Origin of the sequence: Nocardia sp. NPDC047038 (genome assembly GCF_040644075.1) — a bacterium.
Taxonomy (GTDB): Bacteria; Actinomycetota; Actinomycetes; order Mycobacteriales; family Mycobacteriaceae; genus Nocardia; species Nocardia sichangensis.
In genome coordinates this window covers 1-56,196 of record NZ_JBEYVQ010000004.1, presented here as the reverse complement: position 1 = coordinate 56,196, position 56,196 = coordinate 1, and the positions used below count along the sequence as shown (strand labels likewise).

At 65.2% G+C, this 56,196-nt stretch carries 54 protein-coding genes and 2 pseudogenes; 34 read left to right on the top strand and 22 right to left on the bottom strand.

Annotated features, from left to right (window positions below):
* Positions 1 to 620: 620 nt before the first annotated feature.
* Positions 621 to 875 carry a hypothetical protein gene (locus tag ABZ824_RS16720; RefSeq protein ID WP_356963953.1) on the top strand — a complete coding sequence of 85 codons (255 nt, stop codon included), beginning with the start codon at positions 621 to 623 and terminating at the stop codon, positions 873 to 875.
* Positions 876 to 1,148: 273 nt separating this feature from the next.
* Here the strand turns inward: ABZ824_RS16720 and ABZ824_RS16715 are convergent, their stop codons facing one another.
* Positions 1,149 to 1,454, bottom strand: coding sequence for a hypothetical protein (locus tag ABZ824_RS16715; RefSeq protein ID WP_356963952.1), 306 nt, complete (start codon positions 1,452 to 1,454; stop codon positions 1,149 to 1,151).
* A 192-nt stretch (positions 1,455 to 1,646) separates the two neighbouring features.
* Positions 1,647 to 2,549, bottom strand: a complete 903-nt coding sequence (locus tag ABZ824_RS16710) for a hypothetical protein (protein ID WP_356963951.1) — start codon at positions 2,547 to 2,549, stop codon at positions 1,647 to 1,649.
* 168 nt (positions 2,550 to 2,717) lie between these two features.
* Between ABZ824_RS16710 and ABZ824_RS16705 the strand changes: the two genes are divergently transcribed.
* The gene (locus tag ABZ824_RS16705; RefSeq protein ID WP_356963950.1) at positions 2,718 to 2,888 is read left to right on the top strand and encodes a hypothetical protein; all 171 of its coding nucleotides are present in this window, start codon (positions 2,718 to 2,720) and stop codon (positions 2,886 to 2,888) included.
* A 22-nt stretch (positions 2,889 to 2,910) separates the two neighbouring features.
* Here the strand turns inward: ABZ824_RS16705 and ABZ824_RS16700 are convergent, their stop codons facing one another.
* The 4 genes from ABZ824_RS16700 to ABZ824_RS16685 form a co-directional block, all read right to left on the bottom strand.
* Positions 2,911 to 3,333 carry a tyrosine-type recombinase/integrase gene (locus ABZ824_RS16700; protein WP_356963949.1) on the bottom strand — a complete coding sequence of 141 codons (423 nt, stop codon included), beginning with the start codon at positions 3,331 to 3,333 and terminating at the stop codon, positions 2,911 to 2,913.
* Positions 3,334 to 3,557: 224 nt separating this feature from the next.
* Positions 3,558 to 3,923 carry a transposase gene (locus tag ABZ824_RS16695; RefSeq protein ID WP_356964545.1) on the bottom strand — a complete coding sequence of 122 codons (366 nt, stop codon included), beginning with the start codon at positions 3,921 to 3,923 and terminating at the stop codon, positions 3,558 to 3,560.
* 158 nt (positions 3,924 to 4,081) lie between these two features.
* Positions 4,082 to 4,477: an IS5 family transposase gene (locus ABZ824_RS16690; protein ID WP_356963948.1), complete on the bottom strand. Its 396-nt coding sequence runs from the start codon at positions 4,475 to 4,477 to the stop codon at positions 4,082 to 4,084.
* A gap of 276 nt (positions 4,478 to 4,753) precedes the next feature.
* Complete coding sequence (locus ABZ824_RS16685; RefSeq protein ID WP_356963947.1) at positions 4,754 to 5,089, bottom strand: DUF732 domain-containing protein; 336 nt, start codon at positions 5,087 to 5,089, stop codon at positions 4,754 to 4,756.
* Between the two features lie 112 nt (positions 5,090 to 5,201).
* Here ABZ824_RS16685 and ABZ824_RS16680 point away from each other — a divergent pair.
* A pseudogene (locus ABZ824_RS16680) lies at positions 5,202 to 5,465 on the top strand (DUF6065 family protein); the annotation flags it as partial.
* A gap of 511 nt (positions 5,466 to 5,976) precedes the next feature.
* Here ABZ824_RS16680 and ABZ824_RS16675 read toward each other — a convergent pair.
* Positions 5,977 to 6,924, bottom strand: a complete 948-nt coding sequence (locus ABZ824_RS16675) for a LysR substrate-binding domain-containing protein (protein ID WP_356963946.1) — start codon at positions 6,922 to 6,924, stop codon at positions 5,977 to 5,979.
* Between the two features lie 82 nt (positions 6,925 to 7,006).
* On the opposite strand from ABZ824_RS16675, the gene ABZ824_RS16670 reads away from it, so the two are divergent.
* The 3 genes from ABZ824_RS16670 to ABZ824_RS16660 are packed head-to-tail and all read left to right on the top strand — an operon-like array spanning position 7,007 to position 9,509.
* Positions 7,007 to 8,197 carry a thiolase family protein gene (locus tag ABZ824_RS16670; protein ID WP_356963945.1) on the top strand — a complete coding sequence of 397 codons (1,191 nt, stop codon included), beginning with the start codon at positions 7,007 to 7,009 and terminating at the stop codon, positions 8,195 to 8,197.
* Positions 8,197 to 8,853 carry a 3-oxoacid CoA-transferase subunit A gene (locus ABZ824_RS16665; protein WP_356963944.1) on the top strand — a complete coding sequence of 219 codons (657 nt, stop codon included), beginning with the start codon at positions 8,197 to 8,199 and terminating at the stop codon, positions 8,851 to 8,853. The genes ABZ824_RS16670 and ABZ824_RS16665 overlap by 1 nt, the downstream gene beginning before the upstream one ends.
* On the top strand, positions 8,850 to 9,509 hold the full coding sequence (locus ABZ824_RS16660; protein ID WP_356963943.1) for a 3-oxoacid CoA-transferase subunit B: 660 nt from the start codon (positions 8,850 to 8,852) through the stop codon (positions 9,507 to 9,509). The genes ABZ824_RS16665 and ABZ824_RS16660 overlap by 4 nt, the downstream gene beginning before the upstream one ends.
* 337 nt (positions 9,510 to 9,846) lie before the next feature.
* Here the strand turns inward: ABZ824_RS16660 and ABZ824_RS16655 are convergent, their stop codons facing one another.
* Entirely contained in the window at positions 9,847 to 10,641 is a 795-nt protein-coding gene (locus ABZ824_RS16655; RefSeq protein WP_356963942.1) for a hypothetical protein, read from the bottom strand.
* A gap of 537 nt (positions 10,642 to 11,178) precedes the next feature.
* Between ABZ824_RS16655 and ABZ824_RS16650 the strand changes: the two genes are divergently transcribed.
* Both ABZ824_RS16650 and ABZ824_RS16645 read left to right on the top strand, forming a co-directional pair.
* Positions 11,179 to 12,045: a hypothetical protein gene (locus ABZ824_RS16650; protein ID WP_356963941.1), complete on the top strand. Its 867-nt coding sequence runs from the start codon at positions 11,179 to 11,181 to the stop codon at positions 12,043 to 12,045.
* Positions 12,046 to 12,129: 84 nt separating this feature from the next.
* Positions 12,130 to 12,756, top strand: coding sequence for a TetR/AcrR family transcriptional regulator (locus ABZ824_RS16645; protein ID WP_356963940.1), 627 nt, complete (start codon positions 12,130 to 12,132; stop codon positions 12,754 to 12,756).
* 249 nt (positions 12,757 to 13,005) lie between these two features.
* On the opposite strand, the gene ABZ824_RS16640 is transcribed toward ABZ824_RS16645, so the two are convergent.
* Positions 13,006 to 13,743, bottom strand: coding sequence for a helix-turn-helix domain-containing protein (locus ABZ824_RS16640; RefSeq protein ID WP_356963939.1), 738 nt, complete (start codon positions 13,741 to 13,743; stop codon positions 13,006 to 13,008).
* 420 nt (positions 13,744 to 14,163) lie between these two features.
* On the opposite strand from ABZ824_RS16640, the gene ABZ824_RS16635 reads away from it, so the two are divergent.
* The 7 genes from ABZ824_RS16635 (at position 14,164) to ABZ824_RS16605 (ending at position 20,691) form a co-directional block, all read left to right on the top strand.
* A complete protein-coding gene (locus tag ABZ824_RS16635) occupies positions 14,164 to 15,054 on the top strand; it encodes an NAD(P)-dependent oxidoreductase (protein ID WP_356963938.1) in 891 nt (296 codons plus the stop codon).
* Positions 15,051 to 15,455 (top strand): nuclear transport factor 2 family protein, encoded by a 405-nt coding sequence (locus ABZ824_RS16630; protein WP_356963937.1) that lies wholly within the window; start codon positions 15,051 to 15,053, stop codon positions 15,453 to 15,455. The genes ABZ824_RS16635 and ABZ824_RS16630 overlap by 4 nt, the downstream gene beginning before the upstream one ends.
* Positions 15,452 to 16,528 (top strand): maleylacetate reductase, encoded by a 1,077-nt coding sequence (locus tag ABZ824_RS16625; protein WP_356963936.1) that lies wholly within the window; start codon positions 15,452 to 15,454, stop codon positions 16,526 to 16,528. Before ABZ824_RS16630 ends, ABZ824_RS16625 begins: the two co-directional genes overlap by 4 nt.
* Positions 16,525 to 17,409: an intradiol ring-cleavage dioxygenase gene (locus ABZ824_RS16620; protein ID WP_356963935.1), complete on the top strand. Its 885-nt coding sequence runs from the start codon at positions 16,525 to 16,527 to the stop codon at positions 17,407 to 17,409. The genes ABZ824_RS16625 and ABZ824_RS16620 overlap by 4 nt, the downstream gene beginning before the upstream one ends.
* Positions 17,410 to 17,635: 226 nt before the next feature.
* Entirely contained in the window at positions 17,636 to 18,874 is a 1,239-nt protein-coding gene (locus ABZ824_RS16615) for an MFS transporter (RefSeq protein WP_356963934.1), read from the top strand.
* 69 nt (positions 18,875 to 18,943) lie between these two features.
* On the top strand, positions 18,944 to 20,008 hold the full coding sequence (locus tag ABZ824_RS16610) for an alcohol dehydrogenase catalytic domain-containing protein (protein ID WP_356963933.1): 1,065 nt from the start codon (positions 18,944 to 18,946) through the stop codon (positions 20,006 to 20,008).
* Entirely contained in the window at positions 20,005 to 20,691 is a 687-nt protein-coding gene (locus tag ABZ824_RS16605; RefSeq protein ID WP_356963932.1) for a hypothetical protein, read from the top strand. The genes ABZ824_RS16610 and ABZ824_RS16605 overlap by 4 nt, the downstream gene beginning before the upstream one ends.
* Before the next feature lie 401 nt (positions 20,692 to 21,092).
* Here the strand turns inward: ABZ824_RS16605 and ABZ824_RS16600 are convergent, their stop codons facing one another.
* The 3 genes from ABZ824_RS16600 to ABZ824_RS16590 all read right to left on the bottom strand — a co-directional run bounded on the left by ABZ824_RS16600 (position 21,093) and on the right by ABZ824_RS16590 (position 24,876).
* Entirely contained in the window at positions 21,093 to 21,605 is a 513-nt protein-coding gene (locus tag ABZ824_RS16600; RefSeq protein ID WP_356963931.1) for a helix-turn-helix domain-containing protein, read from the bottom strand.
* The gene (locus ABZ824_RS16595) at positions 21,602 to 23,896 is read right to left on the bottom strand and encodes a molybdopterin-dependent oxidoreductase (RefSeq protein ID WP_356963930.1); all 2,295 of its coding nucleotides are present in this window, start codon (positions 23,894 to 23,896) and stop codon (positions 21,602 to 21,604) included. The genes ABZ824_RS16600 and ABZ824_RS16595 overlap by 4 nt, the downstream gene beginning before the upstream one ends.
* A gap of 641 nt (positions 23,897 to 24,537) precedes the next feature.
* Positions 24,538 to 24,876 carry a hypothetical protein gene (locus ABZ824_RS16590; RefSeq protein ID WP_356963929.1) on the bottom strand — a complete coding sequence of 113 codons (339 nt, stop codon included), beginning with the start codon at positions 24,874 to 24,876 and terminating at the stop codon, positions 24,538 to 24,540.
* A 157-nt stretch (positions 24,877 to 25,033) separates the two neighbouring features.
* Between ABZ824_RS16590 and ABZ824_RS16585 the strand changes: the two are divergent.
* Both ABZ824_RS16585 and ABZ824_RS16580 read left to right on the top strand, forming a co-directional pair.
* Positions 25,034 to 25,423, top strand: a pseudogene (locus ABZ824_RS16585) (extradiol ring-cleavage dioxygenase); the annotation flags it as partial.
* Positions 25,420 to 27,177, top strand: a complete 1,758-nt coding sequence (locus ABZ824_RS16580; protein ID WP_356963928.1) for a bifunctional 3-(3-hydroxy-phenyl)propionate/3-hydroxycinnamic acid hydroxylase — start codon at positions 25,420 to 25,422, stop codon at positions 27,175 to 27,177. The pseudogene ABZ824_RS16585 and the gene ABZ824_RS16580, both read left to right, overlap by 4 nt.
* Before the next feature lie 486 nt (positions 27,178 to 27,663).
* Here the strand turns inward: ABZ824_RS16580 and ABZ824_RS16575 are convergent, their stop codons facing one another.
* Positions 27,664 to 29,499: an acyl-CoA dehydrogenase gene (locus ABZ824_RS16575; protein WP_356963927.1), complete on the bottom strand. Its 1,836-nt coding sequence runs from the start codon at positions 29,497 to 29,499 to the stop codon at positions 27,664 to 27,666.
* Between the two features lie 249 nt (positions 29,500 to 29,748).
* Here ABZ824_RS16575 and ABZ824_RS16570 point away from each other — a divergent pair, with 249 nt between their 5' ends.
* Positions 29,749 to 30,570, top strand: a complete 822-nt coding sequence (locus tag ABZ824_RS16570) for a crotonase/enoyl-CoA hydratase family protein (RefSeq protein WP_356963926.1) — start codon at positions 29,749 to 29,751, stop codon at positions 30,568 to 30,570.
* 257 nt (positions 30,571 to 30,827) lie between these two features.
* On the opposite strand, the gene ABZ824_RS16565 is transcribed toward ABZ824_RS16570, so the two are convergent.
* Positions 30,828 to 31,610, bottom strand: a complete 783-nt coding sequence (locus tag ABZ824_RS16565) for a hypothetical protein (RefSeq protein WP_356963925.1) — start codon at positions 31,608 to 31,610, stop codon at positions 30,828 to 30,830.
* 228 nt (positions 31,611 to 31,838) lie between these two features.
* Between ABZ824_RS16565 and ABZ824_RS16560 the strand changes: the two genes are divergently transcribed.
* Both ABZ824_RS16560 and ABZ824_RS16555 read left to right on the top strand, forming a co-directional pair.
* Positions 31,839 to 33,170 carry an NADH:flavin oxidoreductase gene (locus ABZ824_RS16560; protein WP_356963924.1) on the top strand — a complete coding sequence of 444 codons (1,332 nt, stop codon included), beginning with the start codon at positions 31,839 to 31,841 and terminating at the stop codon, positions 33,168 to 33,170.
* 30 nt (positions 33,171 to 33,200) lie between these two features.
* A complete protein-coding gene (locus ABZ824_RS16555) occupies positions 33,201 to 33,341 on the top strand; it encodes a hypothetical protein (RefSeq protein WP_356963923.1) in 141 nt (46 codons plus the stop codon).
* Between the two features lie 15 nt (positions 33,342 to 33,356).
* Here ABZ824_RS16555 and ABZ824_RS16550 read toward each other — a convergent pair whose 3' ends face one another.
* Complete coding sequence (locus ABZ824_RS16550) at positions 33,357 to 33,995, bottom strand: helix-turn-helix domain-containing protein (protein WP_356963922.1); 639 nt, start codon at positions 33,993 to 33,995, stop codon at positions 33,357 to 33,359.
* A gap of 500 nt (positions 33,996 to 34,495) precedes the next feature.
* On the opposite strand from ABZ824_RS16550, the gene ABZ824_RS16545 reads away from it, so the two are divergent.
* The 3 genes from ABZ824_RS16545 to ABZ824_RS16535 all read left to right on the top strand — a co-directional run bounded on the left by ABZ824_RS16545 (position 34,496) and on the right by ABZ824_RS16535 (position 36,423).
* Positions 34,496 to 35,014, top strand: a complete 519-nt coding sequence (locus ABZ824_RS16545; protein ID WP_356963921.1) for an EthD domain-containing protein — start codon at positions 34,496 to 34,498, stop codon at positions 35,012 to 35,014.
* A 98-nt stretch (positions 35,015 to 35,112) separates the two neighbouring features.
* The gene (locus tag ABZ824_RS16540) at positions 35,113 to 35,610 is read left to right on the top strand and encodes an EthD domain-containing protein (protein ID WP_356963920.1); all 498 of its coding nucleotides are present in this window, start codon (positions 35,113 to 35,115) and stop codon (positions 35,608 to 35,610) included.
* Between the two features lie 93 nt (positions 35,611 to 35,703).
* A complete protein-coding gene (locus ABZ824_RS16535) occupies positions 35,704 to 36,423 on the top strand; it encodes a dienelactone hydrolase family protein (protein ID WP_356963919.1) in 720 nt (239 codons plus the stop codon).
* 86 nt (positions 36,424 to 36,509) lie between these two features.
* Here the strand turns inward: ABZ824_RS16535 and ABZ824_RS16530 are convergent, their stop codons facing one another.
* The gene (locus tag ABZ824_RS16530) at positions 36,510 to 37,202 is read right to left on the bottom strand and encodes a helix-turn-helix domain-containing protein (RefSeq protein ID WP_356963918.1); all 693 of its coding nucleotides are present in this window, start codon (positions 37,200 to 37,202) and stop codon (positions 36,510 to 36,512) included.
* Positions 37,203 to 37,279: 77 nt separating this feature from the next.
* Between ABZ824_RS16530 and ABZ824_RS16525 the strand changes: the two genes are divergently transcribed.
* Entirely contained in the window at positions 37,280 to 38,869 is a 1,590-nt protein-coding gene (locus ABZ824_RS16525; protein WP_356963917.1) for an MFS transporter, read from the top strand.
* Positions 38,870 to 38,946: 77 nt separating this feature from the next.
* Here the strand turns inward: ABZ824_RS16525 and ABZ824_RS16520 are convergent, their stop codons facing one another.
* Both ABZ824_RS16520 and ABZ824_RS16515 read right to left on the bottom strand, forming a co-directional pair.
* A complete protein-coding gene (locus ABZ824_RS16520) occupies positions 38,947 to 39,825 on the bottom strand; it encodes an SDR family NAD(P)-dependent oxidoreductase (RefSeq protein WP_356963916.1) in 879 nt (292 codons plus the stop codon).
* Entirely contained in the window at positions 39,822 to 41,099 is a 1,278-nt protein-coding gene (locus tag ABZ824_RS16515; RefSeq protein ID WP_356963915.1) for an NADH:flavin oxidoreductase, read from the bottom strand. Before ABZ824_RS16515 ends, ABZ824_RS16520 begins: the two co-directional genes overlap by 4 nt.
* A gap of 225 nt (positions 41,100 to 41,324) precedes the next feature.
* On the opposite strand from ABZ824_RS16515, the gene ABZ824_RS16510 reads away from it, so the two are divergent.
* From ABZ824_RS16510 to ABZ824_RS16500, 3 genes are all read left to right on the top strand, one after another.
* On the top strand, positions 41,325 to 42,224 hold the full coding sequence (locus ABZ824_RS16510) for an SDR family NAD(P)-dependent oxidoreductase (RefSeq protein WP_356964543.1): 900 nt from the start codon (positions 41,325 to 41,327) through the stop codon (positions 42,222 to 42,224).
* Positions 42,225 to 42,343: 119 nt separating this feature from the next.
* Positions 42,344 to 43,063: a hypothetical protein gene (locus tag ABZ824_RS16505; protein ID WP_356963914.1), complete on the top strand. Its 720-nt coding sequence runs from the start codon at positions 42,344 to 42,346 to the stop codon at positions 43,061 to 43,063.
* 8 nt (positions 43,064 to 43,071) lie between these two features.
* Positions 43,072 to 43,617: a nuclear transport factor 2 family protein gene (locus ABZ824_RS16500; RefSeq protein ID WP_356963913.1), complete on the top strand. Its 546-nt coding sequence runs from the start codon at positions 43,072 to 43,074 to the stop codon at positions 43,615 to 43,617.
* Positions 43,618 to 43,695: 78 nt separating this feature from the next.
* On the opposite strand, the gene ABZ824_RS16495 is transcribed toward ABZ824_RS16500, so the two are convergent.
* Positions 43,696 to 44,439 (bottom strand): TetR/AcrR family transcriptional regulator, encoded by a 744-nt coding sequence (locus ABZ824_RS16495; RefSeq protein WP_356963912.1) that lies wholly within the window; start codon positions 44,437 to 44,439, stop codon positions 43,696 to 43,698.
* Between ABZ824_RS16495 and ABZ824_RS16490 the strand changes: the two genes are divergently transcribed.
* The 7 genes from ABZ824_RS16490 (at position 44,438) to ABZ824_RS16460 (ending at position 53,070) form a co-directional block, all read left to right on the top strand.
* Positions 44,438 to 46,204: an FAD-dependent monooxygenase gene (locus ABZ824_RS16490; RefSeq protein ID WP_356963911.1), complete on the top strand. Its 1,767-nt coding sequence runs from the start codon at positions 44,438 to 44,440 to the stop codon at positions 46,202 to 46,204. The two genes, ABZ824_RS16495 and ABZ824_RS16490, sit on opposite strands and share 2 nt — an antisense overlap.
* On the top strand, positions 46,089 to 46,604 hold the full coding sequence (locus ABZ824_RS16485) for a DoxX family protein (RefSeq protein WP_356963910.1): 516 nt from the start codon (positions 46,089 to 46,091) through the stop codon (positions 46,602 to 46,604). The genes ABZ824_RS16490 and ABZ824_RS16485 overlap by 116 nt, the downstream gene beginning before the upstream one ends.
* A gap of 61 nt (positions 46,605 to 46,665) precedes the next feature.
* A complete protein-coding gene (locus tag ABZ824_RS16480; protein WP_356963909.1) occupies positions 46,666 to 47,796 on the top strand; it encodes a 2,3-dihydroxybiphenyl 1,2-dioxygenase in 1,131 nt (376 codons plus the stop codon).
* Positions 47,793 to 48,740 (top strand): fumarylacetoacetate hydrolase family protein, encoded by a 948-nt coding sequence (locus ABZ824_RS16475; RefSeq protein WP_356963908.1) that lies wholly within the window; start codon positions 47,793 to 47,795, stop codon positions 48,738 to 48,740. Before ABZ824_RS16480 ends, ABZ824_RS16475 begins: the two co-directional genes overlap by 4 nt.
* A gap of 34 nt (positions 48,741 to 48,774) precedes the next feature.
* The gene (locus tag ABZ824_RS16470; protein ID WP_356963907.1) at positions 48,775 to 50,658 is read left to right on the top strand and encodes an acyl-CoA synthetase; all 1,884 of its coding nucleotides are present in this window, start codon (positions 48,775 to 48,777) and stop codon (positions 50,656 to 50,658) included.
* Positions 50,659 to 50,761: 103 nt separating this feature from the next.
* Complete coding sequence (locus ABZ824_RS16465) at positions 50,762 to 52,747, top strand: YhgE/Pip domain-containing protein (protein WP_356963906.1); 1,986 nt, start codon at positions 50,762 to 50,764, stop codon at positions 52,745 to 52,747.
* Positions 52,748 to 52,905: 158 nt separating this feature from the next.
* Positions 52,906 to 53,070: a transposase gene (locus ABZ824_RS16460; protein ID WP_356963905.1), complete on the top strand. Its 165-nt coding sequence runs from the start codon at positions 52,906 to 52,908 to the stop codon at positions 53,068 to 53,070.
* 12 nt (positions 53,071 to 53,082) lie between these two features.
* Here ABZ824_RS16460 and ABZ824_RS16455 read toward each other — a convergent pair whose 3' ends face one another.
* The 3 genes from ABZ824_RS16455 to ABZ824_RS16445 form a co-directional block, all read right to left on the bottom strand.
* Positions 53,083 to 53,382, bottom strand: coding sequence for a transposase (locus ABZ824_RS16455; protein ID WP_356963904.1), 300 nt, complete (start codon positions 53,380 to 53,382; stop codon positions 53,083 to 53,085).
* A gap of 136 nt (positions 53,383 to 53,518) precedes the next feature.
* The gene (locus ABZ824_RS16450) at positions 53,519 to 54,433 is read right to left on the bottom strand and encodes a site-specific integrase (RefSeq protein ID WP_356963903.1); all 915 of its coding nucleotides are present in this window, start codon (positions 54,431 to 54,433) and stop codon (positions 53,519 to 53,521) included.
* Between the two features lie 233 nt (positions 54,434 to 54,666).
* Positions 54,667 to 55,140, bottom strand: coding sequence for a hypothetical protein (locus tag ABZ824_RS16445; RefSeq protein WP_356963902.1), 474 nt, complete (start codon positions 55,138 to 55,140; stop codon positions 54,667 to 54,669).
* Between the last annotated feature and the right edge of the window lie 1,056 nt (positions 55,141 to 56,196).

Here is a 56,196-nt window from a genome sequence, read left to right as displayed (position 1 = left end):
GCACGCGTCCACCCGCCGCGGTAGGCAGTGTCGGTTCCGGCTGAATACTGGATCAGCCACAATTTTCGTAATACTGGCGGTCGGTTTTGCTCAGTCGCTCAACAGGATTCGCTCCCGGAGTAGATCCGGATTTGCTCGGCCGAACATCTGGCGTTTGATCATCTTGATCCGTTGACGTGTCCCTCGACCGGCCCGCTACTCCAGGGCCGCGTCAAACCCGCAGTGACAGCGTCGAAGTCGCGGCGCAGGCCGCAGCCATCAGCCCCTACCGAGACCAACTCCTGCCCACCTCCGGCGCACCCGACGTCGTCTGAGTCCGCGAATCCCTCCGTGCCCGCTTGCGCGCCGCCGTCCTCAAATTAGACCCGGCCATCCCTCGGCTGGTGGATAGCCTCCGTAGACGGCCGCGACGTGCGCCGGCTATCCAGCTTCGCTGGAACGAGATTCGTCGCTGTACGCACAAGTGCGAGCCCAACTCGCCGTACTGGACCCGGAATCTGACCGGTCGATGAGGAAGGGGACGCGGTCGATGATCGTCGAGTCGCCCCTGGAATCGGCGGGTGTTGCCATGCTGCGTGCGCTGATAGAACGGTGTGAGATCCCGCAACGGAAGGAACCCAATGGGGCGAACAATTCCCGCGACTGCCGCGCCGGTACGCCGCACCCTGGTTGTAGCGCTGATTGCCGCGGCGATCGGGGCGCCGAGCGCGGTGACGGCGACTGCCGAGGCGCCGCCGACTCGGGATGACGGCTTTTGCATCGATGAGAAGACGCGCGTGCGCAACGGGTTGCGCGTCAGTGACCCGAGTTGCATTCATGACCACGGCCGCTTCCACAATCACGACCGCTTCCACATTCCGCCGACTCATTCTTGAACCCGGCTACTCGCCCGAAGGTTGAGGCTTCATGACCCCAGACGCGCACGCGGTGCAAGGTCAGGCGCCCGTGCGTCGCGGCCACCTCGGCAGTCACTTCGAAGCCGAGCCGCCGGTAGAACCGTAGGTTGCGCTCATCCGAGGTTTCCAGAAACGCAGGGACACCGGCCTGCTCGGCGGCTTGCATGCCGGGCAATACGATGGCTTCACCAAAACCCTTGCCTTGCGCCGATAGCCGAAGCCCCGTCCGTGTCGGCGCACGCACCTGCCGGGTCAGGCGAACCGTCCGTCGCTGGTAACGTTCCACCACACCAGGCACACAGTGCCATACCTGCGACCCCGCCGGACGGCGAAATTGTCAACACCCAGCACTTTTACCGTGCCGACCCGCGGATCCGGTACTCCCCGGACCAGCCGCAGCAGCGTGTCCCGGCTGGCCGACAACCCGAGCCTCCGAGCCAAGCGCGCACCGGCTCGACCGGCCAGGGCCAGTCCGATCGCGGTCAGCATCGACGTCAGCTGCTTGGTCCGACGTGACCGCTTGGCGGTGAGTCCGTCCACCTGTTCGGCGAAAGTCATTGCCGCACACTGTGTTTTTATGCAGAAGGAACGTCGCACGACCAGCGAAAGCGCCATCGTACGGTGTGGCTGACCGCCTTACCTGTCACCTGGCCACGCTATCTGTCACCACGCGTTTGCTGGCGGATGGCTGCTGACCCGGGGGCCGTCCCGCTCGGCGGCTATGTGCGGACGCCCTTCATGGCGGGCCGGTCAGCAGGCCCAGTCGAAAACGTCGGAATCCAGGTCGATCTGGGCGTTGCCGGTGCCGAAGTTCAAGCCACCGAACTCCGTCAGTTCCAGATAGAACGGCGTCAGCCCTGCGGGTATGGCCTGGTAGCAGAACGTTGTGCCGCCCAAGTGGCATCGCCCCCAGAGAGCCTCGGCCCAGGCATACCAGTGCGTGCTGGCAGGGTCGTACCGATCCTGGTATCCGGTATCCCCCGATGCCGACGGGACAAGACCGGCGTTCGGATCATCGCGGGTGCCGAGCCAGACCGGGGTGACCCGATCCTTGTCATCGCGGGCGTTCGTCCCCTGATTGCCGTTGCCATTCTCACCGTCGCGACGACCATCCGGCGGGGAGGTCGGTCCGGCGCCGAACTCCTCTTCGGTCAACCAAATCAACGCGAACGCCCCGCCGATCACGTCTTCCATCAAGCGCAGCTGCGGATGCCGCCGCGCTGCCGCCAAACCCCGCACGAAAGGGTCACTGGATTCGGGATCCGCGACCACGGGATTGCCGTGATCCACGTTCGGTCCATCACCCTGGAAGAAAGCGATCGCGGGAAGCTGCGGCCCTCGACGGCGATACTCCTCCGGTAGCCGAAGAGTTAGCACATGTACCATCGGCAAACCGGTGAACGGTCCCCGCGGCCAAGTCGCCGGATCGATTCCCGGCCCGCTGAATCCAGCCCACCCCGCCCGTATCGCATCGGCAAGCTCGAGCGGGTCACCTACATCGGGGTTGGTACGCAACGCGTCCGGGCTGTGCCCGAATCCCAGATCAAACGCCCGCATTCCCATCCCCACCGCCGCACGGCTACCACGCGACATCCGAATGTCCTTGCCCTCAGGCAACTTAGCACGGTCGGACCACCACACGGACATCGGCACGAGAGGAAGTTCGCCAGGCACGCGCTGCCCGGTAAACCGTCGGGAAATGAGCGGAAAGGTGACAACAACGTTGAAAGATCAGTGACAGATAGCGTGGGCACCCCGCCGACAATGACCAACCCGTACGCCTCGACCGGTGACAGATATGTTGGTCGGTCACACGCGGTCATGGTCCAGGTCGGTGACAAGGTGCTATTGGTCGCAAGCGGCGTGTCGGTGCTCCGGGTCCTGGAGCTGGAAGACGACACCCACGCCCTCGTCGAGTCCGTCCTGGACGCGCCTGGCCGCTACCCGTTCGGCGTCCGTATCGACTCCCTCGTACCCACATCGGACGCGTAGCGCGCCGTTGGTGCCGCGCGTTCTACATCGCGATGTCGCCGAACAAGTCGAGCTGCTCGTGACCGGTCAGCGGCAGGCGGTTACGCGGGCGCGGCTCCGCGCCGCCGAGCAGGGCGCGGACCCGATCACGGTCGGGGGCCTGCTGCCCGAGGCGGGCGGCGACGACCGCGGGCGAAAGGCCTTCGTGCAGCATGCGTTGTTCGGCGGTGGCGCGCAGCGTGCCGGGGGAGATGTCGAGGCCTGCGTCGGCGCCGACGGCGCGGATGGCGTCGTCGACGGTGCGCACCGCCAGCCGCCGGTGCGGGGCGTGTTCGGTGAGGAACAGCGCGACCTGTTCGGGCTGGCCGCGGAGCAGGCGGCGGCGTTCGGCCAGCCAGGCGACCAGCGCGGCGCGGGTGCCCGGCTGCAGCGGCCCTTGACCTACTAGCGAGTTCGGAACCTTCACGCTCCCATTTCGAAATTGGCCGGTTCGACATCAGCTATGCCAGGAAGGACCCCGACGGAACCGTCTACTTCATCGAGGGTGGTGGGCTCGGGCTCACGGTGAGCAGTGGGTGGGCATACTCACCTCATGGCACACCGGTTGGGTTCGACGACTTCACCGCAACTCACCTCGGTGGCCCGTGGTATGAGTTCACTGCTGTGTGGCGTAGCTGACGTCCCCGCCTGTTACTGGGTTGTCCGATCGTCAGAGCAGGACGCATCCGACAAGCGTCTCGTCCAGGCGATGACGGCATTCAAAACCGCAGCAGCCCGGTAAACGACGGCAAGCTTGTCGTACCGAGTTGCCAGGCCGCGCCACTGTTTCAAATGACAGAACCGGCGCTCGACCACATTCCTGCCGCGATAGTCGACCGAATCGAACGCCGGTGGTCGGCCGCCGCGGGAGCCTCGTCGGCGGCGATTCCCTGCCTGATCGTCTGGCTCGGCGATTACCGCACCGATCCCGCGGCGTCGCAGCAGTGCCCGGTGGGCCGGGAGGAGTATGCCTTGTCGCCGCGGACACGATCTGGTCGAGTACGGGGACGCCACCATCTGCGCGCGGGACCCGCAGGTGCGCGAGCAGATGCGGAAAGGCAGGCGAATCACCCGACTGCCCCGGACTTACGAGCACCACCAGCGGTAGTCCGTGCCCATCGACGATCTGGTGCACCTTGGTCGACGGGCCGCCACGAGAGCGGCCGATCGCGTGGTCAGGCGGCTCGACATGCGGATTCGTGTAAGTCGACCCAGCCCCCTGTGTGGCGGGTGATGTTCGTGGCGTGCTGATGAGCGCGGGCGATGGTCGAGTCCACCGATACCGCCCAGTCGATCATCCCGGCCGCGTCCGCGACGGTGAGGAGCCGCTCGAGAATCCGATCCCAGGTGCCGTCACCGGCGAGGCGGTGGTGCCAGGTCCAGATCGTCTGCCACGGGCCGAACACCTCCGGCACGTCCCGCCACGCGATCCCACAGCGGTACCGGTAGACGATGCCTTCAACCATCAGCCGCGCATCGGAGAACGGGCGTCCGCGCCGTCCAGTACGAGCGGGCAGCAACTCCGCAATCGACTCCCATTGCTCATCCGACAACGCCTGAAACCGAGTCACCCAGACATCCTCGTGCACAGGCGCTTACGGATTATCAGACATGCCCTAGCGCGAAACCGACTGCAGGGAAGAGCCCGATCAGTCCCGCGCGGCGGCCGAGCGCCGCCCTGTTGACCCTGCTTATCCGCGCCCGCCACGCGGCCGTCTTTGTACATGTCTGCGCGTCAATCGCACTCGCCCACCCGAACATTGCCCGATTGTGATCGAAGACGCGCTATCCCGCCCGATCTTGAGAACTATCCGTAGCGGCCCAAAGGTTCGGGCTGTGCAGCCCCGCTAGCCGGCGAACCCGGGGCACAGGTTGGTGGTGGCGGCGCTGACGAAGAGCGCGCCCTGGTGGAAGTGGTAGGTGGTCTCGACCGCGGAGATCTCGTCGAGTACCGAGGTGCCGTCGCGCAGGTGATCGCAGGTCGCGTACCCGGCGGCGACCATCTCGTCGGCCTTCTTACCGGGCAGGGTGGCGTTGTTGATGCTGATCTCCTCGAGGAAGGAACCCTCGGCACTCGGGTCGGCGGTGGCGATGGTACTGCCCAGCACGGTTGCGCCGAGCGCGGCGGCGGTGACGGCGGTCGCGACGGCGAAGGTGCGGAGGCGGTTGCGGGTGATCCCCATGATGTGGTTCCTGTTCGAGAGGTGTTGTGGCTGTGGGATTTAATGATTCCGCCCCGGCGCGTCCGGAAGTAGCCACCCCAGGGATGAGTCGGGCACCCCCTGTGGCGCGCTGGCCGAGGAGCTGGTACCGACCAGCCATTTCGGGTACGGAATTCTGACCTGGCACATCCCTATCGTGTTCCGTACCCCGCCGGGCTACGACCTGCTGGTGCGCTGGCCGACCAATTGGCCCAAGGACGGACTCTACGCGCTGGAGGGACTGATCGAAACCGATTGGGCGAGCGCGAGCTTCACCATGAACTGGAAGTTCACGCGGCCGATGACGCCGGTGCGCTTCGCTCTCGGCGAACCGAATTGCATGATCGTCCCGCAGCGGTTGCTCGGCGATGACGCACTGGAACGCGTGTGCGAGAACGAGCGACCTGGCCCCGTAGTCGATTACCGATCGACGAAATACGGCAGGACGGTCGCCCGCATCGGAGGATACGAAGACTTACACGCACCCCCGGACCAAACAAGCGGAGTCAGGTCACCAGCATCCGACACTCCCGAGGGAGCGCAGCGAGCGCCGTCGCGGGATTGTGGGCGAGATCGATGTTGACCTCCGCAGCGACGAAACCTTGATCGAACAAGGTGCGCATCAGCGTCCTCCTATGGCTTGGTCGTTCATGTCAGGGCCCTCCGGGCGGTAGGAGGTCCGGCCGTCCTGGTGTGCCGAATCGGCTGGCGATGATGTCGTCCATTGGCAATGTCGCCGACCGAAGCCGTTCGTCGACGCCGATGTCGCTCCAGCGCTGGAGCATGCCATTGGGCAGGGTGATCCAGCGCCATCTATCCACGAAGACCACTCACGAAGGTTCGGGAGTCTTCGTACGTTTCATTCCGTTTCAAGCGGAATCTCTGGTTGCGGCTCGGACGAGTGCGGCGACGGCTGCTACGCCGGGCGAGGTTTCCGATTCTCGGTGGGCCAGCATGAGCTCGACCGTTTCCGGCTGCCGGAGTGGTCGGTAGGTGACGCCGTCGAGGCCGAGGCTGCGGACGGGTTCGGGGGCGAGGGCGACGCCGAGGCCGGCGGCTACGGAGACGGCAAGGGTGGCGGTTTCACTGACTTCCAGGACTGGGGGCCGGAATCCCGCGCGGGCGCATGCGTCGAGCACCAGGTGGTGCATGGTGGACCGGGTACCGGAGGGGTGGGTGATGAAGGTTTCGCCGTCGAGGTCGGCGAGATCGACCGGATCGGTGTGGGCGAGTGGGTGGTTGACGGGGAGGACAGCGAGAAGGTGTTCGGTGCGCAGTGTTTCGAGCACGATGTTCGGCGCGTCGGGGCTGGGTGCGAGGAGGTGGTGGAGTCCTCGGGCTGGTCCCGGTTCGGAGCTCGGTTGGGGCCGGACCAGTGTTAGGTCGTATTCGCCGGTGGCCAGACCGTCGAGCAGTTGCGGGGACAGCAGTTCCCCGCGCACTCGCAGGTCGATGTCGGGGAGTTCGGTGCGGACCGTCCGGGTCAGGCGGGGCAGGACGTCGTAGGTGGCGGTGCCGACGAAGCCGACCGAGACGCGGCCCGCGCTGCCGCGGGCGAATGCCGCCATGTCGTCGCCGGCGCGTGCGCATGCCGCCTCGATCCGCCGGGCGTGTTCGGTGAAGCGTTCGCCTGCCGGGGTGATCTCGACGCGGCGGGTCGAGCGGTCGAACAGCTGAACCCCGAGTTGGGTTTCGAGTTGTTTGATCTGCTGGGACAACGCGGGTTGGGCGATGTGGACGCGAGCTGCGGCCCGTCCGAAATGACGCTCGTCGGCAAGGGCGAGGAAATAGCGCAGGGTCCGCAGGTCGAAGTCCACGCAGTAATTCTATCGCTGATACTTATCAATGCGCGTGAAATGAGTATTGGACTGCATCAATCGGGGTGTTTAGCGTCGAGGCGTGACCGATTCCTTTGTCTATGCCGCGGCGCGCACGCCGTTCGGGCGGCTCGGGAGTGCGCTGGCCGACCAGCGCCCCGATGACCTGGCCGCCGCGGCCCTGACCGGTGTGCTCGCCAAAGCACCACATCTGAACCCCGATGCGGTGGGGGATGTGATCTGGGGGTGTGCGAATCAGGCCGGTGAGGACAATCGCAACGTCGGCCGGATGGCGGTGCTGCTGGCCGGGTGGCCGACCGGGGTACCGGCGACCACGGTGAACCGGTTGTGTGGCTCCTCGTTGGATGCGGTGATGAGCGCCTCGCGGATCATCGAGACCGGTGACGCGGAGGTGGTCGTGGCCGGGGGAGTGGAGTCGATGACGCGGGCGCCGTGGGTGCTGCCGAAGCCTGTGAGGGCCTTTCCCGCCGGACACGTCACAGCGGTCTCGACCACGCTGGGCTGGCGGATGGTCAACGACAGAATGCCCGCGGAGTGGACGGTCTCGCTGGGTGAGTGCAACGAACAACTCGCGCAGTTTTTCGGGATCTCCCGTGACCGCCAGGACGAGTTCGCCGCCCGCTCCCACCGGTTGGCGGACGCGGCATGGGAGGCGGGTTTCTACGACGACCTCGTGATCGCGGTCGGTGGTCTGACCCGCGACGAAGGAATCCGGCCCGGCTCCACCGCCGAGAAGCTGGCCGGACTGAAACCGGCGTTCCGGGAAGATGGGTCGATCACCGCCGGGAACGCTTCCCCGCTCAACGACGGCGCGTCCGCGGTCCTGCTCGCCAGCGAGACAGCCGATGTGGGTGTCGATCCGCTGGCGCGGATCGCGGGCCGGGGGACGTATGCGCTGGATCCGCAGGATTTCGGCTTTGCTCCGGTGGAGGCGGCGAACCGGGCGCTGGCTCGCGCGGGGATCGGCTGGGCTGATGTGTCGGCGGTGGAACTCAACGAGGCTTTCGCGGTGCAGTCGCTGGCTTGTGTCGATGCCTGGCTCGACCAGGGACTGGCCGATCCCGAGATCGTCAACGCCAAGGGCGGCGCCATCGCGATCGGGCATCCGCTGGGTGCCTCGGGCGCGCGGATCGTGGGCACCTTGGCGCACCGTCTGGTCGAGTCCGGGCAGCGGTGGGGTGTCGCCGCGATCTGCATCGGTGTCGGTCAGGGACTGGCGGTCGTGCTCGAGAACATGCGGGAGGTGTGGTGATGGTGGACATCTGCGCGACGACCACGGAGGCGGTCGCCGGAATCACCGACGGCAGCACCGTTCTCGTCGGTGGTTTCGGCATGGCGGGCATGCCCGTGCAGCTCATCGAAGCTCTGATCGACCAGGGCGCCACCGATCTGACGGTGGTGTCGAACAACGCGGGCAACGGCGACACCGGGCTTGCCGCGCTGCTGGTGGCCAAGCGGGTGCGCAAGGTGATCTGCTCGTTCCCGCGCCAGTCCGACTCGTGGGTCTTCGACAGCCTCTACCGGGCCGGACAGATCGAACTCGAGGTCGTACCGCAGGGCAACCTCGCCGAACGTATCCGGGCGGCGGGTGCCGGGATCGGCGCGTTCTTCTGCCCCACCGGTGTCGGCACCCAACTCACCGAGGGGAAAGAGATCCGCGAGATCGGCGGCCGCACCTATGTTCTGGAGTATCCCCTGAGCGGGGACGTCGCCCTGATCGGCGCCTACCGATCGGATCGGATGGGCAATCTGGTCTACCGCAAGACCGCTCGCAACTTCGGCCCGGTCATGGCGACCGCCGCCACCACGACCATCGTCCAAGTCGCAGAGGTCGTCGACACCGGTGTCCTGGACCCTGAGGCGGTCGTCACCCCCAGCATCTACGTCGACAAGGTGGTCGCGGTATGAACACCGGCCCGCTCAGCAAGGACCAGATCGCGGCACTGATCGCCGAGGACATCCCGCCCGGTTCGTATGTCAACCTCGGCATCGGCCAGCCCACCACCGTCGCCGATCACCTCCCCGCCAGCTCCGGCGTGGTGCTACACACCGAGAACGGCATGCTCAACATGGGCCCCGCGGCGGTGGGTGACGACATCGATCCCGACCTCACCAACGCGGGCAAGATCCCCGTCACCGAACTCCCCGGAAGCGCCTACTTCCACCACGCCGACTCCTTCGCCATGATGCGCGGCGGCCACCTCGACGTGTGCGTGCTCGGCGCCTTCCAGGTCTCCGCGACCGGTGACCTGGCCAACTGGCACACCGGCGCACCCGACGCCATCCCCGCCGTGGGCGGCGCGATGGACCTGGCCATCGGAGCCAAACAGATCTTCGTCATGATGACACTGTTCACCAAAGACGGCACCCCCAAGCTGGTCCCGGCCTGCACCTACCCCCTCACCGGAGCCGGCTGCGTGTCAAGGGTTTACACCGACCTCGCCGTCTTCGACATCGAACCCGACGCAGTCGTCGTGCGCGACACCTTCGGCATCACCCTCCCGGAACTGGCCAACCGCCTGGACGTGCCCCTGCGAGGCCGACTAGCAATGGGTGACCGGTAGATCCCGACCGGTCCAGCGGACAGTGCAGCTGGGGACTGGCACAATCCGCAGCATGGGTGGGTTGACGTCGGCACTCGTGAACGGATTGACCGCAACCGGACCGGTGCAGACCCGTTCAGCATCGTGGACCTGGCAACTGTGCACCAACTGTCTGCGAGGGATATTGGCCCGTCACGTTGAGACCTTTCCGACAATTTCCTCACGGCCCACTGATGAGTGGGTTTCGCTGCAGTCCGATGCCGGGCACTCGAGGCGAAAACGGTGGTGGCGAGGGCGAGTGGGTCCGCGCGCCGAGGCGTCGGGGCCTGTACGGCGGGGGTGATGGTTTCGGGCAGGGTCATCGTGTCGACCCGGCGAAGGGTGCTGACGCGATCATCCAGTTGCTGAACTCGCAGGCCAGGTGCCACTGGTGCTGGTGGATGTTCCTGCCGGGCACCGATGCGGGGAACTGCACGGTCAGCAGCGCGTCGAGCGTGCCGTCGTCGTCGCGGAACTGGTGGCGGACGCCACCGATGGCCAGCCCGTCGTCGAGAATGGCGGTGCCGGCGATCTGAACGGGATAGGCCGGGTCGACCCGGACGGTGACATGCTCGGTGCGCTCGTAGTCGACCAGGAATCGTGACGCGGCGGGGGAGCCGCCGGTGGTCTCGACGACCTCCTGGCGGCCGTCGGGGAGCCCGCGCAGCAGGTAGTGGTCCGGACAGGCGGCGTTCATCTCGGTCTCGTCGTTGATGACGATCAGGTTGTGGAACCATTCGGCGAACCGCGTAGCGGACAATCCCGGCGCGCGCAGGCGGGTGACCGCGTATTTGACTCTGCCCCTGCTCGTCGCGACCCCGGCGCGGGTCAGCCGTTCGGAGACCACCAGCTCCCGCTTGAGCATGGCGTAGATCCCGGCGTGCCCCAGCTGGGTCTTGAGCGAGAGCAGCGCCGATCGCCGCAGAGCCAGTGGCGCGCCACGCAATTGGTCGATGGTGTGATCGGGCAGGATTTCGGCGGCCCCGAGTGGGCCCAGGCGTCTGGCGAACTTGGTGAGTACGGCGTCGGCCCGCCGCGATTCCCACGCGAGAACCTGCTCACGCGTGACTTCGCGCTGTCCGATGGTCGCGCGGATGTCGATCGGGTCGACCATATGCAAGTCCTGCCTCTCTGTGCCGGCTACGCCCATGGGCGAGCCGACCTCCTCGATACTAAAGCAATGAGAACTTGCATTAAGAATGCAACGTGATCAAACCCTTGGCAACCCCTGCCGCCCAGGGCGTGGCGATCCGCATGTGTGCCTACTCGCTCACAACGACGGGCGGAGGCTGCCCTCGGCGGCCCCGTTGTGTCATGTTGCCGGTTCGGCCGACACTGCCTGGTCCGACTCGGCTGTCATGTAGTCGGGCCATGGCGCGTACGACGAAGGTTTGGCAGGCGTGAGCACTTCGATAACTTGCGGCCCTGGTGGTCGACGAAGTGGGATACGTCGATCGGCCAGCCGATGTGGTAAGGCCAGATTTTCCGGCGTTAATCATGCGCAAACCATTGACACGGTGATGCGAGTAACCGATGCTGAGTTAACGCAGAGAAAACTTGCGTTAACAGCCTGGGCTCGCCGGCCTGCTGGCGACCGTGAAAAAGCCAAGTGCCCGAGAGGAATTGGTCAATGCCGACCAGGAGAAGTTTCATGATCCACGCAGCCGGGACAACGGCCGCCGCCGGCCTGGCCGCGGTGTGTCTGGGCGCCGGGACGACCTTCGCGTCACCGATGGGGCAGTCGGCAGGTGCTGGGCTGCGCACCTTCATCGACGGGGCCATGGTAGATCCGGCCAAGGTCGTCGAGTGGGAACGCCGACGTCTGGCGGTTGCCGCGGCGCGGATGCGCAAGGACTACACCGGCATGCTGGTCGGCGAGCTGGATTCACTGCTGGCCCGCTTGGAAGTCGCTGTCGACGACATCCCTGCCGCGCGTGCGGCCCTGGCGCGGGCCCGAGTGTTGATCGGCCCGGACGGGTTGCGGGAGCTGCTCGCCGGTGAACTCGTCGCTTCCGAGGCCGCTGCCCGGACCGGGATAGCTGCCTCGGGTGGGCGTTGGCAGTATTCGATCACCGAGGTCGCCAGTGACCGGGGGACTGCCGAGGGCTTCGTGGAGTGGCTCGACCGAGCGCGCGTGAACAACGACCGTGCGGTGTGGACCGATGCGTGTCCGGATCACTACATCATCGCGACTTTGCCGGACGGCCGGCAGGAAGTCATCGAAGTGACCGGCGGCGCGATGTTGGCCAGCCAGTTCTTCATCGATTACACCGACACCGCCAGGGTGATGGTGCCCTCGGATCCGGCTTTCCCGCTCGCCGTCTCCGGTGTGGCTTCCCTGGCTGACGGCTTCGTTATCGGCGGGGTGCGCCACCAGTTCCGCAACGAGCCCGGCGGCGGGTTCCGCTGCCAGCTCAAGGTCGCCTTCCCCGCGGCGCTGCCGGAGCTCTACATCGCCGAACATCGCTGGCATCTGGCGTGCGAATTCGGTAACTGGATCGCTGCTTATCTGGGCTGACTCCTGCGGACCCCCTTCAGGCGGGGCGGTGGGGCGGCGTGGTGTATTCGGCGCGCGCGAGGTCCGTCGAGTAAAACTTGGACCATGGACCAGCGTGGAGGCATAGCGGGGGAGCGGACACGGGCGGCCCCGGGTCCGCGCAAGCGGACCGGGGGCCGTTCGGCGCGTGTGCGCGAGGCGGTGCTGACCGCGACCCTCGAACAGGTCACCGAGTTCGGCATCGAGGGCCTGAGTATCGGCGACGTCGCTGCTCGCGCCGGTGTCGCGGAAACAACGATCTACCGTCGTTGGGGTACCCGCACGGCGTTGGTGTCCGAAGCCGTCACCCAACTGGCGGCAGCCGGGAACCCGCCCCCGGACACCGGCGCCTTGCGTACCGATCTGCAGGTGCTCGCCGAGCAGATTTCACACTTGATCGCTCGGCCCGGAATCGTACGGCTGATCGGAACCGTCATCGCACTGTCGGCCGATCCCGAGGTCGACGCCGCGCGCCGCCGGTTCTGGATCGACCGCTTCGAACAGAGTTCGCAGGTCATCAGCAGAGCGCTCGAGCGTGGCGAACTTCGCGATGGGACCGACCCGCGAGAAGTGCTCGAAACCTTGGCTGCGCCGATATATTTTCGAATGCTGGTGGGTGAGAAGCCCGTCGATGACGCCTTCATCATCCGCTGTATCGAGGACGTTTTGACCTTGCACGGCAAACCGGCCTGAGTACCTCAGGTGTGGCCAGGGCGCGAGATTGCAGCATGCTGACCTGCGTCCCGGTGGGGCCAAGTACACCGGATATGTCGAGCTACGTGACGCGCAGTGCGACGATGAAGTCGCCACCGCAATCCTGACCACCTGCTGCACGAGCTGTCGCGCCGTCAGTCGCTGCGGGCTCGGGACGATGCGCATCGGCGGCAAGCAAACCTCGCGGCGGTCTTCGAACGTCTCTGATCGGTCTGGGCCCGGCCGCAGCTAGTCGTGGCGGCGAGGCCTGCTGGTGTGCGGTCGTGTCGATGCGGCGGCGAGCAGCCCCAGCGCGTCGACCGCGTTCGTGACCCGTGCCGGCAGATCGGTGCCGGTTTCCCCGAGCTGGGCGGCGACCCATTCCCGGGAGGGTCCGGGTTCGTTGCGCCCCGCGATGAACCACACCCCGCGCGCGGGCTCGCCGGACTGGTTGACGTACATGTGTGGACGGGTGGAGTCGAAGCATAGCGAGTCACCGGCGGTGATCGTGTACTTGTCGAAATCCAGCAGCAGGGTCAGCTGCCCGGAGAACAGATACGCGTACTCAGTGCCCGAGTGGCGCATGGGCATTCTGTCCACCGAACTCGCCGCGCCGGGCTCGTAGGTGACCAGCAGGGCGTCCACGCCCGCGTCCGGGTCGACGGCCAGTTTCTCCCAGCGCACACCGTTGGCCATCTCGATCACCGGATTGTCGGCACCGCGCTGAACCACCCCCGTTCCCGACGGTGCGGCGGACTCGCCGGCCGGTGCTGCGGTACGGCCGTGCGGGATGCCCAGCAACTCGTCGAGGGAGACCTCAAGGTGGTTGACCAGAGCATAGAGGGTGCTCACCGATGGCTGGGACTTGCTGTTCTCGATCTGGGAGAGTTGGCTGGCCGAGATGCCCGCCGCGGCCGCCACCCCGCGCAGGCTCGACCCGCGATCCAGGCGTGCCTGCTTCAGCGCCGGCCCGATCCTGTCCTGCATCCGCACACCCCTCTTCTTCTCGATCCAAAACGTCAACTCACAGTGAACGCCGCCGTTTCACTGCAGATGAACTCTACCGGCAGGTTCGGTGAACGGCGAGATCGCGCCCGGAAGCGGCCGTGTTCCTTACTCACGCGAGTACTCATGCGCGTCGGGATGCCGGCCGGAAGCATCGGCCGATGTGGCGCAATATTTCAGTGTCGTGAAATAGATGTCGCGCTCAGGTTGACAATGTCCGACGTTTGTTCAATGCTACTGAACATACCCTCGTGGCGGTGTTCGCCCCGCTTCCCGTCATCGACGACGAAGGAGACCCGTGTCCTCCCCGCTAGCGCAACCTCGGTCGAGTCGCCCGTCACGGCTGTCCGCGACCGCTGTCCGGCTCGACATACCGAACGCGTCATCGGAGCGGAGAGGATCATGCTGATCGGATTCGCCGGTCTGGGCCGGATGGGCCGTCCGATGGTCGAGCACTTGGCCGCCGCCGGGCATACTGTTCTCGCCTACGACCCGATAGTCGCGCAGTCGCCCCAATCGGTGACGCTCGTCGATACCCCCGCCGCGCTGGCCGCCACCGAAATGTCGATCAGCATGCTCCCCGATGGCGCGGCAACCCGCGCCTTGATCGTTGACGGGCTGCCCGCCGTCGCGCCCGGCCACCTGCACATCGTGATGGGAACCGTCGGTCCGGTTGTCGTGCGCGAGCTGGCCGCGCAGTCGTGGGTGGAGGTGATCGACGCGCCGGTGTCGGGCAGTGTGTCGATGGCCGAGATCGCATCGATTACCACGATGGTCGGGGCGACGACTGCCCAGTTCGAGCGGGCGCGGCCGGTGCTCGCCGCGATGACCGCCGCCCAGTTCCACGCCGGACCGGTCGGATCGGGGTCCACGGCCAAGCTCGCGGTCAACGCGGTGCTCGCCGAGCTGAGTCAGGCTGTCGCGGAAGGGATTCTGCTCGCCGAAGCAGGTCAGCTGGATCCCGCCACGTTCTACGACATCCTTGCCAGCAGCGCGGCAGGTGCACCGTATGTCGGTTACAAGCAGCAGGCCTATCTGGCGCCGGAAACGACCCCGGTCGCCGCGCCGGTGTCCCTGATCCGCAAGGACCTCGGCCTGGCGTTGGAACTGGCCCAGCGCCAGCAGCTGAATCTGCCGGGCGCTCGAGCCGCCCTGGCCGTGCTCGACGACGCTATCGCCGCCGGGCTGGCACAGGCTGACATGGCGCAGGTCCTCACCGCGCTGCGCCGAAGCAACCAGCCGATGTCGCGCGAAACCGGTTCCACCCCCCAGCAGACAGGAGCACTCTCATGACCGGTGACACTGTCGCCGCCGCCGAGGTCGAATCGACCATCCGCTCACTCGAGGACGCCCGCTACGCCGCGGTGTTGGCCGGTGACGCCGATGCCTTCGCCGCCCTCGCCCACCCCGAACTCGTCTACGCCCACTCCAACGCCGAAGTCGACACCCTCGACAGCTATCTGGACAAGCTCCGTTCCGGCCACTACGTCTACCACCGCATCGAGCACCCGGTGCATCGGATCGTCATCGTGGGCGACACCGTGGTCGTCTCCGGAGAGATGCACGCCGACATCACCGCAGGCGGGGTGCGCAAACAGCTGGCCAACCGGGCACAAGCCATCTGGGTGTGCAAGGACGACCGGTGGCTGCTGCTGGCCTACGGGCCCACCGTCATCCCCGGGGAGAACCGATGAACCCCTTCACCTACGACAGCCTGCCCGGCCGCGTCGTTTTCGGCGCAGGCGCCGCCCGCAGCGAGCTACTCGGCGAACTGGACCTGCTGGGCGCCCAGCGCATTCTGCTCATCGCCACCGACAGCGAACGCCGGATCGCGACCCAGCTGTGCGCGCCGTTCGCCGACCGGGTAGCGGCGACATTCTCCGGAGTCCGCCCGCACGTGCCAGTGGAGGTCGCCGAACTGGCCCGCAAGGCGGCCACCGCAGCCGAGGCCGATGTGGTGCTGTCGGTAGGTGGCGGATCCACCACGGGCACGGCCAAAGCTGTAGCGCTGACCTCCGGGTTGCCGGTACTCGCGGTGCCGACGACCTACGCCGGCTCCGAAGTCACCCCGGTATGGGGCATGACCGAACAGGGACGCAAAACCACCGGAACCGATCGGCGGGTCCTGCCGAAAACCGTGGTCTACGACCCCGAGCTGACTACCTCTCTGCCGATGGAGCTCACGGTGGCCAGCGGCCTCAACGCGGTAGCCCACTGCGTGGAAGCATTCTGGGCGCCGCGACGCAGCCCGGTCGCGAGCGCGATCGCCGAAGACGGCATCCGCCACCTTGTGAGTGGGTTGACCACCATCACCGCAGACCCCGCCGATCCGGGCAGCCGCGGAGAACTGCTTTTGGGCGCCTATCTCGCCGGGTCGGCCTTCGCTGTGGCCGGTTCGGGCCTGCACCACAAGATCTGTCACGTTCTCGGCGGTGCCTTCGACCTGCCCCATGCCCAGACGCACGCGATCGTGCTTCCTTATGTGCTGGCCTACAACGCCCCCAACGCCGGTGACGCCACCGATCGCATCAGCCGTGCCCTGGGCCGAACCGACATCGTCGAAGGTTTGCGCGAACTCGGCGTGAGGCTCGGTGTCCCCGCGGGTCTGCGGGAACTCGGCATGACCGAGTCCGACATCGACACCGTGATCGAGGACATCGCTGCGATCGCACCCGCCGACAATCCGACCCCGGCCACCGAGGAGGGCCTGCGCGCGATCTTGCACAGCGCCTGGGCCGGAGCCGATCCGGCGGGACCGGCGATATGAGCGGCGTCCACGTCCGCACGACCGACCGTGAGGACGCTGTCACCGCCGAGGTCCTGGCCAGCTTCGATGCCACCCCAGATCCCCGGCTGCGCACGGTGATGCACAGCCTCGTCCGGCACCTGCACGCCTTCGCCCGCGAAATCCAGCTCACCGAGTCCGAATGGGAAACCGCGATCGAATTCCTCACCCGCGCAGGACATATCACCGACAGCAAGCGTCAAGAATTCATCCTGCTCTCCGATGTGCTCGGGCTGTCCATGCTGACCGTCGCCATCAACGAGGCCGCCGCCCTCGGCGCCACCGAATCCACGGTCTTCGGTCCGTTCTTCGTCGACGACGCCCCCGAGATACCCATTGGCGGCGACATCGCCCGCGGCGCGTCGGGCATGCCCTGCCATGTATCCGGCCAGGTCCGCTCGGTGACGGGCGAACCGATCGCCGGCGCGCGCATCGAGGTGTGGGAGGCCGATGAAGACGGCTTCTACGATGTGCAGTATCCCGACGGACGCTCGGCCGGCCGTGGCTGGCTGAGCTCCGGCATCGACGGCGAGTACCGGTTCTGGTCGGTACTGCCTGCCCCCTATCCGATCCCGCACGACGGCCCGGTCGGCGATCTGCTGACCGCGACCGCCCGGGGGCCGATGCGCCCCGCCCATCTGCACTTCATGGTCACCGCCCCGAATTTCCGGCCCCTGATCACCCACATCTTCCTCGCCGACGACCCCTACCTGGACTGCGACGCGGTCTTCGGCGTCAAAGACAGCCTCATCGTCGAGGCGACCCACCACACCGACACTCCCGCACCCGAGGGTTCAGGTCCGCAGGAAGGCTGGGCGGAGATCACTTTCGACCTGGTACTCGCACCGAGCGACGATCGCTAGCGCTCTCGCCAGTCGAAACCCTTACCCGGGGATCCATCCCGGGATATACGCGACCGGGCCCGTCGAGGTCCGGATCGAACGGAACCACCCCAGTTCTCGACCAATCGTGTTGTGACAAGCAGCGGCTCTGGTTCCACACCCTGCGAGGCGACGCTCGTTGCCTCGTGATTCGAAGATCGACGCTGCCCCGGGCACGACCCCAGCAGCTCACACTGGAGGTACAACGATGCGACGTACTCGTTGGATCGTGCTCGGCGGGTGTTTCCTCGCCTACCTGTTCGACGCCCTGGAGATCGTCCTGCTCTCCATGGCACTGCCCACCATCCGCAAGGACATGGGCCTGACGATCACCCAAGGCGGCCTGCTGGCCACCGCCACCCTGGTCGGCATCGGTGTCAGCAGCGTGCTGGGCGGTTACGTCGCCGACAACTTCGGGCGCAAGAAGGCGCTGCTCGCCTCCCTGCTCACCTTCGGTGTGTTCACCGCGGCTATCGCGGTCGTGCCCAGCTTCGAGGTGTTCCTGCTGCTGCGGTTCCTGGCCGGTGTCGGTCTCGGCGCGGTATGGAGCGTGGTGTCCGCGTATGTGGTCGAGACCTGGCCGGAGAAGAGCCGAGGCCGGGCCGCGGCGTTCGTGATCAGCGCTTTCCCCGCTGGTGGCGCGATGGCCGCCACCATCTCCGGCTGGTTCCTCCCGGACTGGCGGCTGATGTTCTCGGTCGCGGGCGCCGCGGTGATCATGCCGGTCGCTATCGTGCTGGTCTTCTTCAAGGAATCCGGCAGTTGGGAGGCGCAGAAAGCCGGTAACGCCGGTGATGTCGTCTCTGTCCGTGATGTCCTGGGTTCCTCGCTGCGCCGACGCACGCTACTCGGCACGCTCATGGCCGCCCTGGCCTTGTTCGGCTACTGGGGCGCGATGACCTGGCTGCCTACCTATCTCACCGCCGAGCGCGGTCTGCCCTCGACGTCGGTCGCGGTCTTCGTCACCATGCTGAATCTGGGAATGTTTGCCGGCTACAACGGTTTCGGCTTGCTGGCCGACCACATCGGCCGCCACCGCACAATCGTCATCACCCTGCTCGGCGTCTCGGTTACCCTGCCGATCTACGCGCTCACCACCCACCAGACCGCCCTGTTGTGGCTGGGACCGCTGTTCGGCGCCTTTACCGCCTTCTTCGGCCTGTTCGGCTCCTATCTCGGCGAACTCTTCCCCACCAGGGCACGCGCCACCGGCGCCGGGTTCTGCTTCAACGTCGGACGCGGGATCTCGGCGCTGGCACCGTTCATCCTGGCTGGACTGGCCAGCAGCATCGGTTTCCAGGGCGGACTCATCGTGTGCGCCGGCTTCTTCGCACTCGCTGCGGTCGTAGCGTTGCTGTTGCCGCGCACCGGCATCGCGACGGTCACCGATGAGGTTGCCGTCCGGCCGATCACCGATCCTCGCGACGACGCGCCCGCCAAGATCTGACAGTGGTGGTCCGGGCCGCCCGGCCCGGACCACTTTCAACAATCACCATATCGACGAGGAGAATTCGCCGTGTCATCGACGATGCGAGCCGCCGTCTACCACGGCCCCCGCGACATCCGTCTCGAGGATGTCGACATTCCTGTCCCCGCAGAGGGAGAGGCGCTCGTACGGGTCCTGAGATCGGGTATCTGCGGAACCGACGCCTCCGAATGGATCGCCGGCCCGAAAGTCTTCCCCGTGCGACACCGTCACCCGCACAGCGGACACCTCGGCCCTATCATTCCCGGCCACGAATTCGTCGGCGAGATCGTCGAGGCCGATCCCCGATCCGAATTCCCCTCCGGCACCCTCGTCGCCAGCGGCGCCGGTATCTGGTGCGGTGACTGCCGGCGCTGCGCCGAAGGCCGCACCAACAAATGCGTGCGGTACCGGACCCTCGGACTCAACCTCCACGGTGGGATGGCCGAATACGTCGCGGTGCCGTCGAAGACATTGCGCGCGCTGCCCGTCGGCCTCGCCCTCGACCATGCCGCTCTAGCCCAGCCACTGGCCGTCGGCATCCACGCGGCCCGACGCGCCGGTGCCAACGCGGGCGACCGCATCGTGGTCATCGGCGCGGGCGCGATCGGCTCGTTCGTCCTGGCCGGGCTTCGCCACCTCGGCGACTACGACATCACCGTCGTCGATATCGCCGGTTCTCGCCTGGCCCGTGCCGAGCGCCTGGGCGCCGATCTCACCCTGATCGCCTCTTCCTCGCTCGGCGAGGAGCTCGCCGAGGCTTTCGACGGTGACAAGCCCGATGTGGTGATCGAGGCCAGCGGTGCGCCGGGGCAGCTGGCACTCGCGCTCGAACTGGTCACCGACGGCGGACGGGTCGAGGCCGTCGGCATACCGAAGCAGAGGCCGGAGGTCGATCTGCATTCTATGATCTTCCGCGAGATCACCCTCGACTCCACACTGGCCCACGTCTGTGACACCGACCTGCCCGCCGCCCTGCAGATGCTGTCGCAAAACCCGGTGCTGGGTGAAGAATTCGCCGAGACTCCGGTGAGCCTGGCACAGCTCGGCGCGGCGCTGGACCGGCTCGCCGGTGGCCACGTGGAAGGAAAAGCCATCATCGATCCCGGCGCGTGACCGACGCGACCGGCGGCAACGATACGGTCGACGACACCGGCTTTCAAACCGATTTCGTCGTCTTCTACTGCCCGCCATCGAAACCGGCGATGCGGCCGGAGAACCGCGACAGGTCGCGTAAACCCGCACGCGCCTTTACCGACCCGTTGCCACTTTTTCATACGACTTTTCTGGATAGGGATGGACTCATGGCTCTCGATCCTGAGGCCCGTCTGTGGGCTGCCCGACGCATAATCGCCGCGGCGCTCGGCGACGACAGACCCGACGGTGAACTGATCAAGGACTACGGCATTGGCATCGCCGACGGCGCAGCCGACACCGTGTGGATCCTCGGCGAGTTGGACGACTCCCTGCCGTCGCACTTCTCCGGGCATCTGGGAAACATCGCGCACCGGCTGGCGGATGCCTTGGACCGGCTCGAGATCACCCGCGTCAGCAGCCGCCGGCACCGGAGGTGCGTCTCCTGCGACAAGCTGGTCAGCATCGCAACCCACAGCGACTCGGGTTTGTACCGATCTGTGCAGATCCGCTGCGGCGCAGTTTGTATCGGCTGCATGGTCGTCAACAACTCACCACTGGATCTGCCGCGCGATCGAACCGAAGCCGACCGCCGCGGCGTTACCGACGTCCAGGTCGTCTCACTGACACGCGGCGAAGAATGGTTCGACCGCCAGCGCGGTTGAGCGTTGGTGCGCGGCACTGTGCGGATGCGGTCCGGAGGGCGTCGAGATGCTCGATGATCAACGGGCGATCAGCCACCGGCGTCGCGGCCGGGTCACCGACGAGGCTGCGACCCCGTTGCGTCGGGTGTGTCGCCGGACCGGTGGTTGTCACGAGGTCGCCGCGTTCTTCGAAAATGCCACACCGACGCGCGCCTGTGACCGTCATGGCCTGCTCAGCCGAGTGCATCACCGAAGTATCGAACTCGGTGTGCGTGCTTCGTCGCCTGGACGCAGTGGTGGAACGACCAACGCAGGCGTCTACGCCACTCGACGAGGCTGACGCGGCAAGTTCGCTGAACTGCGCGGTTCGGCGGTCGCTAGGCTGCGATCCACCGACGGCTCAAGCCCGATGGAGGATCGGGTCAAGGCTGTGCCGGGTTGTCGTCGAATCGTCCGGTCGCCAGTGCGGTCTCCCTCAATCGTTCGGGGAAACCCGGCCCGAGTCGAGCGCTGACATCGCCGTGCCGCAAGGGTTCACGGCAGTGCGCACACACCGTCTCGGCGTAGGTGTCGTGCCCGCAGCTGGTGTGGTGCAACGTGACCGGGGGGCCTTCGCTGGGTGCGCGCCAGCGATCGCCCCAGCGCATCATCGCGGCGATGACGGGGAAGAAGTCACGGCCCTGCTCGGTGAGCCGGTATTCGTACCGCACCGGTCGTTGCTGGTAGGGCACTCGCTCCAGCAGCGACTCGTCCACCAGCCGGGTCAGCCGTTGACTGAGGACGTTGCGGCTCAGGCCCAGGGTGCGTTCGAATTCCTCGAAACGCGTCGCACCGTAGTAGGCCTCCCGCAGAACGAGGGGCGTCCACCAATCCCCGATGAGGTCCACGGTGCGGGCGACGGTGCACGGCCAGTTGGCGAAGGTGGTGCGCTTCATGCCTCGACCGTATCCAGGGTTGTCGTGGCGTCGGTCGCCGAGTCGTTCGGCAAGAGCTCCAGCCGGGCCTCCACGTATTTGTGCCACGGTGTTCCGACCCATTCGTCGCGGGAGTCGAATCGGGTCAGCTCATTGGGCGCTACCCCGATACTGATCGGCTCGGCGTCGGCCTCCGCGACATCGAGTCCGAATCCGTTGGGCAGCGCCAGGTGCCCGGCTCGCATCCGGGCGGTGGGCTCGACCGCCACCTCCGCGCTGCCGCGACGAGTCGTGACGCGGACCCGATCGCCGGCGACCAATCCGAGTCGCTGCGCGTCGATGGCGCTGATCCGGAGCACGCCGGCACCGTCGCGCTTGCGCCAGTCGTAGTCGCGCATGATTGTGTTGGCGGTGAAAGCCCGGCGTTCCCCGGCGGACAACACGAACGGCCAGTCGTCGGAATCGGAGGACATATCCGGCAGTCCCGCCACCACTTCCAGCAGCTCCGGTATATCCAGCTGAACCTTCTTGCCGCGGAGGCGGTTCCAGGTCTCTTCGTAGCTGTCCTCGGTGGTGACGATGCCGTGTTCACCGGACAGGATGGCCTCGAACAGTCGCTCGCCTGCGGGCAAACCCGTCCCGTACCCCGCCTGTTCGACGCTGGCGGGGAATTTGCGGACGCAGTTGTGCGCAGCCACCCACAACAGTGCGGCGGCGGACGCGTCGTTGGGCAGGGTCGGGCCCAGCGTGCGGTAGAGCAGAACCGGAGCCAGTTTGGCCTTGGCCGGATCGGCCGACACGGTGAGCATCGCGAGTGCGTACGCGTCTCTGCCCTGTGCCAAGGCAGCGCGCAGCGGTGCGTAATCCTGTTCGCCGAGGGCGCCCGCCGCCTCGACCAAGCGGGCGTGGATCTCCGGTTCCGGCAGCACGCCCTCAGGCGCAGGCAGTACCGGCCTGCGCAGGTGGAAGATATTGCGGGGGAAGTCGAAGTTGAAGAACGTCGCTTCGTACTTCTCGAATTGGGTGGGAGCGGGCAGCACATAGTCGGCCAGCCGCGCGGTTTCGGTCATCGCCACGTCGACCACCACGACCAGTTCCAGCGCTGCGAGCGCCTCGCGCATCCGCGCCGAATCGGCCAGCGAGTGCACCGGATTGCTGCTCTCGATGAACATCGCGCGGTAGCGTGCCGGGTGATCGGTGAGGATTTCCTCGCTGATCACGTTGCACGGCACCAAGCCGCTGATGATGGGTGCGCCAACCACCGGGCTCGTCGGCCACTGGCCGGCCGGATGTCCGCGGTCGTGACCGAGCGCGGTCAGCCCGGTGAACGCGTACTGCGTTCCAGGTTTGGCGAGGTTGCCGGTCAACAGCCAGAGCAGCTTCTCGACGTAGCTCACCACCGTGGAATAGCGGTTCATCTGGACGCCGAGGTCCTCGAGGGCCGCCACCGACTCCGCGCGGGCCAGCCTCCGGGTGGCGGCGGTGACCAGTTCGAGGTCGACATCGGCTATGGCGCAATACTTCTCGATCGGCACCGCGCGCAGCACGGACAGCACCTCGTCGAGCCCTTCGGCGTGCTCGGCCAGCCAGCCGGTGTCGATCAGGTTGTCGCGCACCAGCAGGGCGGCCATCGCCATCAGCAGGTACACGTCGGTGCCGGGCCGCAACTGCAGATGGAATTCGGCCATCTCGGCGGTTTCGGTCCGCACCGGGTCCAGGACGATGATCGCCCGGTTCGGGTCGCGGGCGATCTCCTTGAGCACCGATCTCGCGCGTGGGAAGCCGTGCGATTGGTAGGGGTTCTTGCCGATGAACAGCGCTACTTCGGCGTGCTCGACATCGGAACGCAGCGGATGGCCGAACATCCGCGCCGACACCCAGAAATCGCCGGTCTTCTCCTGGGCCAAGGCGCTGGAGCGATATCGCATGCCGTAGGCGGCCATGGTCGCCGGAGCGTACGCGCCGCCCAAGTGGTTGCCCTGACCGCCACCACCGTAGTAGAAGATCGATTCGCCGCCGTAGCGGCGGCCGATCTCCCGCAGTCCGGCCGAGATCTCCGAGATCGCAGTGTCCCAATCGATTTCGTCGAAACCGCCGTCCGGACGGCGGCGCAGCGGGGCGGTCAGTCGGCCCGTGCGCCCATTCTGATAGTGGTCCAGCCGCAGCGCCTTGTTGCACGTGTAACCCGCCGAAGCGGGATGCTGCTTGTCCCCGCGAATCTTCTCGAACGTCCGGCCATCAGGTCCGACCAGTACCTGAATGCCGCAGTTGCACTCGCACAGGATGCAGGCCGTAGGCCGCCACTCCGTCATCTCGCCATACTAAGGGAGTGAGTTCACTAGCGCTACTGACACCGGCGGGGCGTCGTGCGAATCGGCGCTGGTAGCGGTGTTGTCGCAGGCAAAGGGGATTGACATCGCGGTGCACCGACTCGCCACAGCGCGGCAGTAGAGCACAGCGGTCTGCTCGAGGTGATGCTCTTCGGCCAGAGGTGAGCGGTCGGGACCGCGAGCAGACCGCCGCCCACTTCACCCAGGCGCAGGCGGAAGGCCATCCAGCACCGACCTCGGTCGTCGGGTCGCCGCACTCGGCGGCGGTGTAGCGCGGCCAGATGCCGTGCCAGATCTGCGGACCTCGAAGGTTGCAAGCGCTTGGTCTCCGGGCTCGGAGATTGATGCGTTGGTTGAGCACGTGCTTGTCAGTGGCGTGGACCCTCGAGATCTCGGGCCATTGGGGTGCTTGCTCGCAGTGTGGCGATGATCTGCTGGATACGTGCTCAGGTATCCGGCCGGGGACGACGATGAGGAAGGCGGCGGCGTGCCCGTCCGGCCGACCTCGATCTAGCGCGCGTGCCGTGGAGTGCGACCCCGGACACATTCGGGCTCGTCAGCTTGCGGCCAGTGGTGTCTTGGAGCATTCTTAATGCAAGTTCTAATTGCTTTAAATGTTGGTCCTAGCCTGCCGGTCGGCTCAGCTCGTAGCTCCAGTCGATCAGCGCCCGCAGCGTCCGCTGCCGCGGCACCACGGCACGTGTGCCGATCGTGAGCAGGGAGAACCGGTCGTCGAGTCGCTCCAAATGCCCCTGCAGCGTCAGCGACCGCAGCCGGGACGCGGCCAGCTCGATGGCCAGCGGGATCCCGTCCAGCCGGTAGCACACCCGCGCTACCACGTCCGCATCACCTTCGGTCACCGTGAGTTCTGGGCGCACCGCTCGGGCGCGTTCCAGCAGCAGCGTCGGCGCTTCGTAAGCGGTCAGCCCCGTCGGGGTGAGCGCGGTGTCCGAGGCGGGCACACAGCGCAGCGGACGCTTCCACCAGGTGTTCGCAGTTGTCCAGCACGAGCAACGCGTGCAGGTCGGCGAGGTGACCGACGAGCAGTTCCTCGGCGCTGCGGTTCGATAGATTGACAATGCCCAGGCTGGTCACGACCACACGCGCCATATTCGCGGCGTGAAGATCGATCCGATTCGTACCGCGGTGCAGCACATCAACATTCAATCCGCGACGCTGGACGACATGCTCGCCGCTTTCGAGCGAGTCACCGCGCTCGGGTTCCGGATGCAATGGTCGGTCGGCCAGCACACCAACGACCGGGAGTTGTCCTTCTACTGCGTGACCCCCTCCGGTTTCGAGCTGGAGGTCGGCTGGAACCCGATCGTGGTCGGCCCGGAACTCGAATCCACCTGGGAACCGACCACCTATCAGGGCGTCAGCATCTGGGGTCACACCCCGGTCGGCGAGACCGTCCTGGACAAATTCGCCCAATTCCGGCACGCACTGCAGTCGATCAGAACTCCGGAGATCACCGTTCCCGAGCTCGCGGAAGGATTCTCACGATGAGCACTACCGACTACGACGTCGTGATCGTCGGTCTGGGGCCGACCGGCCTGACCCTGGCGAATCTGCTGGGCCGGCGCGGCATCAGCGTGCTGGTGCTCGAACGCGAACCGGAATACTACGGCCTGGCCCGAGCGGTCTACACCGACGACGAATGTATGCGGATCTTCCAGACCGCCGGTGCCGCAGACGAACTCGCCGCGGACATGAACACCGACTCGGCCGTCCAGTGGGTGCGCCGCGACGGACGTGTGCTGGTGCAGTTCAAACAGGTCGAACGCCCGCTGAGCTGGCCGGTGGTCAATTTCCTGTACCAGCCCTATCTGGAGAACAGTCTCGAACGCGCCCTCAGCGAATATCCGCATGTGACGGTGCGCCGGGGCCGTGAGGTTCTCGATTTCGACCAGGACGCCGACGGCGTCGGCGTCGAGCACGTCGGGTGCGCGGGCACCGGTTACGGTCGGCGGGAATCGGAGATCGATCCGGGCACCGTCGAGCGCGTGCGGGCCAAGTTCCTGGCCGGCTGCGACGGCGGACGTAGCGTCGTGCGCACGAAGCTCGGCATCGACATGACCGGCACCAGCTTCCCGGAACGGTGGCTGGTGGTAGACCTGAAGGCAAAGGACGGAGTGGACGCCTTCCGGCATCTGCCGTACTTCGACTTCGTGTGCGACCCCGATCTGCCGATCGTGTCGTGTCCCCAGCCGGACGGGCATCACCGGTTCGAGTTCATGCTCACCGACTCGCAGACGAAAGAGGAGATGGAGGACCCGGAAACGGTCCGCAGGCACATCGCCCGTTTCGTGGACCCGGACGAGGTCGAGGTGCTGCGCAAGCTCGTCTACACGTTCAACGCCGTGGTCGCCGATCGCTGGCGCGTCGGGCGCATCCTGCTCGCCGGCGATGCCGCGCACATGACACCGCAGTTCGTCGGGCAGGGGATGGGCTCAGGCGTGCGGGATGCGGACAACCTGGCCTGGAAGCTCACCGCGATCCTGAAACACGGTGCCGGTCACGCCATTCTGAAAAGCTACGAAACCGAACGCCGCCCGCACGCCAAGGCGATGATCGACTTCTCGGTATTCAACAAATCGCTCGTGTCGGTCGACAACAAACTCGTCGCCGCGGCACGCGACATCGTGATGACGGCCTCGTTGCGCACTCCCGGCCTCGGTGGCTGGATCCGGGCCGCCAAGATGAAACCACGTCCGCGGTTTCGCCGGAACGCGTACCTCGGCCTGCCCCGCCATTGGTTCGGGTTGCGCGGCGTGGAGGGCACGTTGTCCCCGCAACCGGAGGTCCGCACCTACGACGGCCGCCACCAGCGTCTCGACGATGTACTCGGACTGGGATTCTCGGTGCTCGGTTACGGCGTCGACCCTCGTGTGGTGCTCGGCGCCGACGATGCGGCGGCGTTGCAGGCGCTGGGAACACGATTCGTGACCGTCTATCCCTTCGGCGGGCGGCCCCAGGGCGCACCGGGCGACGGGCGCACGACGGGTGACGACCATACCGACGTCGAAGACCACACCGGGGCGTTGATCCGATGGTTCGCCAAGGCCGGCGTCGGTTCCGGAGGAATCGTCCTGCTGCGCCCGGACCAGTTCGTCTTCGGCGCCGCCGCGCCCGGTGGTGCCGGCTCGTTGATCGCCGAGTTGCGGCGCCAGCTCGGGGTAAGCATCCACGAATCCGGCGTGGTTGCGGCTCAACCTGGACCGGCTTCATCCCGCGATCGGAACTTGGAGCAGGCTCGATGACATCCACCGAGTATCAGTCCGGTGCGGTGCTCGCCGTCGCCGAGCGGTGGTGGACCGTGGCGGACACCGGAATTCCGGTTCGAGCGGTGTAACGGTCGGCCCACTTCTTGGCCGTGCGTCGACAGACCCACCGGGGTCCACCGCTGCGCTCTGCCGTCATGCGAAGGTGGGGCGGACAACCCGCTCGGCCGTCGCGGTTGTTCCCTCCGGTTCCGCCCTACGAAGCGTAACTGTCGACATGTGCGTTGTGATTTCGTGTCGGACAACGGATCGCACTGCTCGACGGGGCCTGTCGACGGCGCCCACAGGAGTGGACGAGTGGCCGCGCCCTGCCCGATCACGGTTCTGTTCGATGCGACCGGCGTCATGCTTCTGCGCGCTGGAGGGCTGTCCTGGTGGTGAGGCGTGCGGACGGGTTCGCCCCGATCCGCACGCCCCGGTCCAGAGTTTTCCGGTTGGGTCCAGGAGGCGGCGGCGTGGAATGTTCTAAAAGGCTGCCTCGTCGAGAGTCATCAGACTCGGATCGAGGTCGGAGATCACTGTCCGGTCTGAGCTGAGACGCGGCAGCACCGTCCGAGCGAAATACGATGCGGCGGCAACCTTGCCTTCGTAGAAGGCCCGGTCCTGTTCGTCCGGTGCGGATTCGAGCGCGGCCAGTGCTGTTTCAGCGCCGACGAGCAGGCGCCACCCGATTAGGAGGTCGCCGAATGCCAACAGGAAACGCACCGAGACCAGGCCGATCTTGTACAGATCGGTTGGCTCGTCCTGGGCGGTGAGCAGATGCTGGGTCAACCTCCCGACCATGTCCTGGACATCATCGAGGGCCTGGCCGAGCAGAATCTTCTCGGCCTTCAGACGGCCGAAATCGGCTTCGGATTCTGCTGTTTCCCTGACTCTTTCCGCGAGATGTGCCAGCGCCATGCCGCGGTCACGGGCAATCTTACGAAAGAAAAAGTCCTGCGCTTGGATGGCGGTGGTTCCCTCGTAGAGCGAGTCGATCTTCGCGTCGCGGATGTACTGCTCGATGGGGTAGTCCTGCAGGAAGCCGGAGCCACCGAATGTCTGCAGTGATTCGGTGAGGCACTGGTAAGCGCGTTCGGAACCGACGCCCTTCACGACCGGCAGCAGCAGATCGTTGACCCGAGCGGCCAAGTGTCCGTCGATGCCTGAAACATGCTGTGCGACAACCGCGTCCTGATGTGCAGCAGTGTACAGGTAGACCGCTCGCAGGCCTTCGGCGTAGGCCTTCTGTAACATCAGTGAGCGCCGCACGTCAGGGTGATGGGTGATGGTGACCTTCGGTGCGGTCTTGTCGGCCATTCGGGTGAGGTCGGTGCCTTGGACTCGGGTCTTGGCATAGTCCAGAGCGTTCAGGTATCCGGTGGACAGGGTGGCGATAGCCTTGGTGCCCACCATCATTCGCGCTTCCTCGATGACGTGGAACATCTGCGCGATGCCGCTGTGCACCTCGCCGAGAAGGTAGCCAACGGCCGGTGTGCCGTGTCCGCCGAAGGTCAGCTCACAGGTGGCCGAGGCCTTCAGGCCCATTTTGTGCTCGAGGTTGGTGACATAGACGCCGTTACGTTCGCCGGGTTCGCCGGTTTCCGGGTCGAAATGGTACTTCGGCACCATGAACAGGCTCAAGCCCTTGGTCCCTGGGCCCGCTCCTACCGGCCGGGCGAGGACTTGGTGGATGATGTTCTCGAAGAGATCGTCGGAGTCGGCCGAGGTGATGAACCGCTTCACGCCCTCGATGTGCCAGCTCCCGTCCGGCTGCGGGGTCGCCTTGGTGCGGGCCGCGCCGACGTCGGAGCCGGCGTCGGGCTCCGTCAGAACCATGCTGGCGCCCCAATTGCGTTCGACGGCAAGCCTTGCCCACTGCTTTTGCTGCTCGGTACCGGTGCGTTGAACGATATTCGCCATACTCGTCCCGGCGAGGTACATCCAGGCTGCGGGCTGTGCTCCCAATACGAACTCGGTGATCGCCCACGCCAGCATCTGCGGTGCGGGAACGCCGCCGACCGCCTCCGATTTACCTACCCGCCACCAGTCGCCGTCGTACCAGGCGCGCACCGATTGTTTGAACGACTCCGGCAGCCGGACCGAGTGCGTCTCGGGATCGAAGACGGGCGGAGTGCGGTCGGTATCGGTGTAGGAGGCCGCTACCGGCCCCTCGGCCAGCCGTGCTGCTTCGGCAAGCATCGACCGTGCGGTTTCCGCGTCGAGATCGCCGAACGCCCCGGATTGCAGAATTTCATCCAGTCCCAGTACCTCGAACAGGTTGAACTCGAGGTCGCGCACATTGCTCTTGTAGTGGCCCACCGGCCGTCCGCCTTTCCCAACCAGCTCGCCGATCCTCGGCGAGTGACAAAACAGTCGTAACTGATAGTATCGTCATCATTGGTCTGGCGCCGGATTCGGCCCATGTGTCGACGGGCGGGATGTCCGGCTCGTGACGGCCGGATACTGCGCAGCCCGGGACTCTCGCTGCTGCCGGTGCATGCCCCGTGAACCTCTGATGATCAATTACTCATTTATGACGGTGTCATCAATTAGGCTACTGTACATGGCATGACTGACTGGACGGCCTTCGCGGTAGAGATCTCCGAGGGTGTCGCGCAGGTGACGCTGATCGGGCCCGGCAAAGGCAACGCGATGGGGCCGGACTTCTGGCGAGAACTGCCCGAGGTCTTCGGTGAACTGGACGCGGACCCGCAGGTACGTGCGATCGTGCTGACTGGTGCGGGCAAGAATTTTTCCTTCGGCCTAGATCTGACCGCAATGGGCGGGCTCTTGGACCCGGTGCTGGGCGATGACGTCAAGGCTGCGCCCCGGTCGACATTCCTCGGGGAGATCCGGCGGATGCAGGCCGCAGTCACCGCGGTGGCCAAGTGCGCCAAGCCCGTGGTGGCGGCCGTGTCGGGCTGGTGCGTCGGCGGCGCCCTGGACCTGATCGCCGCCGCCGATATCCGCCTGGCCAGCGCGGACGCCACATTCAGCTTGCGCGAGGCCAAGGTTGCCATTGTCGCCGACATGGGTTCATTGCAGCGGCTGCCCGGCATCATCGGTGAAGGTCACTTGCGCGAGTTGGCCTACACCGCAAAGGATATCGACGCGACGCGGGCCGAAAAGATCGGCCTCGTCAACGATGTCTACGACGACCGGCGAGCCGTGCTGACGGCTGCGCACTCGCTGGCTCGTGACATCGCGGCGAACCCGCCGCTGGTGGTCCAGGGGATCAAGGACGTGCTCGAGACGCGCACCGCTGCGTCCGTTGCGGAGGGGCTGCGGTATGTGTCCACTTGGAACGCCGCGTTTCTGCCCTCGTACGACCTGGCAGAAGGTATCGCGGCCGTACTTCAAAAGCGTGCGCCGAGATTCGAGGGACGGTAGCCCGGTTGCCCATCACTCCGCTCGGGCGAGCGGCTCAGCCGGGGAGGTCGCGGCGGCGGCGCTCCTTCTCGTCTCCGACGAATCGGCCTTGTCACGGGGTCGACATGTCGATCGATGGCGGATACGCCGCGGGCGCTGCCGACAGGTACCTGGCGCTGGCCAATGGGAGTCTCGCTCATGCACTTCGTGACCGCATAGCTGTTCGAGCGTGACGCCATCCGGTGGCGCGAAACTGCGTACGTCGGGTGACAAGCCGCTCATAACCGCCGCTGGTCGACCGGAACGACGTGGCCGTCTCGTATGACCACTATCGACCGGTCGACGGTGTAGGCGTGTGCCGCGGTGAGCACCCGAGACTGGTCGGCGACCACTGCGGAGACCGTGGGTGATGCCAAGATCTCGAGCATATGCTCGCGGCCGTCCGCGCCGATGGTAAGCGCGCCATGGTAGCGGCGGTAGGTGGCGTAATCGTGGTTCACCCCCGGAGTGGGATGAACGAATTTCGTGAACGGCACGAACGTGTACGTCCGCAGGTCACGCGCTCCGGCCGAGTGCAGCGCCGGGCCCAGGGTCTCGTGGACCCAGTCGCGGAAGACGCGACCGCGCACACCGCGCCGCCGCTGCAGGAGCACTGCGGTCCGGTGCGCGACGGTGTCGTCGTGGCTCGGATTCCACCAGCGCCCGCCGTTCGGACCTGTCAACTGGCCCAGCACCCGGTCGAAGACGTTCTGTTCGTCGAACATGATCTCGCGCAGGTGGAGCGCGGTGTGCAGCGCTGCGAGGGCGCTGGTGAGCCTGACCTCGGGAAAACCGTCCAATCGCCAGTCCGGCGGGATCAGGGTTCCGACCTTCTGCGTGGCCGGCCAGTACCCGTGGTCGGAATACGAGAAATGACGCTGCACGTACTCCAGCAGATTCGGCACCCTCGTCATGATCTCCGCATGCGGCCCCGCCCAGTAGGCGAAGCCGTCCTCCCGGGATACATCTTGTCGCAACCAGACCGGGTTCAGTGAGGAAGTGGTCCGGATGGGAGTGGTCATCGACACCCCTGGGAATCGGCAAGGTCTGTAGTCACCTTCGTGTCCTTTGTCGTGGGCGTTCGGGCGGTATACGCCCCGAACACATCAGTGATGAATATGTCAGCAGTGAACGGTGCGTCACCTAGCAGTTACGAGAGTCACACAACGGTGCAACTGCGTCAAGGATCGCGAATGGCGCTTGACGTCGGGCATCCTCGTGCAGTTCACTGAGGGACTCATCATATTTGATTGAACAGTCAGGAGATGATGGTGGACCTGCTGCGCGAACTGCTGGCGATCGGCTCGATGCGTCTGGCCGGCCGGCTCTTCAAATCGGCGACGAGTGAAACCCGGGCCTCCGAAGACGGCTTCGTCACCGACGACCTCCTGGCGTTCTACGAACCGATGGCCGCTGCGGGTACGCCGATGATCGTGACCGGCAATCTCTACATTTCCCTGCAGGGGAAGTCGGCAGGCCGGCAGGCGGGCATCGACAATAATGACAAGATCGCGGGGCTACGGGAATGGGTCGACGTCGTTCATGCCGGCGGCTCCAAACTGGTGGCACAGCTCAACCATGGCGGGCGCCAGATCGCCCAGCTCGCCCCGGGGGCCGATCGCATCGTGTCGGCATCGGACGTGCGTGAACCGCTCTACGGGACGAAGCCATCTCCCTTGCGGTCGGATGAAATGCCCGGCGTAGTCGAGAGTTTCGCGGCGGCCGCGCAGCGTGCGCGGAAGGCAGGCTTCGACGGAGTGCAGATCCACGCGGCACACGGCTATCTGCTGGGACAGTTCCTGACACCGCACACCAACCGACGGTCCGACGGGTACGGCGGGTCGCTGGAAGGGCGGGCGCGGCTACTCCTCGAGGTCATGCGGGCGGTGCGCGCCCGGTGCGGCGAGGACTATCCCGTGCTGGTCAAAATGAACGGCACGGACGACCTTCCATTCCGTCGTGCGGCAACTCCCGAGGAACTCGTGCGCGTGGCCTGCTGGCTGCAGGACGCCGGCGCCGATGCCGTAGAGGTCTCCCGCGGGCACTACGAGTCGTGGCCGGGGATGGTCCAGGGCAGGTACCGCGGCTTCCTGACAGCTAGTGTCACTGTCGGGGCGGCGGCGCGTTCGGGTGCGATGCGTAGACTTGCGGTCCGCGCCGTCGCGCCGGTGGTGGAGCGGGTGGCCGAGTGGTTGCGGCCGCCCCGTGAGGGGTTCAATCTTTCCTTTGCGCAACGGTTTACCGCAGCTCTCGACATACCGGTGATTGTGGTCGGTGGTTTCCATACCCGTGAGGGAATGGAAAGCGCACTGGCGAGCGGGGCCGCCGACGCAGTATCGGCTGCCAGAGCCTTCATCGCCGATCCGTACCTCTACCGCAACCTCGTCGGGGACTCGCTGGCCGAACATCCCGTCTGCGGATACTGCAATGGATGCATCGCGCGGTTCAGTGGAATGCGTATCGACTGTTACAGCCACGACATCCGTGGTCGGCGCGAGGTGATGTTCGCGACCATCCGGCGCCGGGAGTTGCTCGCGCGAGACGCCTCCGACGCACCCGTCGCAATGCCGGCCGCAGAATAATTCCGGTGCCGCTGTCAGCAGGTAGCGGCTGTGCCGTGCGACTCCGTGTGGTTGCACGTCGTCAACAACATCGGCGATGTCGATCACGAACTCCGCTATGCGCGGGCACATTCCGGCATCTCGGGGCTCCGTCTGGTGCTGGGCGCCGAGCCGTTCCATGCCGATCGCTGAAGATACAGTGCGAGTTCAGAGCTGGGGCTGTGGCGGCAGGGCGGTGGTACTGAGTTTGTGTGCCGATCGTTTGTTCATTCCGAACATACGTAGGACATGGAAGGCCATTTCATCGGTTCTCGCCTCGACGTCTGATTCCGGGTGCGCGTCGAGCAGTTGCAGGAGCCCTAGTAGGGCCCCGCCTGCCGCCATGACCGCCATATCGGGGTCCATTGGCTCGAAGCGGCCTGCCTCTTGCGCGGTGATGATGTCGTGGCGGGCGCGTGGAGCCAGACCTTCGTCGCGCAGCAATACCGACATCCCCGAGTTCAAGATCACCCGGATCATTTCCGGAACCTGCCGCTGCAAGCGTCCGGTCATGCGAAAACTCACCGCGAACACTTCAGCCGGGTCGTCGTAGAGGGCGACGATACCGTCGCGCATCTCGCTGTAGACCTGCAGCGCCGAGCGTACCGCCGCGTCGAAGAGCTGTTCCTTCGATTCGAAGTGGTTGTAGAAGGAGCCGAATCCGACGTCGGCGGCGTCGGTGATCTCTTGAATGCTCACCGCCGTTCGACCCTCGGACAAGAACTTCCGTGCAGCGCCGAGCAGTGCGTTCCGGGTGCGCTCGCGGCGCCGATCGACACGGTTGCGTACCACGGGTTCGGTGGTCATCAGGCCCTCCTGCGTCGGAATCGTCACCGAAATCGTATCTGAGCAAAACGTCAGACTGCGCATTGGCGGTCTCGAGTGCTGCCATCACTATGACTTAACTCTCACTTATGATGTATTGCTCAGATATGTGCTTGTGCGGTAGCAGGGTAGAGGTGACGCAACGCGCGAACCGTTGCGATGGGTGACGCGGGCCGTCTGGCCGTGCACCGGTGAGTCGTTTGAAAGGTGCCGCTCGCCGCGGGTGAGCGGGCGCCTGCGGTGCGGGCCGCCTCTAATGCCTACCTCCGGGGTGGCGCTCCGTAGTGATGCATCGATCGGATGTGATTCTTGCGGCATCAATAGGTTAATGCCAAAATAGTCACAGATGATGTAACAATCACTTCTGTTCCCGTCCGCAGCCGGGCGAAGCGCGGCCGAGTCGGTCTTGTGGGGTCAGCGGTCGAGCGCTTCGACAGCCGCATCGTCAGCCCCTGTTCGATGTGGGAGGTGGCGACGGGATCGTGTCCATTGAGAAGGATGGGAAGTTGACTGAGATAAACGTCGAAGGAACGCGCTCGAGGCGTACCTTCGTCGCCGGGGCGGTCACCGCGGGTGTCGGCGCGTTCCTTGCCGCCCGCGTCCAACAAGCGTCGGCGGAGCCCTCCTCGGATCCGATCAAGATGGTCGGCGCCCTCTGGCGCAGACCTGACCTCACCCCTGCGCAGTTCTACGATTATTGGCTGAACCAACACGGTCCCTATGCCATGGAGCAGATCAAAGTGCTCGGTGGTTACCGCTATGTCCAGACGCACGGCTTGGATTCTTCGATCAACAGCGTGCTCGCCCGCATGCATGGCACTGGCGAGTCCTACGACGGCCTCGTCGAGGTCTGGTTCCCTTCCGTGCAGGCGCTGATCACTGCGATGGCCACACCGCAGGGAGTGCTGGCAAACCAAAATCTCGTCAATGACGAGAAGAACTTCATGGACGCGGCCCGATGCTCACTGTTCCTGGCCACCGAACACGTCCTACTCGGCTAGCAGATCTAACCGCTGTGCGGCTGTCGCGGCGACCTTCGGTTCCGAATGCGACACATCAACGGGCGCATATGCACGAACTTCACCTGGAGGATCACCCATTGAATGACGACATCCGGCCGGACGCGAACTCACGGCGCCGTGTCCTCGGCGGCGCGCTGGCGGCCGGCTTTGCCATGGTACTGGCATCCCGTCTCCCCGAAGCGGCGGCAGATTCTTCGCCCGGCGGGCCGGTCAAACTCGTGTGCGTGCTCCGGCGGCGCCCGGAAATGACGCCCGCTCAGTTCGACGACTTCTGGCTCAACGTCCACGCGCCTGTGGCGGTCAAGGCCCTGACGGCGCTGGGCGCAACGCGCTACGTGCAGAACCACACGATAGATTCGGTGCTGAACACCACCATCGGCGTCTCCCACAGCACCGGCGCGGCCTTCGATGGCATTGCCGAAGCCTGGTTCCCCTCCGAACGTCAGCTCGCCGAGGCTCTCGCGACGCCCGCCGGAACGGAGGCCGGCCAAGCATTGGCCGACCACGAAAAGGCGTTCATCGACCTTCCACAATCCTCGTTTTTCGTAACCACGGAGCACGTACTCCTCGGGTAACGCCCGCGGCGGGAGATGGGCTACCGAATCTGCTGTTGTGGTTACCGGACCGGCGTCCGGCTGTGTCAAGCGTGAGAATGGAAGACATCGAAAATGACAGATTCGACGGCCGTGTCGGTCCGCCATGAAGGGGCGGAACTTGTTGGCATGCTTGCTATGCCGGAAGGTCCCGGCCCGCATCCAGGCGTGCTGGTGATGCATTCCGCGCTTGGTATCAGCGATTCGATGCGGGAGCGCGGTGTGACGCTTGCCCGCCTGGGCTACGCGGGACTTGCTGTCGACATGTTCGGAGGCGGGCAGAATTATGCTGTGACCGCGCAGAAGGCCAGACCTTTCGACGAACTCATCGCTGCGCCGGAGTTGCTGCGTGCTCGCACTGTTGCTTGGCATCGGGCGCTCGTGGGCACGCCGGGTATCGATCCGGCTCGCACGGCCGCCATCGGCTATTGTTTCGGCGGTCAATGCGTGTTGGAGTTGGCTCGAAGCGGCGCCGATCTGAGAGTAGCCGTTAGCTTTCACGGCCCACTGACCACGGCAGCGCCCGCAGAGCCGGGCCAGGTACGGGCGCATATCGCGGTCTACACCGGCGGTAAAGATCCGTATGTGCCGCGCGAGCACGTCGACGCGCTCGCGCAGGAACTGAAAAAGGCCGCTGTACCGCATACGTTGACCGTCTTCAGCGAAGCCTTCCACAGCTTTACCGACCCGAATGCGGCCTCGGCTCGTCTCCCAGGCCTCGCGTACGACCCGATTGCGGACGCCGTATCTTGGGCGGGCGCGGTGGCTTTGCTGGCGGAGCTGACCGCCCCGTGAGCCGGGATGGCCGCCTCCGGATGCAGCGAGGAATCTGTCCTTGCCACAGTCGTAGCGGTCGGCCGGCCCTCATTGCGCCCGGCCGTCTACGCGCCGGTCTTCGCCAGGGCGTCTTCGGCTTCAGCTGCGGTCCTGGCGATGTCATCGGCTTCGTCGGGAGAAATGCCGAGAGTGATCAGGCACGCGCGTGCGGCGGCGACGTCCGGCTCGGGTTCCTTCCACGAGCCGGTGTTGCGCGCCTCCAGCAGGGCTAGTACCAGCCCTGCGAGTGCGCGTGAAAGCACCTCCGGCGGAAGGTGTTTCGAGTAGATTCCGAGTTGCTGGCCACGGCGCAGTATTTCGGTGCCGTGCTCGTGGACCGGCGCCAGCCGTTGTTCGATCCGTGCTCCGAGATCGGTTTCGGTGAGCTTCAGCAACAGGCGGTATTTGTCACCGACCCGCCAGAGCGCGATTGTGCAGCGTGCGGAGGTGACAGCGACCGGCTCGCTGGGGTCCAGGTCCCTTCGTGTTTCGGCGATGTCATCCGACGCCAGGTCGAGAAGGCCGTCGATCAACGCATCGCGGGTGGGGAAGTGGCCATAGAGCGTGCGGCGAACCACACCTGCCGCGGAAGCGATGTCCTCCATGCTTGCCGCGGGATTGCGAGCCAACTCTTCGGCCGCGACATCGAGAATCCGCGATCGATTGGCTTGCGCCCGGCTTCCTGGCGTCGCCGTCGACGTCATGATTTCCGTTCCTGTCATGTGAGTCCCTTCACGTCCAGACTCCCACAGTTGCACGACTGTGTGCAAATCCCGTAGATTGCACATCATCGTGCAATTGCACATCAGTGTGCATTTTTGTGAGAGGAGTGGACGTGGCTCTGTTAGTCACCGCCCCGGTGGAACCCGGGACGACATACGGTCGGCGGTGGGCAGCTCTTGTGGTGCTGTGCCTCAGTGTGCTGATCGGGGTCATGACCAATACGTCGTTGATAGTCGCTGCACCCGATATGACGGTCGACTTGGGCTTGTCCAGCCAGCAACTGCAATGGATCATCGACGCCTACACGATTCCCTACGCTGCACTGATGCTGCTCATGGGCTCGATCGGCGACAAGTACAGTCGCCGCGGCATGTTGCTGACCGGTTTGGCGCTCTTCGCGGCTGGTGCGGTACTGGGGTCGCTCGTCGACACCGCTGCGTGGGTCGTCGCGGCGCGCGCGGTCATGGGCACCGCCGCCTCGATGATCATGCCCGCGACGCTGTCGCTGCTCGTGGCGACGTTCCCGAAACGAGAACGTGCCGTGGCTATTACGATCTGGACGGCGACTACCGGCTTGGCGATCGCGGTCGGTCCGCTGGTGGCCGGCTGGCTGCTGCGCGACCACGGCTGGGCATCGACCTTCCTGATCAACGTGCCTATCGCGCTGGTGTCGATGGTTGCGGCGCTGGCGCTGGTGCCCCCGTCGAAGGCGCATACGACGCAGCGATTGGACCTGCCGGGCGGAGCGTTGTCGGTGATCGCGGTCGCGTCGCTGGTGTACATGATCATCGAGGGGCCTCGCCATGGATGGCACGCGTCGGCCGTGATCGCCGGCGTCATCGCGGCGATCACTGCGGCGGCCTTCGTGGCTTGCGAATTGCGCCACCCCAACCCCATGCTGGACGTGCGCAAGTTCCGCAGTCGGGCCTTCGCGGGTGCGAATCTCGCAGTGATGCTGTTCTTCCTGGCCGCCTTCGGATCGATCTACTACGTCACCCAGCACCTGCAGTTCGTCCTCGGATACGACGCTCTGTCCACCGGCGTGCGGCTGCTGCCGCTGGCGGGAGCGGTCTTCGCCGGATCTGCGATCACCGGCGTCCTGACCCCGCGGCTGGGCCTTCGCGCCATGGTCGTCGCGGGTATGGCGGTCGGCACCCTGGCGCTGGTGATTCTCACCCGAGTCGATTCCGAATCGGGCTACGGGGCGTTCGTCTGGCCGCTCATTCTGCTGGGCCTTGCGATCGGCCTGAGTGTCTCCCCGGCCACCGACACCATCATGGATGCATTCCCCGAGCGTCTGCTCGGCGTGGGTGGCGCGGTCAACGACACGTCCATCGAGTTGGGTGGCACGCTGGGTATCGCCATTTTCGGTTCCGTGCTCGCGAGCAACTACCGGGATCAGATCGCCCCGCACATCGCCGGCGGACTGCCCGCCGCTGCGGCCGATACGGCGAAAGATTCCATTGGCGGCGCGCTCATCGTGGCCGAGAAGATCGGTCACGCGGGCATGCCCGAGCAGGCGGCACAGCTGGTCTCGGCCGCTGATGCCGCGTTCGCTCATGCGGTTTCGCACACCAGTTTGATCGCCTCGATCATGCTGGCGGTCGGCACCGTCGCGGTCGCGGTACTGCTACCCGGGCGCCGGAGGCCGGCGGCCGACGCGATGCCCGACGTCGCAAAGGAGACCGTCTCGGTCGGCTGAGGTTCGGGTAGGACGTGGGCGCGCTTCCCGGAGCGCGCCCACGTCGTGGTTGTGCGGAGGTTTCGGCGAACTCCGCCCTATGCGTGGTGCTGGTGATCGTGCGAACCGCCGCCGAACGCCTTTTCGTAGTACTCCCTGCGGGCGGTCGTATCCACGTTCTCGGCGATTTTGCCGATCCGGATGGAGATCAGCACGCGATCGCGGATGGCCCGGCCCAGGATCTGTCCGAGCTTGATGCCCACCCACTGGCCGGCCGGTGCCCAGATGTTGAATCGATTGTGCTGGACGGCCTTCACGACCGCGCGCGCACAGTCGTCCGGGGTGGCGGCGGGCACCAGCGCAGACGGACGCTGGGTGCCCTCGGTCATGCGGGTCTGGATGTACCCCGGGTGCAGGAGTGAGAATCGTATGCCGGTGTCGCGGTACTCCAGGGCCAAGCATTCCGTGAGTCCGACGACGCCGTGTTTGGTGGCGGTGTAGACCGCGCTGCCCGGCTGTGGCACGCGGCCCGCCGCGGAGGCGACGTTCACGATGTGGCCTCGATCGCGGGGCAGCATACGCTGTAGCGCCAGGCGCGAGCCGATGATCGGGCCCATGAGATTCACGGCCAGTTCCCGCCGGGACGTGGAGTCCTTTCCGCTATGGAACTGTCCCATCCAGTCGACACCGGCATTGTTGACCACAATGTCGATGGGTCCGTTCGACCATTCGGCCGCGTCGAGGAAGGCCCCGAACGACGCCTCGTCGGTGACGTCGAGCCCGATCCCGATTGCTCCGGAACCGATTTCCGCGGCAGTTTCCTTCGCCTGCTGTGCATCGAGATCGCCGATGGCCACCCGCGCCCCGGCTCGGGCGAAGTGCTCGGCGATCGCTCGTCCGATTCCACCCGCGCCGCCGGTGATTGCCACCGATGCACCGCCCAGTTCGAGCGGTGCCGGTCGTCTGCCGAATTTCATAGCTGGTCGTCCTTGCTGATAGGCGATAGGGGAGAAGATGTGGAAGGTATCCCGGCGGTTCGCAACATGAGGTCGCGTCGGTACCGGAGGTCGGGGCTGTAGCAGTCGATCGCCATACCGCCGTGCCGCGCGATACACCCGTTGCAGTAGGCGCAGACCGGTGCCTCGGGGTCCGGGGCTCGAAGGTGCTGGAACAGCAAGGGGTCGGCAATGAACGCGCGTGCCGCCGCCACGGCGTCGCAGCGGCCCTCGTCGATCGCCGCCTCCATCGCCGCGACGGTGTGAAATCCGCCCACGCAGATGACAGGGATGGTCAACCGGGAGGTGAACTGCTGTGCCTGAGGCAGGTTGAACCCCTCCGAGCCTGGTGCGAAACGCTCGGCAATGGCCTCGACGAGAGGCGCTGTAGCGCTCATTAGCATGCGGCGATGGCGGGGCAGCTTCGCCGCGCCCCCTTCGGTTACTTCGGTTCGGACGAAGCCGTGATAGTGGCCCAGGACGGTGGACGGCCACGACTCGTAGTGACCACGGGAGATCTCGACCGCATCGACACCCTCGTCCTGCATGACCTGCGCGACGCGCACGATCTCTTCGGTTGTCGCCCCTTTACGAAGCCACAAATCGTCTGTGCCGTTCAACTTCAGCAGAACCGGATAGTCGTCGCCCACCCGCTCGCGAACCGCCTGGTACACCTCGCGCAGCAGTCGCATCCGATTGTCGAGACTGCCTCCGTAGGCGTCCGTGCGCCGGTTCGTATGCGGCGTCAGGAACTGGTTGAGCAGATAGCCGTGGGCGGCGTGAATCTGAACTCCGTCGAAGCCGACGTCGCGAGCTCGTTCGGCCGCGTCGGCAAAAGCTTTCGCCACCGAGGGCATCTCATCGATGCGCAGCGGACGCGGTTTGGTGCCGAACAGCGGTTCGCGGACCGCGGACGCGGACACCGTCGGTTCTCCCGGAACGGCGGATTCGATGATCTGCCGACCGCCGTGGTTCAGCTGTGCGATCAGCAGGCTGCCCCCGCTGTGTGCCAGCTGCACCCAATCACGCAAACCGGGCTTCTTGTCGTCGGCATCGATGCCGGCCTGTCGCTCCGCGGACTTCCCCTGCCGCGAGACATAGAGATTGCCCGTGATTATCAGTGGCGTACCCGCGCGAATCAGTGGCTCGTAGAACTCGAGTAGCCGATCGGTGACAAAGCCGTCTTTGCTGGAACGGGTCTCGCTGGTTGCCGACTTGAACAGCCGGCCGGGTACGGTCAACGGACCGACCTGCAACGGCTCGAGCAGCCGCCGTGCGACAGCGGCCGTCATGCTTCACTCCGGGTCGAGGAGGACTGTGTCCCCTCCATGTTCGCCCTCACCATCATGTTTCACCTCGTGAACTGTGCCTTGCATCTCAGGCGTGCATGCACCATAGTGAACATGATTGTTCAATTCAGCGCAAGCATGTATCTAATGCAGCTTCTGTGTGTAGGTTGAGCGATCGCTTGCAGATATTTGGTGGCCTGCGGTCTTCTGTCGTCCAGTTGCTGGCAACGGTGCCGGCGGGCCCATGGCGAAGGATGGAAGCGTGCGATGAAGGTCGATTTCCAGCCGGCTGCGCGCTCTGCGCCGTGGCGGCGTGCTCTGGTTACCGGCGCCTCGGCGGGAATCGGGCAGGCGCTGGTACGCGAGCTCGCAGCGCGCGGCGTCGATCTCGTGATCGTTGCCCGAGACGAGGCCCGCCTTCGCCGGCTGGCCGACGAGCTCAGCGAGCGGCACGGCGTGAAGGTCGAGGTGTTGGCGGCGGATTTGTCCGACCCACAGTCGAGGGCGAACGTGGAGGAGCGGCTGAGAACGGGCTCGTTCATCGATCTGCTCGTCAACAACGCCGGGGTCGGCACATTCGGGGCGTTCGCGACGGCGGAAATCGATGCCGAACTTGTGCAATTCGATGTCAACGTCGTCGCTCCGATCCGGCTCACTCACGCCGCCCTGTGCCAGATGCGGCGTCACGGTGCCGGAACCGTCCTCACGATTTCGTCGCTGGATGCGCTGTTGCCGGTGCCGTATCACGCGGCGTATGCCGCGACGAAGTCCTTCGTCAACAGCTTTTTCGAGGGGCTGTCCGGCGAGCTGGACGACAGCTCGATCGTGACAACCACGGTGATGCCCGGCTACGTGCAGACGGAGTTCACCGACCGTGCCGGACTCGTCGATCCGCTTCGGCGCGTCCCGAAGATGCTGGTACTGGCCCCGGAGCAAGTGGCGCGCGAGTCGTTGGACGCCGCGGCTGCCCGTAAGGCCCTGTACTCGCCGGGCCGGATCTACCGGCTGTACGCGGCGGTCATCGGACACCTGCCGCGGACTGTACGTGCGCGTATCGCAGCTCGAATCGTGCCGCCGGACGTCCGAGCGTAACCAACGAACGAACCATGCAAGGAGCTTCTATGTCCACATCGACCCGAGTTTCTACGGCTACATCGACTCGAGTTTGCGTCTCCACACCGACCCGCACGACTTCGATGGTGTCACCGCTCATGCTGCGCAAGGACATCCTCCGTGGTGACGGCACGGCGTACTGGATGGGCGCTCACGCGGCAAAGGTGAAGAAGTTGCCGAACATCATCGAGTACAGCCAGCAGCATTTCTCGCCGGTCGACCACGGATACTGGCCGTCGGCGCCGTCGGTCGGGGTGGTCGTTCCGGAGGATTGGCGCGTCGACGGCTGCTCGGAGATGCGGTTCACGAGCCCGATCGGCGTGCTGCGGACCGGCATGCACGCGCGGGAGGTGTATCTCGACGAGCAGAACGCATTCGAACGGGTCGTGGGGCAGATGACGGTGCCGAGCGGTGGTCGGTGGTGGACTACCGGGCACGACGACTCGGTGCCGCACCGTACCGCGGTGTGGTTCCGTCGGCGTCGAGGTGTCGGCGGCCGCGCGTTCCGCCGCTATATCTACGACGCGCTGGCGCCTGCGGTCGTGGCCGCGGGCGGGACGGATGTGCGGGCGTACGTCTTCACGCCCTACACCAAACTCGGCAATGTGTCCCCGGGGGTGAATCACGACTACCCCGTGCAACATCGGTATCACGCCGTCCTGATCTTCGGTGCAAACAGCCGGGCCGATGTCGACCGCATGCTCGGTTCGATCGAACTCGCCCCGGTCATCGCGGTGCAGGGCGACTACGTCACCGCGGCGCACGCCTTCACGGTCGAGCGAACCGTCCCGGTCGTCCATCCGAACCGGCAGCGTTGAGGGGTGGGATGACGATGGATCTCGAGCGGCGCCTCGAGCGACTCGAAGCTGTCGAATCCGTGCGAGCGGCATTCACCGGATATGTCCAGTTCACGGACGCGGGCCTGGTGGAGGAGCTGTTGCATCTGTTCGACCCCGAAGCCGAGCTTGTTGCGATGAACGAGCCGCCGGGTACCGGTGGCGAAGTTCGCCTCCGCGGTCGTGCTGAAATCGAAAAGCACTACCGCGCATTGCCCTTCGGCTGGTTCCGGCATCACGCGACGAATACCTCGATCGATGTGTCAGACGACGCCAGGCACGCGGAGCTGTCGAGCTACTTTCTGACGTCGTTCCCGGGCGGTGTGCAGGGAGGCCTCTACGAGATGCAGTTCCAGGTCGACAGTTCCGGTGGGTGGCGCATTCGATCCGTGCATATCGCCTCATCGTGGGGGTGGGGTGCCGCCGGGACGGGATTTCACTACTTCGATCAGCTCGGCGACAACACTCTGCGCGGTGGCCGGTCGGTGATGTGGGGTCGGACCATAGCGCCTGCGAAGGGCGCCACCGAAGGATAAGGCCAGTGGCACCGGGTCCAAGCCGCCCGCCCTCGGGTGCTTCCGGGGGGCGGACGGCCTGGAACTGTCCGGTTCCCGCTACACCGCCAGGCTGGTGGGCAGCGGCTGCCGGGCGAGTTCGTGCGCCTCGGCTCGTGGAACCCCGAGAGCGCAGAGGAGGAGTTCGGCAGCTCCGACGCCGGCGTCTCGCCAGGATTGATGCCCTTCGAGCACCATCCACATCGCGCTGACCACGGTTCCCATCAACATGGACGCGATACTGAGTTCCTGGCCGGGGGTAACCGAATAACGGCCGGACTCGATACCAGCGGCGATATCACGCAGGGGAGGACCGAGCAGGGTCTCTCGGAAGGACTCGTCGGTCATTCCGAATCGCACGAAAAACCTTCCCATCGCCGGATTTTCGTGGGCGAGCCGAACCAGGGTCCGCGTGCCCGTCGCCAGCCGGAGTGGCGGATCGATATCGCCGTGTTCGTCCATCGCGCGGACGTTCGCGCTGTGGACGTCGAAAGCGAGCTGGGTGCGCACCTGTTCGAACAGTCCGGGGATCGACTCGACGTTGCGATACAGCGTGCCCCGGGCGACGCCGGCTTCGGCGGCCAGCTCGCTGATCGTCACTTCGGCATTGCCGCGCTCGGCGAAGAGCTTCAGCGCAGCTGCCTGGATGCGGCGCTCAGTGCCGTTCATCGTGAGCCTTTCGTTCGGTGAACTGCAGTTTACAGAAATGTCCAGATGGCGGCGTTGACGTCTGTATTGAACATACTTGACATGTATTGAACAGTGATGTTCACTGTGATGCAGTTTACGAAAGGAACGCGACATGAGCGGACCCACATCCAGGAGGTCCGAAGGTGACCGGCGGACGTCGCAGCCGCCGGAGGATGCGGTGGTACTGGTGGTCGGCGCCGGACCCGTCGGGCTGACCCTGGCACTGGAACTCGATTTCCACGGGATCGACGTCGTGCTCGTCGAACAGAACGAGAGCACTACCCGGCACCCGAAGATGGACATCACCAACGGCCGGAGTATGGAGCTGTATCGCCGTCTCGGGGTCGCCGATGATCTGCGCAAAGTCGCTGTGCCCGCCGATCATTCGATCAAGGTGAGCTGGGTGACCAACGCCGTCGGCTGGGAGCTGGCATCGTTCGAGTATCCGGGCGTGGACCACACCCACGAGCGAATCAAGCAACAGAACGACGGGACGTTGCCGCTGGAGCCGGCGATGCGGGTGTCGCAGGTCTTGCTCGAGCCGGCCCTGCGGGATTTGCTGCTGACCAGGTCGCGTCATGCGTCTGTGCATTACGGCTGGGCGCTGGAAGCCTTCGATGAGACCGGCGACGGCGTCACCGCACACCTGGTTTGCCGCGCGACCGGTGCCCGGCGTTCGGTCCGGGCGAAGTATCTGGTCGGCTGCGACGGTGCGAACAGCCGGGTCCGCCGGCAACTCGACATCGGACTCGACGAGATCGAACTGCGCCGGTTGATCGCGAAGGAGATCGGCCTCGTCGACGTCGTCGGCACGCTCGCCCGCAGCTACGCCTCGATGCGCCAACTGCCTCCCGACGGCCGATTCTTCCTCGTGCATTTCACCGTCGAGGACAATTCAGCATTGACTCGTTTCGATGCCGTGTGGCATCTCCAGTCGCCGGAGGGGTGGAGTGTCATCTCGCAGAATGATGCGGACACCTACACTCTGCACGCTCCGCTTGCGATGGGTACCGACGCCGACGCCATCGATCCCCGCGAGTTCGTGTACGAGCGACTCGGGGTTCGATTCGAAATGAACATCCTGGTTGCCAATGCGTGGACACCGCGATTGGTGGTCGCGGACTCGTTCGGTCGGGGACGGACATGGCTGGCGGGCGATGCCGTCCACCAGGTGACGCCCACCGGTGGATACGGAATGAACACCGGGGTGGGCGACGCCGTCGGACTCGGCTGGGCGCTGGCCGCGCAGATTCAGGGCTGGGGTGAGCCGGGGCTGCTGTCGGCCTATGCGCAGGAGCGGCGGCACGTCGCAATCCGCAATCGCGACGCAGCCGCCCGGCACAGCGTAGTCCGGGCCGCCATCATGTCCACCTACCGAGCAGCGATGCACAGCGAGGGCTGGAACGGTGAGCGCACTCGTCGTGAGATCGGGCGTAAGATCAGCGATCTCGGGAATCTCGAGAACGAAGCGCTCGGTATCGAGTGCGGGTATCGCTACGGCGACTCTCCCATCGTCTGTCATGAGGTCGGCGGCACCGCGCCGCAGTATCGAACCGACACCTACACCCCGAGCACCTGGCCTGGGGTTCGCCCGCCCAGCATCTATCTCGAGGATGGTCGCGCGCTGTTCGACCTCCTCCACCGTGGCTTCACGTTGCTGAGATTTGCCGACCACGAGGTCAGTGCCCTGATCGATGCGGCGGCTGAGCGGGGCGTTCCGCTCGAAGTGGTCGACATCCGCGATGCGCATGCTCGCAGGCTCTATGAACGCGACCTTGTTCTGGTGCGCCCGGATCAACACGTGGCGTGGCGTGGCGACGAGGCACCCGCAGACCCGATCCGCGTTGTCGACCGCATCCGCGGCGCACACAACCGATAGTCATTACGACAGATCACGAAAGCATATGAATCTCGCGCTCTGGATCACTCAAGCGCTCTTGGCGGCGATCTTCGCCACAGCGGGAGCGGTCAAACTGGCCCGGCCCATCGACGTGCTTGCACAGACGCTGGGTGAATGGGTCCATGCGTTTCCTCCGGTCGCGGTGCGACTGCTCGGTGCGGCGGAGGTCGCCGCCGCCATCGGGCTGCTCGTGCCGGCCGCGGTGGGTATCGCTCCCGCCCTCACACCTGCGGCCGCTGCGGGCGTGATCGTGGTGATGATCGGAGCAACGGTCGTCCATGTCCGCCACCGCGAGTCCGTGAAGGTGCCGGTGACGCTGATCATCGCTGCCGCAGCGCTTTTCGTTTTCTGGGGACGACTGGGACCAGAGTCGCTGTGAATAGGACGGTAATGCCACCGCGTGCCCCGAGTGGCGCCGGTCAGGAGCGAAAGGACACCCGATGACCGTACCGGCGACCGCCGACGCGCATGTCGGCCTGCACAGCGAAGACGGAGCACATCGAGGTGAACGTGCCGATCGTGCCGTCGATCCCGTCATCAAGGTCGAGGATCTGGCATGGATCGAATTCGAGAAGCCCGACCTGGATCGAGCCGAGCGGTTCGCTCGTGACTTCGGCTTCTCGGTCGCACTGCGGACCGGACGGGAACTGCACCTGAGGGGAAGCTGGGCTGGGTCGGTCTGCGTGGTCATCCGCAAGGCCGCACAGTCGCGCTACATCGGCCCCGTGTTCCGTGCCGCAGACGCGGTCGACCTCGACCGTTTGGCACGCGCCCACGACACCCTGGTGCGAACCAATGCCGAAATGGGATGCCGCGAGGTGCTTCTGCGTAATCCGGACGGTGGGCCGGTGCGAGTCGTGGCAGATGTCCCGCAACTGAGCGGATTGCCCGACCAGGAGGCCCTCACCTGGAACCAGGGCTCTCAGCTGAGCAGGATCAACAGGGTGCAGCGACCTGCTCGTGAACCCGCACGGGTCCAGCGGCTGGGGCACGTCGTGGTGGAAACCCCGCGCTTCGTGGCCAATCTGGAGTGGTATCTGCGCAATCTCGGGCTCATCGTCAGCGACTACCTGTACTTTCCGGGGCAGCGCGAACGCGGGCCGACGATGGCCTTCATCCGCTGTGACCGCGGGTCGACACCGGCCGATCATCACACGCTGGCGCTCACCCTCGGCCCACAGTCCCGATACGTGCACTCCGCGTATCAGGTGGCAGATCTGGACGCGGTCGCTGCCGGCGGCGCCTACCTGGCCGAACAAGGCCATCACCACGCCTGGGGCATCGGCCGCCACATCCAGGGCAGTCAGATCTTCGACTACTGGCGCGACCCCGACCATCTGATGGTCGAACATTTCGCCGACAGCGACAAGTTCGACAACACCGTGCCGGCCGGCTGGGCGCAGATGGGCGCAAGCGGCCTGTCGCAATGGGGTCCGTCGGTGACTCTCGACTTCCTCGACGCGCGGCCGACGCCGCAGTTGATCCGCGCTGTCGTACAGGCTCTGCGCGAGCCCGAGAACGAATTCGACGTCAACCGATTCCTCGGTCTATTGAAAGTTGCCCGTTCATGACGATTTCGATCCTGCGGACTGCCGAGCACTGGTGGTTCGAAACAGCCTCCGGCGCAGTGCCGATTCGCACCGATGCCTCGACGACCGCCCAGCTGCTCGAGTCGATCGACAGCCTCTCCGAGCAACTCGGGGCTCCGGCCGAGTCACCGACCTCGGTCAACGATCTGGCCCTGGTCTCTCCGGTCACCACACCCTGTCGCGTGGTCGCGCAGATGACGAACTTCGCCAGCCACGCCCGCGATGCCGGACTGGATCCGGACAACCTGGCACCGACCTTCTTCCGGAAAACGTCGGGATCGATCTGCGGGCCCTTCGACGACATCGTGAAGCCCGCGCACACCTCGCTGCTCGACTACGAGGTGGAGATCGGGATCGTCTTCCGCCGGGCCGTCCCGGTGGGAACGGTGATCACCGCCGAGAACATCGGTCACTATGCCGCCGGATTGGTGGTGACCAACGATGTCAGCGCCCGCGATATCCAGTTGCCGAAAACGCAGTACTACGAGGCGAAGTCGTATCCCACGTTCACTCCGATCGGTCCCAGGTTGGTGCTGCTCGACCACGCGGACTGGGCGCGGTTCGACGCACTACGTCTGCAACTCTGGGTCAACGGCCAGATCCGTCAGGACGGATTGGTCGCAGGTGACATGATCAGCAGTCCGGTGCAGGCACTCAACACCCTGACCGGGTTCCAGCGGCTCGATCCCGGCGACGTCCTGATGACCGGCACTCCCGTCGGAACCGCGTTGTCGGCGCCACCGAAACCGATCGAGATCATCGGCTCGCTGCTGCCGCCGCAAGTGAAATGGAAAGCCTTCTTCAAGCGGCAGGCCGCCAACCCTAAGTACCTGCAAGACGGCGATGTGGTGGAGGTTCGCATCGCGACCGACGACGCGGCCATCGACCTCGGCCGTCAGCGCTCAACCGTCCGCTTCGCCCGCTGAACCACGAAGTTCACCCGACCTTTGGATACTTGACATGACCGCATCCGTCGATCTGCTCTGGCCCCGCTACGACAGCTACACCGACCTACTCCTGATCGAGGACGTCCCGCTCAGTGAGCGGGGCCTCCCGGAAACGACCTACGATCTGCTCACCCGTTCTGCCGGACGGTATGCGGAGCTGCCGGCGATCTCGCATATGCCCGACGCGGCCCACTGGACCGAGCTGCGGACGCTCACCTATGCCGAGCTACTCGCACAGGTACACGCGGTGGCGCACGTGCTGTACTCCGAGGGCGTTCGCCGTGGCGATGCTGTCACCCTCATCTCGCCGAACTGTGCCGACCTTCAGATCGCACTGCTGGCTGCCGAGGCGGTCGGCATCGCCGCCCCGATCAACCCCTCGCTGACAGTCCAGCACGCTTCGTCGCTGCTCGCTGCATCGGGAAGCCGGACGATCGTCGCCGCCGGCCCGGATCTCGATCGCGCGGCCTGGCAGCTCGCGCGGACGCTGGCCGAGCAGTCATCCGCGGTGACAGCCCTTCTCGCACTGACTCCCACCGGAGTGCTGGGCGAACGCGAGACCCTCGAACCGATCGACGGGGTGACCGTCGGCTACCTCGACGAGCTGGCCCGCGACCGTCCCCGCGACGAACTGCCCGGCCCGGCTCCGGTCGGCACCGATCGGGCGGCGTACTTCCACACCGGCGGCACCACCGGCGCACCGAAGCTGGCCGTGCACACCCACAGCAACGAAGTCGTGAACGCCTGGATGATCGCGGCGAACACGAATCTGGCAGTCGACGCGAATCTCTTCGCGGCGCTGCCGCTGTTTCACGTCAACGCGCTGATCGTGACCACCTTGGCGCCGATTTTCCGTGGCCAGCACGTCTACTGGGCCGGCCCGCTGGGATTTCGCGATGTGCCGTTGTACGGAATCTTCTGGAAGATGATCGAACGCTATCGGATCAACACCCTGTCGGCCGTGCCGACGGTGTATTCGGTGCTGGCGCAGCTGCCGGTGGACGCCGATATCAGCTCGCTCCAGTTCGCGGTCGTCGGCGCTTCGGCACTACCACCCGCGGTGCGGTCGGCATTCGAGTCCCACACCGGTGTCCCGCTGTGCGAGGGCTACGGCCTGACCGAAGCCACCTGCGGAAGCGCTCGAAGCTTCCCGGGCTATCTGCGTGATCGAGCTGTGGGACAACGGTTTCCCTACCAGCAGATGAAGCTCGTCGATCCCGACACCGGACATGATGTCGAAGGAGCCGACGCTGTCGGAGAGCTGTGCATCTCGGGGCCGACGGTGTTCGCGGGCTACCTTCGGACCGATGCCGAGGGCGACGCGGTTGTCGACGGCAACGGCAAACTTGTCGACGGCTGGCTCCGCACCGGCGATCTGGCGCGACTCGACGAGGACGGTTTTCTGTACCTCGTGGGCAGGGCCAAAGACCTGATCATTCGGGGTGGACACAATATCGATCCCGCCGTGATCGAGGACGCGGCACTTGCGCACCCCGCTGTCAGTGGTGCCAATGCGGTGGGGCGTCCAGACCTGCACGCCGGTGAAGTCCCCGTGCTGTATGTCACGGTCTCGCAAAACATTTCCAGCGACGAGCTCACAGGGTGGTTGCGCGGCAGGGTATCCGAGCAAGCGGCAGTACCCAAAGCTGTCTACCTGGTCGACTCTCTACCGGTTACCGACGTCGGCAAGCCGTACAAGCCGGCGTTGCGATGCGATGCGGCGAAGCGGATCGTGTTCGAAGTTCTGGAGGAAGCGAACCTGCTCGACGATCCGGACGCAGTCACCGCCGAGATGGTCGGCGGGTCCGTCATGGTCATTGTCGGCGCAGCTGCCGAACGTCATACCGATATACGCGCAATTCTCGATCTGTATCCGCTCTCATGGCGTTTCGCTTGAGCTCTCGGAACATCCGCTAGCGCTGAATTACGTCGTCGTCCGACTGATCACCGCCGTGCAGCGCGGTCCGGTCGCGTGAATCCTGGTCAAGTACGAAAGTTCGATGGAAGGGCCCGCAATGAAGCCGGTCGATTCTTCTGCAGCATCGCGGGTGCAACGCTCGCGCACCTTGCGATTGATTCTCGCAGTGGTAGTGACGATCCCGCTCGTTGCCTCCGCGCTGTACATGTGGATGATGTGGGATCCGACCGAGACTGTCGGGCAGATGCCAGTCGCGCTGGTCAACGAGGACCAGCCGACCGGGGAGGGCGACGCGAGAATCAGCGCCGGCGCGGGTGTCACGCAGAATCTGCTCACCACACATCCGTTGGATTTCCGCGCTGTCGACCACGACACCGCGATGAAGGGTTTGGACAGCGGCGACTACTATTTCGTCGTCGAGATACCTAAAGACTTCAGCAGCACGCTCGCCAAAATAGGGAACTCGACGGTGGCGCCAGCATTGATCACCGTCGTCTACAACGACAACAATACACTGAAGGCCTCCAGTATCGGTGCGGCGGCGATGAGCGCCATAAATGCCGCCGTACTCCAGGGAGTCGCCAGCAGCACGGTCGGCACCGTGCTCGACGGTGTCGACTCGCTCGGCAACGGCCTCAAACAGGCAGCCGACGGTTCTGACAAGTTGGCCCAGGGAACCGGGCAACTCAGCGCCGGCCTCGATCAGCTGGCGAACGGCATCAACTCTCAGCTGGCCCCCGGTATCGAACAGGCGAGCGCCGGAAGTCGGCAGTTGGCTACGGGCGCAAACCAACTGGCCGATGGACTCGTCCAGTTCCGCGGGGGAACCGACCAGCTCGGGAACGGTGCGAACCAACTCGCCGACGGAATCGACAAGCTTGTCACCGCAACCAACGTCGCCGCCCTGCGAGCGATGCTAGACAAGGCACGGGCGCAGCTGCCGCCGAACAGCTCCGGCGACCCGGTACTGGATCAACTCAGCGGCGGCCTCGACCAGATGAACGCTCTGGTGACCGGTCTCGACCAACTTCGGTCGGGGAGCCGGCAGATTGCAACGCAGCTCAACGACCCGACCGCAAGCTATCGCGATGGCTTGAACCAGCTCGTGGCCGGTGGGGAGCAACTGAGCACAGGTGCGACGCAACTCTCCGACGGAATGAGACTTCTGGACGACGGTATGCGCCAGGCAGCGTCCGGATCACGTCAACTGCAGATCGGAAGCCATCAAGTCGATTCCGGAGCAAGTGCGCTGAGCAACGGCCTGCGTCAGGGAACCCAGGCGATCCCCAGCCTGGGAGACAAGAACCAGCGGCAGACTCTCGCCAACCTGCTCAGCACTCCGGTCGCAAGCAAGTCGGAATATGTTGCACAAGCCCAATTCTTCGGACCGGGCGGTGCGCCGGCATTGCTGACGATATCGTCGGCGCTGGTCGCCGTGGTGGTGTTCATGTGCTTCCGAGCACATCGATATCTCACCGGAGACAACCGCCCCCGCTCCGTGCGTATGGTGGCCCGCCGCGTCGGGGCAGCGACCGCGATCAGCCTCATCAGCATGGGAGTTATCGGACTAGTGATCTGGCAGGTATTGTCGCCGAGCCCGAGCCCATCGTCACTCGGTGATGTTGTCTTGATCGTCGGTGCGGCGACAGTCATGAACGTGGCTGTCACCTCGGTACTCTTCACGCTCTTCGGTTACGCCGCCGCAGCCTTGGGGTCGCTCGCGTGGATGATGCTTCAGGTCTTCTCCTACGGCGGCGTGTGGATGGTCGAAACGCTGCCCGCCCCATTCAAATGGCTGCATCCGGTGAGTCCGATGACCTACTACCGAGACGGACTGATCGCGGCATTCAACGGAGCACCCGGTTTCGCGAGCTCTTTGTCGACAATGATCGCGATTGCCGTGGCGGCGGGAGTGATCAATGTGCTGGCTTGCCGGAAAGGACGAAACGACCGTTCCCAGCGCCCTTCGGATGACTCACCAGCTTCTGCCAGCCCCGCAGCAGTGTGGGTGCAGCCCGACAGTGTAGATACTACGGCGCTGCAGGCGGAACGAAGCGTTGGCCAGTAGAGCAGCTGATTTTTATGGAAGGGAGTATTTGAGATGAATGCCGTATCGCCCAGGCTTGACCTGAGGTTCCGCTAATCCGGAGAGCGTGATGTTCCCCGGGTTTGCCGGAGTTGGTTTGCTTGACTCTTGGTCACGAAGTCGTCGAAGGAGACTTGTTCGTGCCAAGGCGTTATCCCGAGGAGTTCCGTCGCAAGGTCCTGGATCTGGTCGCCGCCGGACGTCCGGTCGCGCAGGTAGCTGCGGACCTGGGCATCAGCGCCCAGACGACGCGATGCCCAGAACCCGCAATACGAGCTCGACCGGGTGCTGCGGATGTTCCCTGACGAACCGCATGATCACCGCCGGGTCTGGCCGAGCTCCGAGGCGAAATACGCACTCGCATCGCGCAATACGGCGTTCACCCGCTCCAGCTCCGCGACCCGCTTCTTCAGGGCCCGGTTCTCAGCCAGCATGTCGGTCGTCGGCCGATCGTCGCGTTCGCCGGCATCGGCCTGGCGGATCCACAGTCGCAACGCCTCGTGATGCACCCCGAGCTGGGCGGCCAGCTTCCGGATCGTCGGCTTCGGGTCCGACTCCCGATACAGCCGCACGGCCCGCGCCTGCAGCTCGTCCGGGTACTTCTTCGGTACTGCCACGAATGACTCCTTCCGGTCCTATCGGACCACAGTCAGAGCCCTCCGAGAAAGCGGGGAACCTCACCCGGGCGGGTCTGTTTAGCCAAGGCAAGACAGACGCCTTTCTCGTGTAAGGGAGCCGCTGGACGAAGATTTCTCAGTGGTTTGCGTGTCGCTGTTGCCGCTCGGTGGGCCCAGGGAAGGGCCCGTGTGCGAGGGGGTGTTCTTCTCCGGTGAGGGATTGCAGTGCTCGGGCGACGTCGTAGATGCCGGGGCGGTTGTAGGGGAAAAGGGTGTTTCTGCCTTTGCGGTGGTGGAGGCCGCCGTAGGCGCGGGAGACTGCTTTGCCGAACTGTCGTTCTACATAGTTCAGTGTGGTGTATCGGATTCCGGTGACGGTGACTTGTTCTTCGACTGCCCAGGGAAGGTGCTTGCGGAATCGGCTGTGGAGGTTGTCGTAGCGGCGGTAGGTGATCGGTTGGCCGGTGTGGTCGCGCAGTACTTGGGTTGTGGTGTGGGAGCCGCCGCGGGTGTCGATGTGTTCGAGCAGGTGCTGCAGGAGGGTGAGGGAGGTGGGTTGCCAGCGCAGGTCGCCTGATTCGTCGCGCAGGCGCAGGGTGCAGTCTTCTTGGATGACGTCGGAGATGTGCAGGTGTAGTGGGCTGCGGCGGTGGCAGGCTGTTTCCATGTGCAGGCGCACAATGAGGCCGTCGAGTTCTCGATCGTTGCCTGTTGTTTCCGTGATGTCGGCGAGTCCGTGGAGTCGCTCGACGCTCAGCGGTAGTTTGGATCGGCGCGATTGCGGGGGCCGGGGGACTTTGCGAGCTGAGTTCTGCGGAGGGTCGATCAGTCCGTCGTATTCGGCGAAACGGTAGAGGCAGCGCAGGGCGTCGATCAGCCCGCCCGCGCCACCGGTTCCGGTTGCGTTGTATCTTGGGGCCGCGCGGCGTTGGTGTTGTTTCACCAGGTCGGTGATTTCTGCCGTTGTGGGCTCGTTGAGGCGGAGCTCGCCCCACGCCTGTTCGACCAGCTTCCAGTAGCCGCTGTAGGTGTTGCGGGAGCCAGCTGGCACTGATGCCGAAACGTGGGAGATGTATTCGCGGATGGTCGGCATGGGTCGTTGATCGTGCTTGCCGTGAAGAACGATCTGTTCCAGTCGCTCGATGGTGCGTCGTAGGGGTTCGGGTAGCTCGTCGGGGTTAATGCTGTCCTGTGCCGTCGGTTCGGTCGCCTCAGCGGCGAGCTGTCGCCGGGACGAGTGTGCAGGTGGCGGCCCGGAAGTTGCGTGGTTGAGGGAGCCCGGGTCTAGGGGTTTCTGCGAGTCCACAGGTGTGGGTGTTGGCGGTGGAGTATGAGATGCATGCTGGTGGGCGGGTAGAGCACGAGGAGTCGATGTTCGGGTGCGGCGACAGCCCGTAGCCGGTCACCGGACTGGATGCGGTAGGAGCGGCGGACCTCAGCGGGCAGGTGCAGATGATGCTGGGATGTCACCGAATAGGGACCCTCGCTGCTCTCGGTCACGACGATCACCTCATCGACCACCTCGATCGACACAGCCTGATTCGGTCCCCAGCCAAGCTTTTTCAGCGGCGAGCTGTCGGCCAAGCGACCGTTGCCGCCGATGGTGGTAACGGTGTAGTACATCGCCGCAGCGCCCGCGGGCGCGACAGGCGGCCCAGGCTTGCGCAACGGGCGGAACACCGGCTGCTGGGCGGCGACTGGATCGGCGGGCTTGGAGCTGATGCCGCCGTACATTCCGGAATCGACTGGCCAGTTCACGCATCTCCTCGTCGACCGAGATCATCGGATGAATTCCCCAGCGCTGCCACCGACAGGCAACATTCTTCCAGCATCCACACCCCCGCCAGCGTGGTCAACCGGTACAAACCCCCATCGGACACGGCCCGACGCGGACAACCGCTTGCCGACTTTACGGATGTGTCCGGGCAAGTCTTCAAACACCCAAACGGGGCACCCATGCCCTGAAACAGGGCGAAAGACGTCCGGACATGTGCGAGAACACACACTGGAAGCAACAAAAAACACGCATTCAGTGCATCTATGCACTGAATGCGTGTTTTGCGTGTCCGGAGGGGGAGTCGGACACCCGGTTTGTCCCATTTCTGCCTAATTTTCGTGTCCATGACGTCACCATACACGTTTTCGCATCTGGGTCGGCCATCGGACACTTTCGTCGGACAGAGAACCGCCGGAAACTGCATACTCACTGAACCGCGTTGTGCTGCAAATGAATCCCGCCAACTGGCTGGGTGTCGACGGAGAGACCCGAAGCATTGGAGACCGCTGCTGGCACAGCGCAGACCGGATCTATCTGGTCGTGCAGTGACATTGACGTAGTAGACCCAAAAGTCGGGTCGAGTCGAATCGTTCTGCCTTGGCACGAGTTCAGCATTGCCTCGCATCGTTGCGCCCGTCAATGGATAAAGGACACCCAGTTTGGGTGAATTTTGACAGGTTCGGTGGTTCTTATGGCATAGAAACACCAGATTCGCCCGTTCGGGGCTGACCTCGACCCCTGCGACGCAACAAAGGCAGGCCAGCTTCACGACCCGCGACACCCAGCGGCCTCACCTGGCTCCGTATCCGAGTACCACGGCGCCGTGTTGCTCCCATGCCCGCACGCTCGTGCCAATCAGGTCAACCCAGCCGATGTCGGTGGTGACTTCGATTGTCGTGCAGCGAGTGCGGTCAAATCGGTGATCGTGACGTCCAGCAGGTGTGTCGACGTTCACGTAATTCCCGGTGCCCGCGCTCGCGGAATTCCGCAGGTGGTGGGTCCTGGTTGATGTTCTACCCGATGGCCTCCTTCGGTGG

Coding starts and splice junctions, on each gene's coding strand:
- ABZ824_RS16720 (WP_356963953.1), top strand. CDS start 621: ATGGGGCGAACAATTCCCGCGACTGCCGCGCCGGTACGCCGCACCCTG.
- ABZ824_RS16715 (WP_356963952.1), bottom strand. CDS start 1,454: ATGACTTTCGCCGAACAGGTGGACGGACTCACCGCCAAGCGGTCACGT.
- ABZ824_RS16705 (WP_356963950.1), top strand. CDS start 2,718: ATGGTCCAGGTCGGTGACAAGGTGCTATTGGTCGCAAGCGGCGTGTCG.
- ABZ824_RS16695 (WP_356964545.1), bottom strand. CDS start 3,923: ATGGTGGCGTCCCCGTACTCGACCAGATCGTGTCCGCGGCGACAAGGC.
- ABZ824_RS16685 (WP_356963947.1), bottom strand. CDS start 5,089: ATGGGGATCACCCGCAACCGCCTCCGCACCTTCGCCGTCGCGACCGCC.
- ABZ824_RS16665 (WP_356963944.1), top strand. CDS start 8,197: ATGGTGGACATCTGCGCGACGACCACGGAGGCGGTCGCCGGAATCACC.
- ABZ824_RS16660 (WP_356963943.1), top strand. CDS start 8,850: ATGAACACCGGCCCGCTCAGCAAGGACCAGATCGCGGCACTGATCGCC.
- ABZ824_RS16655 (WP_356963942.1), bottom strand. CDS start 10,641: ATGGTCGACCCGATCGACATCCGCGCGACCATCGGACAGCGCGAAGTC.
- ABZ824_RS16650 (WP_356963941.1), top strand. CDS start 11,179: ATGATCCACGCAGCCGGGACAACGGCCGCCGCCGGCCTGGCCGCGGTG.
- ABZ824_RS16645 (WP_356963940.1), top strand. CDS start 12,130: ATGGACCAGCGTGGAGGCATAGCGGGGGAGCGGACACGGGCGGCCCCG.
- ABZ824_RS16640 (WP_356963939.1), bottom strand. CDS start 13,743: ATGCAGGACAGGATCGGGCCGGCGCTGAAGCAGGCACGCCTGGATCGC.
- ABZ824_RS16635 (WP_356963938.1), top strand. CDS start 14,164: ATGCTGATCGGATTCGCCGGTCTGGGCCGGATGGGCCGTCCGATGGTC.
- ABZ824_RS16630 (WP_356963937.1), top strand. CDS start 15,051: ATGACCGGTGACACTGTCGCCGCCGCCGAGGTCGAATCGACCATCCGC.
- ABZ824_RS16625 (WP_356963936.1), top strand. CDS start 15,452: ATGAACCCCTTCACCTACGACAGCCTGCCCGGCCGCGTCGTTTTCGGC.
- ABZ824_RS16620 (WP_356963935.1), top strand. CDS start 16,525: ATGAGCGGCGTCCACGTCCGCACGACCGACCGTGAGGACGCTGTCACC.
- ABZ824_RS16615 (WP_356963934.1), top strand. CDS start 17,636: ATGCGACGTACTCGTTGGATCGTGCTCGGCGGGTGTTTCCTCGCCTAC.
- ABZ824_RS16600 (WP_356963931.1), bottom strand. CDS start 21,605: ATGAAGCGCACCACCTTCGCCAACTGGCCGTGCACCGTCGCCCGCACC.
- ABZ824_RS16595 (WP_356963930.1), bottom strand. CDS start 23,896: ATGACGGAGTGGCGGCCTACGGCCTGCATCCTGTGCGAGTGCAACTGC.
- ABZ824_RS16580 (WP_356963928.1), top strand. CDS start 25,420: ATGAGCACTACCGACTACGACGTCGTGATCGTCGGTCTGGGGCCGACC.
- ABZ824_RS16570 (WP_356963926.1), top strand. CDS start 29,749: ATGACTGACTGGACGGCCTTCGCGGTAGAGATCTCCGAGGGTGTCGCG.
- ABZ824_RS16565 (WP_356963925.1), bottom strand. CDS start 31,610: ATGACCACTCCCATCCGGACCACTTCCTCACTGAACCCGGTCTGGTTG.
- ABZ824_RS16550 (WP_356963922.1), bottom strand. CDS start 33,995: ATGACCACCGAACCCGTGGTACGCAACCGTGTCGATCGGCGCCGCGAG.
- ABZ824_RS16535 (WP_356963919.1), top strand. CDS start 35,704: ATGACAGATTCGACGGCCGTGTCGGTCCGCCATGAAGGGGCGGAACTT.
- ABZ824_RS16520 (WP_356963916.1), bottom strand. CDS start 39,825: ATGAAATTCGGCAGACGACCGGCACCGCTCGAACTGGGCGGTGCATCG.
- ABZ824_RS16505 (WP_356963914.1), top strand. CDS start 42,344: ATGCTGCGCAAGGACATCCTCCGTGGTGACGGCACGGCGTACTGGATG.
- ABZ824_RS16500 (WP_356963913.1), top strand. CDS start 43,072: ATGACGATGGATCTCGAGCGGCGCCTCGAGCGACTCGAAGCTGTCGAA.
- ABZ824_RS16490 (WP_356963911.1), top strand. CDS start 44,438: ATGAGCGGACCCACATCCAGGAGGTCCGAAGGTGACCGGCGGACGTCG.
- ABZ824_RS16495 (WP_356963912.1), bottom strand. CDS start 44,439: ATGTCGCGTTCCTTTCGTAAACTGCATCACAGTGAACATCACTGTTCA.
- ABZ824_RS16485 (WP_356963910.1), top strand. CDS start 46,089: ATGAACGCGACCTTGTTCTGGTGCGCCCGGATCAACACGTGGCGTGGC.
- ABZ824_RS16480 (WP_356963909.1), top strand. CDS start 46,666: ATGACCGTACCGGCGACCGCCGACGCGCATGTCGGCCTGCACAGCGAA.
- ABZ824_RS16475 (WP_356963908.1), top strand. CDS start 47,793: ATGACGATTTCGATCCTGCGGACTGCCGAGCACTGGTGGTTCGAAACA.
- ABZ824_RS16470 (WP_356963907.1), top strand. CDS start 48,775: ATGACCGCATCCGTCGATCTGCTCTGGCCCCGCTACGACAGCTACACC.
- ABZ824_RS16465 (WP_356963906.1), top strand. CDS start 50,762: ATGGAAGGGCCCGCAATGAAGCCGGTCGATTCTTCTGCAGCATCGCGG.